54 protein-coding genes and 1 tRNA gene (2 of these 55 cut by a window edge) are annotated in these 57,671 nt (G+C 33.2%); 21 read left to right on the top strand and 34 right to left on the bottom strand.

Annotated elements, in window-relative coordinates; translation table 11 throughout:
* Nucleotides 1–961 carry the 5' portion of a M23 family metallopeptidase gene (locus tag T1L09_RS04905; RefSeq protein WP_322549832.1) on the bottom strand. 17 nt of this gene lie to the left of the window's left edge, so only the first 961 of its 978 coding nucleotides appear in the window; its start codon is at nucleotides 959–961; the stop codon falls past the left edge of the window.
* Between the two features lie 177 nt (nucleotides 962–1,138).
* On the opposite strand from T1L09_RS04905, the gene alaS reads away from it, so the two are divergent.
* The gene (alaS, locus tag T1L09_RS04900) at nucleotides 1,139–3,787 is read left to right on the top strand and encodes an alanine--tRNA ligase (RefSeq protein WP_322549831.1); all 2,649 of its coding nucleotides are present in this window, start codon (nucleotides 1,139–1,141) and stop codon (nucleotides 3,785–3,787) included.
* 9 nt (nucleotides 3,788–3,796) lie between these two features.
* The gene (locus T1L09_RS04895; protein WP_322549830.1) at nucleotides 3,797–4,252 is read left to right on the top strand and encodes a hypothetical protein; all 456 of its coding nucleotides are present in this window, start codon (nucleotides 3,797–3,799) and stop codon (nucleotides 4,250–4,252) included.
* Between the two features lie 97 nt (nucleotides 4,253–4,349).
* Here T1L09_RS04895 and T1L09_RS04890 read toward each other — a convergent pair whose 3' ends face one another.
* Nucleotides 4,350–4,721, bottom strand: a complete 372-nt coding sequence (locus tag T1L09_RS04890) for a RidA family protein (protein ID WP_322549829.1) — start codon at nucleotides 4,719–4,721, stop codon at nucleotides 4,350–4,352.
* Nucleotides 4,722–4,780: 59 nt separating this feature from the next.
* Here T1L09_RS04890 and T1L09_RS04885 point away from each other — a divergent pair, with 59 nt between their 5' ends.
* Nucleotides 4,781–5,758, top strand: a complete 978-nt coding sequence (locus tag T1L09_RS04885) for a GSCFA domain-containing protein (protein ID WP_322549828.1) — start codon at nucleotides 4,781–4,783, stop codon at nucleotides 5,756–5,758.
* 61 nt (nucleotides 5,759–5,819) lie between these two features.
* On the top strand, nucleotides 5,820–6,020 hold the full coding sequence (locus tag T1L09_RS04880; protein ID WP_322549827.1) for a hypothetical protein: 201 nt from the start codon (nucleotides 5,820–5,822) through the stop codon (nucleotides 6,018–6,020).
* Nucleotides 6,021–6,299: 279 nt separating this feature from the next.
* On the opposite strand, the gene T1L09_RS04875 is transcribed toward T1L09_RS04880, so the two are convergent.
* Entirely contained in the window at nucleotides 6,300–8,213 is a 1,914-nt protein-coding gene (locus T1L09_RS04875; protein ID WP_322549826.1) for an ABC transporter ATP-binding protein, read from the bottom strand.
* Between the two features lie 66 nt (nucleotides 8,214–8,279).
* Here T1L09_RS04875 and T1L09_RS04870 point away from each other — a divergent pair, with 66 nt between their 5' ends.
* Entirely contained in the window at nucleotides 8,280–8,678 is a 399-nt protein-coding gene (locus T1L09_RS04870; RefSeq protein WP_322549825.1) for a DUF983 domain-containing protein, read from the top strand.
* Between the two features lie 28 nt (nucleotides 8,679–8,706).
* On the opposite strand, the gene T1L09_RS04865 is transcribed toward T1L09_RS04870, so the two are convergent.
* From T1L09_RS04865 to topA, 7 genes are all read right to left on the bottom strand, one after another.
* Nucleotides 8,707–9,759, bottom strand: coding sequence for an NAD(P)/FAD-dependent oxidoreductase (locus T1L09_RS04865; RefSeq protein ID WP_322549824.1), 1,053 nt, complete (start codon nucleotides 9,757–9,759; stop codon nucleotides 8,707–8,709).
* A 68-nt stretch (nucleotides 9,760–9,827) separates the two neighbouring features.
* Complete coding sequence (gene porN / locus T1L09_RS04860; RefSeq protein WP_322549823.1) at nucleotides 9,828–10,754, bottom strand: type IX secretion system ring subunit PorN/GldN; 927 nt, start codon at nucleotides 10,752–10,754, stop codon at nucleotides 9,828–9,830.
* Nucleotides 10,755–10,794: 40 nt separating this feature from the next.
* Nucleotides 10,795–12,327 (bottom strand): type IX secretion system motor protein PorM/GldM, encoded by a 1,533-nt coding sequence (porM, locus tag T1L09_RS04855; protein WP_322549822.1) that lies wholly within the window; start codon nucleotides 12,325–12,327, stop codon nucleotides 10,795–10,797.
* A gap of 48 nt (nucleotides 12,328–12,375) precedes the next feature.
* Nucleotides 12,376–13,011, bottom strand: a complete 636-nt coding sequence (gene porL / locus T1L09_RS04850; RefSeq protein ID WP_322549821.1) for a type IX secretion system motor protein PorL/GldL — start codon at nucleotides 13,009–13,011, stop codon at nucleotides 12,376–12,378.
* 56 nt (nucleotides 13,012–13,067) lie between these two features.
* A complete protein-coding gene (porK, locus tag T1L09_RS04845; protein ID WP_322549820.1) occupies nucleotides 13,068–14,450 on the bottom strand; it encodes a T9SS ring complex lipoprotein PorK/GldK in 1,383 nt (460 codons plus the stop codon).
* Between the two features lie 155 nt (nucleotides 14,451–14,605).
* Nucleotides 14,606–15,754 (bottom strand): formimidoylglutamase, encoded by a 1,149-nt coding sequence (locus T1L09_RS04840; RefSeq protein WP_322549819.1) that lies wholly within the window; start codon nucleotides 15,752–15,754, stop codon nucleotides 14,606–14,608.
* Between the two features lie 6 nt (nucleotides 15,755–15,760).
* Nucleotides 15,761–18,274 (bottom strand): type I DNA topoisomerase, encoded by a 2,514-nt coding sequence (gene topA / locus T1L09_RS04835; RefSeq protein WP_322549818.1) that lies wholly within the window; start codon nucleotides 18,272–18,274, stop codon nucleotides 15,761–15,763.
* 296 nt (nucleotides 18,275–18,570) lie between these two features.
* Here topA and miaB point away from each other — a divergent pair, with 296 nt between their 5' ends.
* The 7 genes from miaB (at nucleotide 18,571) to groL (ending at nucleotide 25,144) form a co-directional block, all read left to right on the top strand.
* Nucleotides 18,571–20,022, top strand: coding sequence for a tRNA (N6-isopentenyl adenosine(37)-C2)-methylthiotransferase MiaB (gene miaB / locus T1L09_RS04830; RefSeq protein ID WP_322549817.1), 1,452 nt, complete (start codon nucleotides 18,571–18,573; stop codon nucleotides 20,020–20,022).
* A 51-nt stretch (nucleotides 20,023–20,073) separates the two neighbouring features.
* Nucleotides 20,074–21,339: a sigma-54 interaction domain-containing protein gene (locus T1L09_RS04825; protein WP_322549816.1), complete on the top strand. Its 1,266-nt coding sequence runs from the start codon at nucleotides 20,074–20,076 to the stop codon at nucleotides 21,337–21,339.
* On the top strand, nucleotides 21,339–21,842 hold the full coding sequence (locus T1L09_RS04820; RefSeq protein ID WP_322549815.1) for an LptE family protein: 504 nt from the start codon (nucleotides 21,339–21,341) through the stop codon (nucleotides 21,840–21,842). Before T1L09_RS04825 ends, T1L09_RS04820 begins: the two co-directional genes overlap by 1 nt.
* A gap of 20 nt (nucleotides 21,843–21,862) precedes the next feature.
* Nucleotides 21,863–22,681: a hypothetical protein gene (locus tag T1L09_RS04815; RefSeq protein ID WP_322549814.1), complete on the top strand. Its 819-nt coding sequence runs from the start codon at nucleotides 21,863–21,865 to the stop codon at nucleotides 22,679–22,681.
* Nucleotides 22,681–23,034: a preprotein translocase subunit SecG gene (gene secG / locus T1L09_RS04810; RefSeq protein WP_322549865.1), complete on the top strand. Its 354-nt coding sequence runs from the start codon at nucleotides 22,681–22,683 to the stop codon at nucleotides 23,032–23,034. Before T1L09_RS04815 ends, secG begins: the two co-directional genes overlap by 1 nt.
* Before the next feature lie 137 nt (nucleotides 23,035–23,171).
* Nucleotides 23,172–23,447, top strand: coding sequence for a co-chaperone GroES (locus T1L09_RS04805; RefSeq protein WP_322549813.1), 276 nt, complete (start codon nucleotides 23,172–23,174; stop codon nucleotides 23,445–23,447).
* Nucleotides 23,448–23,518: 71 nt separating this feature from the next.
* A complete protein-coding gene (groL, locus tag T1L09_RS04800) occupies nucleotides 23,519–25,144 on the top strand; it encodes a chaperonin GroEL (RefSeq protein WP_322549812.1) in 1,626 nt (541 codons plus the stop codon).
* A gap of 176 nt (nucleotides 25,145–25,320) precedes the next feature.
* Here groL and T1L09_RS04795 read toward each other — a convergent pair whose 3' ends face one another.
* The 3 genes from T1L09_RS04795 to T1L09_RS04785 all read right to left on the bottom strand — a co-directional run bounded on the left by T1L09_RS04795 (nucleotide 25,321) and on the right by T1L09_RS04785 (nucleotide 28,488).
* Complete coding sequence (locus tag T1L09_RS04795) at nucleotides 25,321–27,480, bottom strand: polyribonucleotide nucleotidyltransferase (RefSeq protein ID WP_322549811.1); 2,160 nt, start codon at nucleotides 27,478–27,480, stop codon at nucleotides 25,321–25,323.
* 168 nt (nucleotides 27,481–27,648) lie between these two features.
* Entirely contained in the window at nucleotides 27,649–27,918 is a 270-nt protein-coding gene (rpsO, locus tag T1L09_RS04790; protein WP_322549810.1) for a 30S ribosomal protein S15, read from the bottom strand.
* Between the two features lie 114 nt (nucleotides 27,919–28,032).
* Complete coding sequence (locus tag T1L09_RS04785) at nucleotides 28,033–28,488, bottom strand: GAF domain-containing protein (RefSeq protein ID WP_322549809.1); 456 nt, start codon at nucleotides 28,486–28,488, stop codon at nucleotides 28,033–28,035.
* Between the two features lie 86 nt (nucleotides 28,489–28,574).
* On the opposite strand from T1L09_RS04785, the gene xrtF reads away from it, so the two are divergent.
* From xrtF to T1L09_RS04760, 5 genes are read left to right on the top strand one after another with little or no spacing between them, the layout of a single operon-like run.
* A complete protein-coding gene (gene xrtF, locus T1L09_RS04780) occupies nucleotides 28,575–29,114 on the top strand; it encodes an exosortase family protein XrtF (RefSeq protein WP_322549808.1) in 540 nt (179 codons plus the stop codon).
* Nucleotides 29,095–29,538, top strand: coding sequence for an exosortase F system-associated membrane protein (locus tag T1L09_RS04775; RefSeq protein ID WP_322549807.1), 444 nt, complete (start codon nucleotides 29,095–29,097; stop codon nucleotides 29,536–29,538). The genes xrtF and T1L09_RS04775 overlap by 20 nt, the downstream gene beginning before the upstream one ends.
* Before the next feature lie 17 nt (nucleotides 29,539–29,555).
* Entirely contained in the window at nucleotides 29,556–29,963 is a 408-nt protein-coding gene (locus T1L09_RS04770; RefSeq protein WP_322549806.1) for an HYC_CC_PP family protein, read from the top strand.
* Between the two features lie 55 nt (nucleotides 29,964–30,018).
* Nucleotides 30,019–32,307, top strand: coding sequence for a TonB-dependent receptor (locus T1L09_RS04765; RefSeq protein ID WP_322549805.1), 2,289 nt, complete (start codon nucleotides 30,019–30,021; stop codon nucleotides 32,305–32,307).
* Between the two features lie 21 nt (nucleotides 32,308–32,328).
* Nucleotides 32,329–32,673 (top strand): heavy-metal-associated domain-containing protein, encoded by a 345-nt coding sequence (locus T1L09_RS04760; RefSeq protein WP_322549804.1) that lies wholly within the window; start codon nucleotides 32,329–32,331, stop codon nucleotides 32,671–32,673.
* Nucleotides 32,674–32,718: 45 nt separating this feature from the next.
* Here T1L09_RS04760 and cysK read toward each other — a convergent pair whose 3' ends face one another.
* From cysK to T1L09_RS04740, 4 genes are all read right to left on the bottom strand, one after another.
* Nucleotides 32,719–33,627, bottom strand: a complete 909-nt coding sequence (cysK, locus tag T1L09_RS04755) for a cysteine synthase A (protein WP_322549803.1) — start codon at nucleotides 33,625–33,627, stop codon at nucleotides 32,719–32,721.
* 15 nt (nucleotides 33,628–33,642) lie between these two features.
* Complete coding sequence (gene epsC, locus T1L09_RS04750) at nucleotides 33,643–34,467, bottom strand: serine O-acetyltransferase EpsC (RefSeq protein ID WP_322549802.1); 825 nt, start codon at nucleotides 34,465–34,467, stop codon at nucleotides 33,643–33,645.
* A 299-nt stretch (nucleotides 34,468–34,766) separates the two neighbouring features.
* Nucleotides 34,767–35,381, bottom strand: a complete 615-nt coding sequence (locus T1L09_RS04745; protein ID WP_322549801.1) for a hypothetical protein — start codon at nucleotides 35,379–35,381, stop codon at nucleotides 34,767–34,769.
* A complete protein-coding gene (locus tag T1L09_RS04740) occupies nucleotides 35,374–35,979 on the bottom strand; it encodes a hypothetical protein (protein WP_322549800.1) in 606 nt (201 codons plus the stop codon). The genes T1L09_RS04745 and T1L09_RS04740 overlap by 8 nt, the downstream gene beginning before the upstream one ends.
* A gap of 93 nt (nucleotides 35,980–36,072) precedes the next feature.
* On the opposite strand from T1L09_RS04740, the gene T1L09_RS04735 reads away from it, so the two are divergent.
* The 3 genes from T1L09_RS04735 to rpe all read left to right on the top strand — a co-directional run bounded on the left by T1L09_RS04735 (nucleotide 36,073) and on the right by rpe (nucleotide 38,975).
* A complete protein-coding gene (locus tag T1L09_RS04735) occupies nucleotides 36,073–37,023 on the top strand; it encodes a helix-turn-helix domain-containing protein (protein ID WP_322549799.1) in 951 nt (316 codons plus the stop codon).
* A gap of 78 nt (nucleotides 37,024–37,101) precedes the next feature.
* A complete protein-coding gene (locus tag T1L09_RS04730) occupies nucleotides 37,102–37,965 on the top strand; it encodes a sigma-70 family RNA polymerase sigma factor (protein WP_153201458.1) in 864 nt (287 codons plus the stop codon).
* Between the two features lie 350 nt (nucleotides 37,966–38,315).
* On the top strand, nucleotides 38,316–38,975 hold the full coding sequence (gene rpe / locus T1L09_RS04725) for a ribulose-phosphate 3-epimerase (protein ID WP_322549798.1): 660 nt from the start codon (nucleotides 38,316–38,318) through the stop codon (nucleotides 38,973–38,975).
* A gap of 54 nt (nucleotides 38,976–39,029) precedes the next feature.
* Here rpe and T1L09_RS04720 read toward each other — a convergent pair whose 3' ends face one another.
* From T1L09_RS04720 to mraZ, 17 genes are all read right to left on the bottom strand, one after another.
* Nucleotides 39,030–39,449: a CBS domain-containing protein gene (locus T1L09_RS04720; RefSeq protein WP_322549797.1), complete on the bottom strand. Its 420-nt coding sequence runs from the start codon at nucleotides 39,447–39,449 to the stop codon at nucleotides 39,030–39,032.
* 61 nt (nucleotides 39,450–39,510) lie between these two features.
* Nucleotides 39,511–40,389, bottom strand: a complete 879-nt coding sequence (locus tag T1L09_RS04715; protein ID WP_322549796.1) for a zinc-dependent peptidase — start codon at nucleotides 40,387–40,389, stop codon at nucleotides 39,511–39,513.
* Nucleotides 40,390–40,458: 69 nt separating this feature from the next.
* A tRNA-Arg gene (locus T1L09_RS04710) sits at nucleotides 40,459–40,532 on the bottom strand.
* A gap of 49 nt (nucleotides 40,533–40,581) precedes the next feature.
* Nucleotides 40,582–41,031, bottom strand: a complete 450-nt coding sequence (locus tag T1L09_RS04705; RefSeq protein WP_322549795.1) for a GatB/YqeY domain-containing protein — start codon at nucleotides 41,029–41,031, stop codon at nucleotides 40,582–40,584.
* A 222-nt stretch (nucleotides 41,032–41,253) separates the two neighbouring features.
* A complete protein-coding gene (gene ftsZ / locus T1L09_RS04700; protein ID WP_322549794.1) occupies nucleotides 41,254–43,233 on the bottom strand; it encodes a cell division protein FtsZ in 1,980 nt (659 codons plus the stop codon).
* Nucleotides 43,234–43,244: 11 nt separating this feature from the next.
* Nucleotides 43,245–44,609 (bottom strand): cell division protein FtsA, encoded by a 1,365-nt coding sequence (gene ftsA / locus T1L09_RS04695; RefSeq protein WP_322549793.1) that lies wholly within the window; start codon nucleotides 44,607–44,609, stop codon nucleotides 43,245–43,247.
* Between the two features lie 9 nt (nucleotides 44,610–44,618).
* Complete coding sequence (locus tag T1L09_RS04690; protein ID WP_322549792.1) at nucleotides 44,619–45,341, bottom strand: cell division protein FtsQ/DivIB; 723 nt, start codon at nucleotides 45,339–45,341, stop codon at nucleotides 44,619–44,621.
* Complete coding sequence (gene murC, locus T1L09_RS04685; RefSeq protein ID WP_322549791.1) at nucleotides 45,328–46,674, bottom strand: UDP-N-acetylmuramate--L-alanine ligase; 1,347 nt, start codon at nucleotides 46,672–46,674, stop codon at nucleotides 45,328–45,330. Before murC ends, T1L09_RS04690 begins: the two co-directional genes overlap by 14 nt.
* 66 nt (nucleotides 46,675–46,740) lie before the next feature.
* Complete coding sequence (murG, locus tag T1L09_RS04680; protein WP_322549790.1) at nucleotides 46,741–47,832, bottom strand: undecaprenyldiphospho-muramoylpentapeptide beta-N-acetylglucosaminyltransferase; 1,092 nt, start codon at nucleotides 47,830–47,832, stop codon at nucleotides 46,741–46,743.
* Entirely contained in the window at nucleotides 47,833–49,185 is a 1,353-nt protein-coding gene (locus T1L09_RS04675; protein WP_322549789.1) for an FtsW/RodA/SpoVE family cell cycle protein, read from the bottom strand.
* A gap of 56 nt (nucleotides 49,186–49,241) precedes the next feature.
* Nucleotides 49,242–50,576 carry a UDP-N-acetylmuramoyl-L-alanine--D-glutamate ligase gene (murD, locus tag T1L09_RS04670; RefSeq protein ID WP_322549788.1) on the bottom strand — a complete coding sequence of 445 codons (1,335 nt, stop codon included), beginning with the start codon at nucleotides 50,574–50,576 and terminating at the stop codon, nucleotides 49,242–49,244.
* A 1-nt stretch (nucleotide 50,577) separates the two neighbouring features.
* Nucleotides 50,578–51,798, bottom strand: coding sequence for a phospho-N-acetylmuramoyl-pentapeptide-transferase (mraY, locus tag T1L09_RS04665; RefSeq protein ID WP_322549787.1), 1,221 nt, complete (start codon nucleotides 51,796–51,798; stop codon nucleotides 50,578–50,580).
* Between the two features lie 67 nt (nucleotides 51,799–51,865).
* A complete protein-coding gene (locus T1L09_RS04660; protein WP_322549786.1) occupies nucleotides 51,866–53,329 on the bottom strand; it encodes a UDP-N-acetylmuramoyl-L-alanyl-D-glutamate--2,6-diaminopimelate ligase in 1,464 nt (487 codons plus the stop codon).
* Entirely contained in the window at nucleotides 53,326–55,308 is a 1,983-nt protein-coding gene (locus T1L09_RS04655; protein ID WP_322549785.1) for a penicillin-binding protein, read from the bottom strand. Before T1L09_RS04655 ends, T1L09_RS04660 begins: the two co-directional genes overlap by 4 nt.
* Complete coding sequence (locus T1L09_RS04650) at nucleotides 55,299–55,655, bottom strand: FtsL-like putative cell division protein (RefSeq protein ID WP_322549784.1); 357 nt, start codon at nucleotides 55,653–55,655, stop codon at nucleotides 55,299–55,301. The genes T1L09_RS04655 and T1L09_RS04650 overlap by 10 nt, the downstream gene beginning before the upstream one ends.
* Nucleotides 55,655–56,569 carry a 16S rRNA (cytosine(1402)-N(4))-methyltransferase RsmH gene (gene rsmH, locus T1L09_RS04645; RefSeq protein ID WP_322549783.1) on the bottom strand — a complete coding sequence of 305 codons (915 nt, stop codon included), beginning with the start codon at nucleotides 56,567–56,569 and terminating at the stop codon, nucleotides 55,655–55,657. Before rsmH ends, T1L09_RS04650 begins: the two co-directional genes overlap by 1 nt.
* Entirely contained in the window at nucleotides 56,544–57,014 is a 471-nt protein-coding gene (mraZ, locus tag T1L09_RS04640) for a division/cell wall cluster transcriptional repressor MraZ (protein ID WP_322549782.1), read from the bottom strand. The genes rsmH and mraZ overlap by 26 nt, the downstream gene beginning before the upstream one ends.
* 336 nt (nucleotides 57,015–57,350) lie before the next feature.
* On the opposite strand from mraZ, the gene T1L09_RS04635 reads away from it, so the two are divergent.
* Nucleotides 57,351–57,671, top strand: partial view of an alpha/beta fold hydrolase gene (locus T1L09_RS04635; protein WP_322549781.1) — the 5' portion only. The gene runs 435 nt beyond the window's last position; 321 of the gene's 756 nt are visible here — the first part of the coding sequence; it begins with the start codon at nucleotides 57,351–57,353; its stop codon lies off the right edge, out of view.

Raw genomic sequence — 57,671 nt, 5'->3', positions numbered from 1 at the left:
TTTCTTGATTCGCTAATTTAGAAATTTCTAAGTATTCTTTTGCAGAAATACTTCCATAATAGAAATTTAATGGATTCACGTGAACACCATCTTTTAACACTTCATAATGCAAATGGGGTGCTTGGCTTCGACCCGTACTTCCTACATAACCAATTAAATCGCCCCTTTTCACACGTTGTCCAGGTTTACAATTGTATTTACTTAAATGTGCATACAATGTTTTATAACCATAACCGTGATTTATTTCAACATGATTTCCATAACCTGAAAGCGATGCATCCGCTTTATAGATAACTCCATCTCCAGTTGCGTATATTGGAGTTCCCGTTTTTGAAGTAAAATCCATTCCGTAATGAAACTTCTTAATTTTCGTAAACGGATCACTTCGATAACCATAGCCGGAAGCCATATGTTTTAAATCTTCATTCTTAACAGGCTGAATGGCCGGAATAGCCGCCAATAATTTTTCTTTTTGTTTCGCTAATAAAACAATATCGTCTAATGATTTCGATTGAATCACTAATTCCTTAGTCAAAATATCTACTCTTTTGGTCGTATTTTCTATTAATTCCGAATTATTAAATCCTTGTAAATCTTTATATCTATTTACGCCTCCAAAACCAGCTTTTCGCTCTTCATCCGAAATGGGCATTGTGTTAAAATAAATTCGATAGATATTGTTATCTCTATTTTCTACCGCGGCCAAAACTTCATCCATCAAATCTAATTTCTTATTTAAGACTTTATAATTTAATTGCAAAACTTCAATCTCTCTAGCTTGAATCTTATCTTTTGGCGTTTCGAAGTAACTCGTATTGATTAATAGCAAAAAAATTAAAAAACCAAACAACGCAGAAGAAACTAAAAACAGTACGATATAGCCAAATTTCTTTCTTTTTTTGGTTTGTACGCGTTTATAAGCTAAATTTTCTGAATCGTAATAATATTTTACCTTAGACATATATTAAAATGTACTATTTTTGTGCCAAATTTTTAATTGGTAGTAGTTATACGAACAAATTTATGAAATGTTTCATTCTTATACTATTTTATTTTTGAGACGCGTTGCATTTATAAAGAATATAATTTCTACAAATTACTACCCATTAAATTTTAATTTTCAACTAAATTACTGATAATGAAATCACAAGACATTAGAAAAGCTTATTTACAATTTTTTGAATCGAAAGACCATTTAATTGTTCCTTCTGCGCCCATTGTTTTAAAAGACGACCCAACCTTGATGTTCAATAATTCGGGTATGGCCCAATTTAAAGAATACTTTTTAGGAAACGGAACGCCAAAAAGCAAGAGAATCGCCGATACGCAAAAATGTCTTCGTGTTTCAGGAAAACATAACGATTTAGAAGATGTAGGTTTTGATACTTATCATCATACTATGTTTGAAATGTTAGGAAATTGGTCTTTTGGTGATTATTTCAAAAAAGAAGCAATTGACTGGGCTTGGGAATTTTTAACCGAAGTCTTAAATTTAGATAAAGATCGTTTATACGTTTCTGTTTTCGAAGGAAATCCGGCTGAAAATGTACCGTTTGACCAAGAAGCTTTTGATTTATGGAAGCAATACGTTTCAGAAGACCGCATTATTTTAGGAAATAAGAAAGATAATTTCTGGGAAATGGGCGATCAAGGACCTTGTGGACCGTGTTCTGAAATTCACATCGATTTGCGTACGGATGCAGAAAGAGCAGCCGTTTCTGGAAGAGATTTAGTCAATGCAGACCATCCGCAAGTAGTGGAAATTTGGAATAATGTATTTATGGAATTTAACCGTAAGGCTGATGGTTCTCTAGAAAAATTACCTGCACAACACGTTGATACCGGAATGGGATTTGAGCGTTTGTGTATGGCGATGCAAAACGTAACTTCAAATTACGACACCGATGTTTTTACGCCACTTATTGCTAAAGTTGAAGAAATTACAGGATTAAAATATACCCCAAATAGTGTCGCTCTGAGCGGAGTCGAAGAGTCAGAAGAACAAAACAAAACCAATATTGCGATTCGTGTGGTGGTGGATCACGTTCGTGCGGTAGCTTTTGCTATTGCTGACGGTCAATTGCCATCAAACACTGGAGCTGGTTATGTAATTCGTAGAATTTTACGTCGTGCTATTCGTTATGGCTTTACGTTTTTAGGAACAAAAGAACCGTTTATCAATAAATTAGTTGAAGTTTTAGCGAATCAAATGGGCGAGTTTTTCCCAGAGATTAAATCGCAACAACAATTAGTAACTAATGTGATTCGTGAAGAAGAAGCTTCTTTCTTAAGAACTTTAGAACAAGGATTGCAATTAGTAGATAAAGTAATTGCAGAAACAAAAGGAAAACAAGTTGATGGTGCAAAAGCATTTGAATTGTATGATACTTTTGGATTTCCAATTGACTTAACGGCTTTAATTCTTCGTGAAAAAGGCTATGAATTAGATGAGGCTGGATTTGACAAAGCAATGCAAGAACAAAAAGCACGTTCTCGTGCGGCATCTGTGGTTTCAACGGAAGATTGGTCAGTATTAATTCCAGGAAATGTTGAAACTTTTGTTGGATACGATAAAACGGAAAACGATGTAAAAATCACAAGAATTCGTAAAGTTGATTCTAAAAAAGATGGAATTTTATACCAAATCGTTTTAGACAACACTCCTTTTTATCCAGAAGGTGGTGGACAAGTGGGCGATAAAGGAACATTAGTTTCGGCAAATGAAACGATTGAAATTATCGACACGAAAAAAGAAAATAACCTGATTTTACATTTCGCAAAACAACTTCCAGAAAATGTTGAAGCTAATTTTGTGGCGAAAGTAAATACGGATTTAAGAACTTCGACTTCTAAAAATCACTCGGCTACGCATTTGATGCACGAAGGTTTGCGAACGATTCTTGGAACGCACGTAGAACAAAAAGGATCTTTAGTGAATCCGAATTATTTACGTTTCGACTTTTCGCATTTTTCTAAAGTTACGGATAATGAAATTAAACAAGTTGAAGCTTTTGTAAATGCTAGAATTGAAGCACAATTGCAATTAGTAGAACATCGAAATATTCCAATTCAGGAAGCATTAGACAAAGGTGCAATGGCTTTATTTGGCGAAAAATATGGCGATAATGTTCGTATGATTGAGTTTGGAAGCAGTAAAGAATTATGTGGTGGAATTCACGTGAAAAACACAGCTGATATTTGGCATTTTAAGATTATTTCTGAAGGAGCAGTAGCTGCAGGAATTCGTCGTGTGGAAGCGATTACGGGTGAAGCGGTGAAAGATTTCTATACGAATAATGAAAATATGTTAGCTAAAATCAAGGAAACTTTGAAAAATCCGCAAGATGTTTTAAAATCGGTTGTTAGCTTACAGGACGATAATGCGAAGTTAAAAAAACAACTAGAGCAATTATTAAAAGAGAAAATTGAAGGTTTGAAAAATACTTTAGTTGCTGATTTCCAAGAAATCAATGACGTTAACTTTTTAGCAAAACAAGTTGATTTATCGATGAGTGCAACTAAAGATTTAGCTCAAGCTATTGGAACTTCTAAACCAAATACATTTGTGTTTTTAGCATCTGTTGAAGATAATACGCCAAATATTCATTGTTATATTTCGAAAGAATTAGTGGCTTCAAAAGGGTTAAATGCTGGAAATGTGATTCGTGAATTAGGAAAACTAATTGATGGAAATGGTGGAGGCCAACCTTTCTTCGCATCAGGAAAAGGGAAGAATGTAGGTGGAATTAAGGAGGCTTTAGATAAAGCAGTAGATTTTATAAACTAATACTGGCATATGAAATATTCCTTATTTATAGTGATTTTATTTTTGATTCCGTTTGAAATAGCTGCGCAAAACCGACAGGATATGACCATAGAGCGTATTGCTATCCATTCAGAATCTCTTAGATCACAAAAAAATTATGAGTCACTTAGAAATAGTAAAAACAACAATTCATTAAGAGAAGAGTATCTTGCCCAAAAAACGGCTAAAAAAGATAAAAAGATAGCCGAAAATGAAAAAGCACAAGAAGATTTATCGTTGCTAAACAATGAATTAAATACTGTTAAAGATTCAAAAGATAAAGAGAAAATTCAGAGAAAAATTGACAAATTAGAATCGAAAATAAAAGAAAACGAATCTTTCATCAAATCAGCTACGGAAACAATTGAAGTATTAAAAATTTCAATTGAAAGTGAAAAAGTTGAAGAAGTTGAAGAAGAAGCAAAAACAAAAAAGAAAGATGATTAATAAATAAACATCCAAAGTATGCTTTTTGTTTCTAAAAACACATCGCAATAAATCAATACTAAAATCCCGATAAGTTTATTATTTATCGGGATTTTTTTTATGCTATCACGGCAATCGCTTCTACTTCTATCAACCATTCTTTATTTCCCAAAGCTTGAATTCCGACTAATGTGCTTGCGGGATAATTTTCAGTTCCCAGAAATTCTTTTCTTACTTTTCTGAAAATTGGTAAATCAGTTTCTGGTTGGAAGTTTACGATATACGTATTCATTTTTACAACGTCTTTGAAAGTTGCATTCGCTTGATGCAATTGCTTTTCTAGATTTTTAAAAGTGGCAAGCGTTTGGCTTTCTAAATCAGTTCCTTCTCCGATTTGTCCCGAAATGTAAAGTGTTTTGTAATTTCCTGTTTTTACGATTACGGTTTGCGAAAATCCTTCGCTGGGATCAATATATTCTTTTTGTATCATATTTTTTGAGCTAAATGGAATGTAAAATTAGTAGTTTAATTCTAAAAACTAATCTAAATTTGAAGTCTAAACTTATCAATTTGCAATTCACGACAAAAATACCCATCGGAAAATTCGAAAACCCAATTACTTATGAAAGTAAGCTTTTGGCTTTGGGTTCTTGTTTTTCAGAAAATATAGCGGAAAAATTTCAGTATTATAAATTTCAAACGGCGACAAATCCTTTTGGGATCATTTTTAATCCGGTTTCGATTGAGAATTTGATAAAAAGAGCTGTGAATAAACTTGATTTTACGGAAAGCGATATTTTCTTTCACAACGAACTTTGGCATTGTTATGAAGTGCATTCGGAATTATCGAATTCGGATAAAGATGTTTTTTTAAATACGTTGAATAAACTTATTGCCACAACTCATAACCAAATTCTATCGTTGACGCATTGTTTTATTACCCTTGGAACGTCGTGGGTTTATCGAAATGTTGGATCAAAGCAAATTGTTGCGAATTGTCATAAAGTGCCGCAAAAGGAGTTTACTAAAGAATTGTTGTCTTTTGCCGTAATTGAGGAAAGTTTAGCGAATATTATTAATTTAATTCATTCTATAAACCCGAATTGTACTGTAATTTTTACGGTTTCGCCGGTTCGTCATATCAAAGATGGTTTTGTCGAAAATACGTTGAGTAAAGCACATTTGATTACGGCGTTGCAAAGCGTTTTGAAAACTGAAAACTGCTCACTGAATACTGAATACTTTCCTTCGTTCGAAATTATGATGGATGAATTACGTGATTATCGTTTTTATGCGGATGATTTATTGCATCCGAGTAAAATGGCGGTTGATTATATTTGGGAACGTTTTGCTAAAGCGATGATTTCCGATGAAAGTCAATTGACGATGGAAGAAATTGCTACGATTCAGAAAGGATTGGCTCACCGACCTTTTAATCCGAATACGGAAAGTCATTTGCGATTTGTGGCAAATGTGAATGAAAAAATTGCAAAAATTCGTTCGCAGTTTCCTTTTATATCGTTTTAAAACTAATTCATACTAAAATGCGTTACTTTTCGTTTTTAAATAAGACTTAAAAAACTAAACTATGAAAAAGATACTTTTAAATATACTGACTGTTGCAACTGTTATTACGACGGTAGGTTTTATTATGGATGGCGATGTGAAAGAACCTAGTATGCTAATGCGTTTTGTGGAATTTTTTATGATGGTTGGAATCATTTTTACGCTGATTTCAATTGTTTATTTTGGAATTAGTTTTGCTAGAAGAAGTTTTTTGAAAGCGTAATTTTATTTACTAAACATTCCGAAGAAACTAAATTATATAAAAATTCCTGAAACATTCCGGGAGTTTGCCCCAGATCGAAGTGGAAATCCTTTTGTTAAATAAAATTTATTTTTGTTGTTATAAAAAAGCGACCTAAGAAGCTCTTTTTATGACTTATAAAAATTTTTTTATTTGCAAAAGATTGTAACGCAGAGCTGGAAATAGGCCCAAAAAAAACACAAACTAATACTTATAAAAAGTAAAAATTTGTGTTATTCTTGTGAAAAATGCAATTTGCAATTAACTATTTAAGACTTCGATTTCTAATTGGACTTTTTCCCAGTCGGATAAAAGTTGTTCTAATTCTTTCTTTTTCTTTTCGTATGCCATAAAAAACTTAGCATCTTCAACGTGTTTGTCGTAGTTTGAAGCCAACGCTTTATCGTCTTGCTGAATGTCTTTTTCCAGCTGTTTGATTTGACTTTCGACTTTGCTCAACTTGTTTTGTAGTGATTTGGCTTTCTTTTGGTCTTCGTATGAAATGCTTTTTTGAGCTTTATCAACTTTGGATGAAACCACGTCTTTTTGTTCAATTTCACGCATATTCATTGCGTTTTTTTGCTCTAAGAAGAAATTGATATCGCCCAAATATTCTCTAATTTTCTGATCTTTGAATTCGTACACCAAATTCGACATTCCTTGCAAGAAGTCACGGTCGTGAGAAACCAACAGCAAGGTTCCTTCAAACTGCTTTAAAGCGGCTTTTAAAACGTTTTTTGACTTAATATCCAAGTGATTCGTAGGTTCGTCCATTACCAAAACGTTAATCGGTTGCAAAAGTAATTTACAAAGTGCCAAACGATTTCGCTCGCCTCCCGAAAGTACTTTTACTTTTTTCTCCACATCATCGCCGCGGAATAAAAACGAACCTAACATATCACGAACTTTCGAACGATTGGTGTCGGTTGCAGCGTCTTCCATTGTTTGCAACAACGTGATTTCACCATTTAAATATTCGGCTTGGTTTTGTGCGAAGTAACCCAATTGCACATTATGACCCATTTTTATAGACCCTTCATATTCAAATTCGTTAACAATTGCTTTCATAAAAGTCGACTTTCCTTGGCCATTTTGACCCACGAAAGCAATTTTACTGCCGCGTTCCACTAAAAGTGAAATATCTTTTAAAATTACTTTATCGCCATAAGCTTTTGTAACGTGTTCGGCTTCGACAACAACTCTTCCAGGAGTTTGTGAAACAGGAAACGAAATGTTCATTACTGAATTATCGTCTTCATCAACTTCGATTCTTTCTACTTTATCTAATTTTTTGATTAACGATTGTGCCATTGATGCCTTAGAAGCTTTTGCTCTAAATTTCTCGATTAACCTTTCTGTTTCTTCAATTTTCTTAGCTTGATTTTTTTGCGTAGCCAATTGCTTTTCGCGAATTTCCTCTCTTAAAAGTAAATATTGTGAATAAGGTTTGTTGAAATCATACGCTTTTCCCAAAGAAATTTCAATCGTACGATTTGTTACATTATCTAAAAACATTTTATCGTGCGAAACAATTACGACTACGCCCGAGAAATTACGTAAAAATCCTTCTAACCAAATGATACTTTCAATATCCAAGTGATTCGTAGGCTCATCTAAAAGTAAAATATCGTTTGATTGCAATAATAATTTTGCCAATTCAATACGCATACGCCATCCACCGGAAAACGTACTGGTTAAATTATCAAAATCTTCGCGTTTGAAACCTAATCCCAAAAGGATTTTTTCGCTATCACCAACGTAATTGTAACCGCCTAAAACTTCGTACAAATGCGTAACATCGCTCAATTCTTCGATTAGGTCAGAATAGTACTGACTTTCATAATCGGTTCTTGTAACTAATTGGTGATTGATTTCGTCGATTCTGAATTCAGCTCTTTTTATTTCGGCGAACGCCTGATACGCTTCTTCCAAAACGGTTCTTCCTTCTTCGAAATCGATGTCTTGACGAAGAAATCCCATCCTAACTTCTTTCTCAGTTGCGATAACGCCACTATCGGGTTTAAAATCGCCAGCAAGCATTTTCAACATCGTTGATTTTCCTGCACCGTTTTTTCCTACAAGTCCTACTCTATCGCCAGAGCCTAATCTAAAAGTTACGTCTTCAAAAAGAAATGTTCCACCAAATGAAACCGATAAATTGTGTATGTTCAGCATATTTTTGTAACAATTATTACACGAAAGGTTGTTATAAATTATACCTTTGTGCAAAATAATCTGCAAATGTTAAAAAAAGGATCCATATTAAATAGTATTTTAACAGGAAGTTGTCCAAAATGTCACGAAGAATCGATGTATTTGGATCAAAACCCGTATAATATCGGAAATGTTTACAAAATGCACGAAAGATGTTCTCATTGCAATACCAAATATGACATGGAACCTTCGTTCTTTTATGGAGCGATGTATGTGAGTTATGGTTTGGGAATTGCTTTTGGAGTTGCAGCTTTCGTAATCTGTTATTTTTTCGTCGGAGCGAAAAGTTTGATTACTAATTTTATTGCCATTTGTGTAACATTAGTAGTTTTTATGCCGCTCATTATGCGGTTGTCTCGCAATATTTGGATTAACTTTTTCATTACTTATGATAAAGATTGGGAGCAGCACAAAAAAATTAAATAATTAAAAACTATAAAAAAAGTCGAAATTTTTAATTTCGACTTTTTTTATAACAACGTTCAATGTTAATTTCGTTTTCTAAGGGAGCACCGTTTTCAATATGTTGAAATAATTGGTTGGCTAAATATGGTCCGAGCATTACCCCACGAGTTCCTAGACCATTTAGAACGTGTAATTGCAGATGAATCGGATGCGTGCCAACCAAAGGCCTTCTGTCTTTAACGGTGGGACGAACGCCAGCAAAATGTTCTACTATTTCAAAATCACAAGAAATTAGTTCTTTCAACTTATCTACTAATTCTTTTTTTCCTTCTTCCGTTGGATTATTAGTTTTGTCTTTCCAATCATAAGTTGCCCCTACTTTGTACAAATCATTTCCAATAGGTAAAATAAAAACGCTGGATTTGATGATAACATCTAAATGCAAATTCGGTGCCTTAATTATTAGTAATTCCCCTTTGGTTCCGTCTAAAGGTAAATCATTGAAAAAAGGATTGGCATGTAATCCAAAACCTTCTGCAAAAATTATATTTTTAGCTTGAATATCTTTGTATTGAATTCCACTTTCTAAAAATTGGATTTCATTGTAGTCGAAAGCTTCGGTAGAATAGCAATTTAAAGATTTCAAATACTTAGAATAAGATTCGATTAATGTTGAAATTTCTAAATAACCTGTATGATTTACTTTTCCATAATGAAAGGGAGAATCGATCGCATCATATTTTTGTTTAGACAATTTAGGATCTAAAAAAGGAGCTAAATTGAGTTTATCTGCGGCTTGAAACCAATTATTTTGTTCTTCGATAGAAAATAATTTTCTAAGAATAGGCAATTCATAATCGAAAATTACATTTAATCGAGATTGAATATTATGATACAAGGGAAAAGCAAACTCAATTTGTTCTTTGGCTTTCCACACTTCACTAAAGCGTTTTAAGACAACCGGATTATATAAACCCCCTGCAACTTTAGATGAAGGTTGCGAATTGTTATCAAATACAAAAATGGATTTGTTATTTTGCAAAGCAATTTCTGAAAAAGAAATGCCTGCCAAACCATTGCCTACAACTATAAAATCTATCATGGTGTAAAATTAAAAAAAAACTCTTATCGTTTGATAAGAGTTTTTTAAATGAAATTGGAGAAATACTACTAATAATTCCACATATCTTGTTCGAAGTCGCGAATTTTCTCTTTTACGCGTTCCGATTCTAATAACTGCATTTGTGCATTTTCTTTCATATAATCTTTGATTAAACGATCGCCATACACATTTTCTTCTAAATAAATCATACCACTAAAACGACGTGCGTTTAATAAATGGTCAAAAGTAAACGAAGTTGCAGAGTTTCTGTTATTAAAAGCCTTAGCTTCATGTAACACATCTCTTGACGCTGGTAAATATACCCAGAATAAATCAATGTATTCCTTTTCCTCATTGTTCATAGTATAAACATCTGGAACAACAGGACAGATCCCTAGCATACGATATTTTAATTCACCTTGACGTTTGTCAAAATACCAATATCCTACCACTTTGTAAGCATTCACAGCATCGGCTTCGATTTCAGTTTTTCTGATATATTCCTCAGAAATTTGTTTCTTACCTGATCGGTATGCTTCAATATCCTCATTCATTTGATCTCTACCAACATCCGTAGTATCTACTGTGAACAATGAAGATTCAATATCTTTCAAAGTTTTCTTAGTTGTAAAATAACTTGAGTCATAAACTTCCGTTATTTTTCCTTCTTTTATAGCAGAAATTAATACGTTGTATAAAGGTCTTCTGTCTGGAGATGACATAACATCACCTTCCACAGGATAATAAAGAGGAAAGTTTACTCTTTCATCTAAGTCGATAATTTCCCAAATACGCTTACCCATCAAGATATCTCTATCGTGTACATAACCGTATGGTAATGGTTTATCATTGTCTGCACTTAATTCTGCTTCCGTTTTTTTCCCGATTTGATCAGGTGTTTTAGCATTTAAAAGATTAGACTGAGCAAAGGTAAAAGTTGAACTTAAACCTAATGCTAAAATTGCAATACTATTTCTCCAATTCATTTTATTCATTTTTATTTGGTCTAATTAGTTAAACACAAATTATTGATATTTATTGTATTTCGTAAGTACAAGCAGAAACTCTTTTTGCTAACTGATCAATACCTGAAAAACTAGCTTTAATTTCAGAAATAACAACAACATCACCTTTAGATGCTTTCGCTATCGCTGCTCTCGCTCTTCCGTCCATTTTACTTCCTGAAACTACAATAGTAGGCTGACCAGGAACTTTAATATTGAACTGCGTTACATTAACACTAACAGGAAAATCGAAATCTTCCATAATTGCAGTAACAGAACAAACTTCTAAATTAGATTTTGGACCTTTGTTAGCAGTGTTACCACCAACTTTACCAGTTGGAGCAGGTAAACCTTTAATTCTAAATACTTGCGCACTAGACATTGCCTTACCGTCAGGCATTGTAGCATTAACTGTAATTTTTACTTCACTTCCTGAACCTGCGTTTAACATAAATTTACCGTCACCTACTTTTGTCATTCCAGGCGCTGAAGCATTAACTTTATTAGATGCAATTCCCGGAACAGAGATAGAAATAGGGTTAGGAACACCGCGATAAACAACGTTCATTTTGTCTGCTGAAATAATCGCTTGGTTAGGTCTTGGAACTACAACATAGGTACCTTTAAATTCTAACGGAATTTCTTTTCCATCTTCTAAAAATCCGAATTTTCCAGTAAAATTTTGTTCTCCAATTCCACCAGCGGTCATAGAAATAACAGCTTGACCATTTTCAATTTTACCAGGACCAGCGAAAGAAGTAGGAACTGTATTAGCATCGTAACGACCTAAAACAACTTTACCTGTAACTTGTTCCCCAGCAAAATATGCATTTTTATCTAAAACCACAATTGCTTGAAAGTTTTTCATAGAAGCTGCAGATTGTAATGCATTTCCTAAGAATAAGTTATAAGCGCCTGCTTCTGTGTTTTTAACATCATTTTGCATTGAAGTAATGAAAGTTAACGTAGAAACAGCTGGAAATCCTTTTGCTTTGTAATCTAAATATTTAATACTTACCCCTTCTCTGTTTTTGATATTTGCTGTAGAAAATTTATTTTCAAGTTCTTTAATAAATGGTGCGTATTTAACATCATTACCAAGAACTTTTTTAATATCAGCAACGTATTTATCGATACCTCCTACGATTTCTTTACCTCTTGGGCTATAACCGTCACCTTGAAACCACTTTTCATCTACAGTAGATCGGTCCATTGTTTCGAAAGGCAATTTACCTGTTTTCGCGTCAACTTCAAATCCTTCTGTAACTTCTTTCTTTACTTTTTCTAAGAAAGTAACGAAATCTTTAGAAATTTTAGAAACTTCCGCCGCTTTTTTTGCAGGTTCTGCATACTTAGCAGGCTCATCGCTTGCTTTTGTATTTAATGCAGTTAACAAAGACGCGTTAGATTGTTCTGTTAATCTGTTTGATTCGTCAAATTTATCATTGAAATTACCAAAAGCTGTTAATACTTCTTTTGACATATTTAATGCTAACATCGCGATGAAAACCAGATACATTAGGTTAATCATCTTCTGTCTAGGGGTTAATTTTCCTCCTGCCATTTTGTTTTTAAATTAGTTTTAATTAATAAATTGTAATGATAAAACTAATTATCCTCTGTTACTCATAGCAGTAAGCATTCCACCATAAACTGCATTTAATGAAGCAATATTTGAAGTCATTGACTGCATTTGCTCTTTTAATTTAGCTGCGTTGTCTGCGATATCTTTATTAGCTTGTGCATTTCTGTCAGCACTTTCTAATTGTACTTTGTATAAACCGTTTAAAGCTTCCATTTGAGCAGCTGCAGCTGTCATTTCTTCAGCATATTTCTTTTGACCAGCCATAGCATCTACAGTTGGAGAAATAGATTTAGCAGCACCTTCGAAGTTTTTAATACTATTCCCTAAACTTGCCATTAATTCACCATCAATTTTAGCTTCTTTCAACATAGAATCTAATTTTTGAGATAATAAACCTTGCGCTTCAGTTGGGTTTTCTTTTTTTGCAGCTTTAGGAGAAACCTCTCCGCCAGCTAATTCTGGGTAAACTAAAGACCAGTCTAAGTCTTTATCGACAGGTTCAAAAGCAGATAAAGCAAAAATTGCAGCCTCTGTTAATAATCCTACAATAAGCATGATATCAGCTCCAGGCCAGTGTTGTAATTTAAACAAAGCTCCAACGATTACTACTGCTGCTCCCATTCCGTAAAGGAATCCCATTGCTTTTTTGCTAATTAATGCCATAATAAATAAATTTTTTAGTTAGTTAAGTTAATTTGTATAATAAAATTGGTTAAATACTATTTTGGTCTGTTTGTAGTAGAGCCAGTTCCCATATAATCTTGAACTGTTCTAAAACCGATGTAACTTCTTGCTGAATCAGCATATTCAAAATCACGCGTTGAAACTTGCAACATATATCCTACATCTTTCCAAGAACCACCACGAACAACTTTTCTTTGATTAGTTTTGTCTGCGATGTGTGGATTCATTGTTGAAGTAAACTCATAAGCTTCTGCGAAATAAGAACTTTCTGTCCATTCAGAAACGTTTCCAGACATGTTGTAAAGATTAAAATCATTTGCTTCGTAAGACTTAGCTTCAACTGTATATAGTGCACCGTCTGCTGCATAATCGCCACGGTTCGGTTTAAAGTTCGCCATAAAACAACCGCGGTCATTTTTAGAATAAGGACCTCCCCAAGGATAAGTTGCGCCTTCAAGACCGCCTCTTGCAGCATATTCCCATTCAGCTTCGGTAGGCAAACGGAAAGAATTTATTTGATCTCTACCTTTTTTCTTTTTGATGTATCCATTTTTGTACATCGTTCTCCAAGCGCAAAAAGCTTTTGCTTGGTTCCAAGAAACACCAACTACCGGATATTCTCCGTATGCTTGATGCCAAAAATAATCGTTGTGCATTGGCTCATTGTACGAGTACGCGAAATCTTTGATCCAAGCAGTTGTGTCAGGATAGATTTCAATAGGTGGCGCATCTTCGTAGAAATTTTTACGCCCTTTTTTCTTCACCGCTTTATTTAAATCAACTTGATTATATTTGAATTTCAATTTACTTACATCTATTGTTTTCAAACCGTTGTATGATTCAGATTCTGGTAGATACATAGAATCCATAACCTCAACATAAAACTCATCTGGATATTCAGATGTTTTTTTAGCCAATTTGGCTTTCTTATTTAATTTTCTACCGGCATACATATCATCATCAGTACCAACACTGTAATAATTGTCATACATATATTTATCATACGGAGTCATTTTTTCAGGATCTACATCAGCAAATGCATAATCTCCAATACTACCACCATTTCCAGTTCCAGAACCAGGTTTCTGCCCTTGCTCATCTGCAAATATTGCTAATCTTGTTCTAATTGTAGAATCTTTAACCCATTCAACAAACTGACGATACTCACTGTTAGTAATTTCCGTCTCATCCATATAAAATGAACGAACAGTTACTGTTTTAGTTGGCGCGTCTTGAACGTTAGCTAAATCATCATCCGATTTACCCATAATAAAGGCCCCTCCAGGTACTAAAGCCATCCCGTAAGGCTTTTCGGGATGCCATTTTTTTCCTTTCACTCCTACTAATTCTCCTTTATCTCCTTTACCACAACTGATAAACAATGACAAAATTGCTGTTAATGCAACAAACTTCTTCATATAAATTTGGGTTAAATGTAACTTCTACTTTAAGGGCGTAAACCTATTCATTAATTTTTAAAAAAACAATATAATTTAAAAAAAACTTAAAAAAATATTAAAATTTAGCAATTCGTGTAAACTAAAACTTGTTATATCTTTTAAAGTCAACATAATTACAAAATATTTCTCCGCTGCGCTTTCCACCATCTTTCTGGTATTTCTTGCTCGCAAGCTGCTAAATAATCTTCATTTGTGCAAGGTAATAACGTATTTTTTTTTAATTTATTATTAACATTTGTAAAAAATGGTATTTCAATCCACCAACGAGCTGTTTTATTGCTCTTATAAAAGACCAATTCATCTTCGTCAATTGGTACTATATACTTATTGAAGTTTTCTTTACTTCCAAAAGGGTATTCGCCTGATCGAAAGCTATATCCTTCTATAAAATACCAGATCATTTGCGCAATTAGAGCGCTTTCACGATCGTTAGAATTAAAATTAAATACTCCAAACGAAGAAACTTTATCGCTAATTCCAGCATACCGCGTTAAGGCACAAATTTCTTTTCCATCGAAACCATTGGGATTATTTTGTAGGAAATTTCCAGAAAAAGAGGATTGAATCGCAGTCATATCAACACTCACCAAATCAGCATCTCTAAAAACAGGTTCTGCAACCGCTATATTATTCGAAATTTCACCTAATCTATAGGCTTCAAAATACAATTTTTCAATCAAATCAATCTCCTCTTGCGCGTTGTAATATGTTTGATACCCTAAATTACAATAATTAAATAAGTTATTAGGTTCTTCGACAATAATTTTTGTTAAAAAAGAATTTGAAGGTAAAGAATTTTCCTGTGCAAAATCAAATTTATTATCGACAGTTACTAAATTAACCATTTGATCTAAATTATCATAAGCCCTGTAAATTGCATACGTTAAATCTTGACTTCCTCCAATAATTATGGGCAGAATTCGTTTCTTAATCAGCTGTTCAACTAATTTTTTTACTACAAAATAAGTATCTTCTATACTTTCTCCTGCTTCAACGGTTCCTATATCTGCAATAGAGACATTCCAATTTCCAGGATACAAACTATAAAATTGCTTTCTAAAACTATCAAAAGCTAGTTCTTCGTTTTGATTATCTTCTCCTCTATTTTCATTCACGGTAATTATTGCTAATGAAATATCGTCTAAGACCGGAAAATCTGTCTTCGTATGAAATATAACTTTCTTACCTAATGTTTTATTAGGTAAATTAACTAAAAACGCTTCCATTGAAGCCGAAATAGGTTGTAAAAAATCAAAAACCATTTCTTATTACTTTTTGGCGGTTGTTTTCTTAGCGGGTACTTTTTTAGCCGGAGCTTTTTTTGCGGTTACTTTTTTTGCAGGCGTTTTCTTTTCTATCATATCTTGAACTTGCGCTAACGTCAATGCACTTGCATCTACATCTTTGCTCAACTCAATTTTGATTTTTCCTTTTGTAATCACAGAACGTCCCCATCTTGCTTTTTCAACAAGAATTCCCTCGTCTTTCCAATTGTGAATTACTTTATCTATTTCTTTTTGAATTTTATCTTGAATCAATTCAAAAATATCTGATTCGGAAAGATTATCGTAATTGTATTTTTTATTTACATTAATAAACATTCCGTTCCATTTGATGAAAGGACCAAAACGACCTGTTCCTTTCTGAACTGGCAAATTTTCATACATAGCAATTGGAGCATCCGCTTGTTCTTTTTCGGCGATAAGCTCTTTTGCTCTTTCCAAGGTAACATCTAATGGATCTTCGCCTTTAGGTAACGAAATAAATTGTGTGCCAAAACGAACATACGGTCCAAAACGACCATTATTCACTTCAATTTCTTCCTCTTTATAAGTTCCTAATTGTTTAGGCAATAAAAATAAATCTAGAACTTCTTCCAAAGTGATGTTCCCAATATTTTGATCTTGGCGTAAACTTGCAAATTGCTTGTTTTCTTCTTCGAAATCTCCAATTTGAGCCATTGCACCATACTTTCCTAAACGAACAGAAATTTGTTTGCCCGAAACAGGATGCATTCCTAAAATACGTTCCCCACTTTCTCTTTCTGCATTTTGCTCGACATCCACAACAATAGGATGGAAATGACTGTAAAAATCATTCATCATTTTAGCCCAATCCACTTTTCCTTCTGCGATTTCGTCAAAATCTTGTTCTACTTTTGCAGTAAAATTATAATCTAAAATAGTTGAGAAATTTTTAACTAAAAAGTCATTAACGATAATTCCGATATCTGTTGGTACTAATTTCCCTTTATCCGAACCTGTGTTTTCCGTTAAAACTTGTGCTTTTACTGTACTATTCTTTAAAACTATTTGATTGTATTTTCTTTCTTGTCCTTCAAAGCTTCCTTTTTCCACATAAGTTCTAGCGATAATCGTAGAAATAGTTGGTGCGTAAGTTGATGGACGACCGATTCCTAATTCTTCTAATTTCTTAACTAAAGAAGCTTCTGTATAACGACCAGGCGCACGCGAGAAACGTTCTGTTGCAGTGATGTAATTGTTAACTAATTTCTCATTTACTTTTAAAGCCGGTAAAATTCCTTCTTGCTCTTCATCATCGTCGTCATTACCTTCTAAATAAACTTTTAAAAATCCTTCAAACTTGATAACTTCACCAGTAGCTGAAAATGTTTCGGAAAAATTATTTGCTTCAATCTTCACATTGGTTCTTTCTAATTCGGCATCGCTCATTTGAGAAGCCAAGGTTCTTTTCCAAATTAAATCGTACAAACGTGCCTGATCTCTATCGATATTCACGGTATGACGCGACATATCCGTAGGACGAATTGCTTCGTGAGCTTCTTGAGCACCTTTAGCTTTCGAATTAAATGTTCTTGGTTTAGAAAACTCCTTTCCGTAGTAACTTGTAATTTCTGCTTGAGCTGCTGCCATTGCATCTTGTGACAAGTTTACACTGTCGGTTCTCATATAAGTGATTAATCCAGCCTCATATAAACGTTGTGCGATTTGCATTGTGATTCCAACAGGTAAATACAATTTTCTAGCTGCTTCTTGTTGCAAGGTTGAAGTTGTAAAAGGAGCTGCAGGCGTTTTTTTCGTAGGTTTTGTTTCTAAATCGCCAACTTTATAGGTTGACCCAATATTTTTATTTAAGAAATCTTCTGCTTCTTTTTTAGTTGCGAAGTTCTTTGGCAATTTAGCTTTAAAAGTTTTTCCTGCTTCATTTGTGAATTCTGCAGAAATGCTATAAGAAGCTTCGGCATTGAAATTTTGAATTTCACGTTCACGTTCCACAATTAATCGCACAGAAACGGATTGCACACGACCTGCTGATAAACCACCTTTTACTTTTTTCCAAAGAACAGGTGATAATTCATATCCAACTAATCGATCTAAAACTCTTCTTGCTTGTTGTGCATTAACTAAATTATAATCAATTCCACGAGGATTATCAATAGCTTTTAGAATTGCTGTTTTTGTAATTTCGTGAAAAACAATACGTTTTGTTTTTTCTGGTTTTAATTTTAATTCTTCTGATAAATGCCAAGAAATAGCTTCACCCTCGCGGTCCTCATCCGAAGCCAACCAAACCATATCGGCATTCTTAGCTAACGATTTTAATTTGGTAACCAACGCTTTTTTATCGGCAGAAACTTCATATTTTGGTTTAAATCCATTTTCAACATCTACTCCAATTTCTTTGGAAGGTAAGTCTGCAATATGTCCATAACTCGACTCTACTTGATATTCGCTTCCTAAAAATTTCTCAATGGTTTTTGCTTTTGCTGGTGACTCAACGATAACTAAATTCTTTGCCATGTGTCTTATATTTTGTTTTAATCTTTGTGGTTTGAGATTTAACTCCCAAGGGGCAAAAGTATATGTTTTTTTTAAATTTTAAGTTTTTGAATTCATTTTTACCAATAATAAATTTATTCATCGCTAATTTCATACCTATATATTAAAGTGTAAAACCAATTAAAATCTGAAATCCTAAGCGTTATATGTCCTAATTAAAATTCTTTGTTAAACCTTAACTGTCATCTTGTCAGATTTTAAATTAATAGTATATTTGCATTCCCTAAGTTTCGGGATGATTTAAAGTAAATCTTTATATGGAAAAGGTAATAGATGAAAACAAACAAGGCGAAAGCTTAGTTTTAGACCAGAAAGCAGGAAATACAAAAAAACTATTTATAGAGAGTTATGGTTGCCAAATGAATTTTTCGGACAGCGAAATTGTGGCGTCAATTCTTTATGAAAATGGATACAATACCACACAAAATTTAGAAGATGCCGATTTGGTATTGGTAAACACATGTTCTATTCGTGATAAAGCGGAACAAACTATACGTAAACGCTTACAAAAGTATAACGCCGTAAAAAGAGACATAAACCCGAATATGAAAGTTGGTGTGCTAGGCTGTATGGCCGAGCGTTTGAAAAGCCAATTTTTAGAAGAGGAAAAAATTGTTGATTTAGTTGTAGGGCCTGATGCCTACAAAGATTTGCCCAATTTACTTTCAGAAGTAGAAGAAGGAAGAGATGCAATCAACGTAATTCTTTCAAAAGATGAAACGTATGGCGATATTTCTCCGGTTCGATTAAATAGCAACGGCGTTAACGCTTTTGTATCGATTACAAGAGGTTGCGATAACATGTGTACGTTTTGCGTAGTTCCTTTTACACGCGGACGTGAACGCAGTCGTGAACCACAAAGTATTATTGCTGAAATTCAGGATTTACACAATAAAGGTTTCAAAGAAGTGATGTTATTAGGTCAAAATGTAGACAGTTACCTTTGGTATGGTGGCGGTTTGAAGAAAGACTTTGACAAAGCAACAGATATTGAAAAAGCAACTTCAGTAGATTTTGCCCAATTATTGGATCAATGTGCGACACTTTTCCCAAAAATGAGATTTAGATTCTCGACTTCAAATCCGCAAGATATGCATCTTGAAGTTATTGAAACTATGGCAAAACATCACAACATTTGTAATTATATTCATTTACCGGTTCAAAGTGGAAGCACTAGAATATTAAAGGAAATGAATCGCCAACATACGCGTGAAGAATATATAGCATTAATTGATAAAATATACGAAATTATTCCAGATATTAGTTTATCACAAGATATTATTACGGGATTTCCAACAGAAACGGAAGAAGATCATCAAGATACTTTAAGTTTGATTGCATACGTTAAATATGATTTCGGCTTTATGTTTTCTTATTCCGAACGACCAGGAACAATGGCTGCCAGAAAATTAGAAGACGACGTTCCCGAAGAAGTAAAAAAACGCAGATTATCTGAAATTGTAGCTTTACAACAAACGATTGCATTGGAAAGAACCCAACGATTCCTTGGACAAGAAATGGAAGTTTTAATTGAGCGCGAATCCAAGCGTTCTAATCAACATTGGAGTGGTAGAAATTCACAAAATACGGTAGTAGTTTTTCCAAAAGAAAATTACAAAATTGGTGAATTCGTACTAGTTAAAATGACCGATTGCACCAGCGGAACCCTAATTGGTAAAGCAACAGGATATTCTGAATTAATGAATTAAGTTTTAAGTTAACCTTTTAAACTTCAAACCTTAAACTTTTAAATTTTTTAAATGGAATCAATACAAGCAATAAAACAACGATTTGAAATTATTGGGAATGATCCAAAGCTAAATCGTGCCGTGGAAAAAGCTATTCAGGTAGCACCAACGGATATTTCGGTATTGGTAACGGGTGAAAGTGGTGTTGGTAAGGAAAGTATTCCGAAAATCATTCACGCACTTTCACATAGAAAACACGGTAAATACATTGCAGTAAACTGTGGCGCTATTCCAGAAGGAACGATTGATAGTGAACTTTTTGGTCACGAAAAAGGTTCGTTTACTGGTGCAACTGGTGCTAGAGATGGTTATTTTGAAGTAGCTGATGGCGGAACTATTTTTTTAGATGAAGTGGGTGAATTACCTTTAACTACGCAAGTAAGATTATTACGTGTTTTAGAAAATGGCGAATTCATAAAAGTAGGTTCTTCTCAAGTACAAAAAACGAATGTTCGAATTGTAGCAGCAACAAATGTGAATATGTTTGATGCAATTGAAAAAGGAAAATTTCGTGAAGATTTATATTACCGATTAAGTACGGTTGAAATAATGCTTCCGCCTTTACGCGATCGAAAAGAAGATATTCATTTGTTGTTTCGAAAATTTGCTTCTGACTTTGCTCATAAATATAAAATGCCTGCTATTAAGTTAGAAGATAACGCGGTTGAAGTTTTATTAAAGCACCGCTGGAACGGAAACATTCGTCAATTACGAAATGTTGCCGAACAAATTTCAGTATTAGAGACGAAACGCGATATTACTGCACAATCACTTCTATCCTATTTACCATCAGAACATCAGAATTTACCCTCAGTAATTGGGACAAAAAAGTCGGAGAGTGATTTTAGTAACGAAAGAGAAATATTATACAAAGTACTTTTTGATATGAAAAGTGACTTGAACGATTTGAAAAAACTAACGTTAGAATTAATGCAAAACGGCAATTCAAAAGTTCAAGAAACCAACAAAGGGTTAATTCAGAAAATTTACGGTAAACCTGAAGAAAACACTATGTTTGAAGAGCAAGAACAGAGCGTTGAGATGCTTCCAAATCAAAATAGTAGAGATCAGGAGGAATTTGAAGACGAAGATGACGATGAGAATTATTTATTTGCCGAAACTGTTGACGAAGAAGAAACTTTAAGTTTAGAAGCTAAAGAAATTGAATTGATTAAAAAATCTTTAGACCGAAATAAAGGTAAAAGAAAAGCAGCAGCTGACGAATTAGGCATTTCAGAACGTACTTTATATAGAAAAATTAAACAATACGATTTATAATGAGATATCTTTTAATTGCTTTGGGCTTGACCCTATCATTACTTGCTGTGAGCTGTGGTGTTTATAATTTTACAGGAACAGGAAAAATTGATGCAAAGACTTTTCAAGTAAATTACTTTCAAAATAATGCGGAATTAATTGAACCTGGAATTGAGCGAACATTTACAATAGCTTTACAAGAGATTATCCAAAACCAGACGAATTTAAATTTAACTACGTCAGGTGGTGAATTACTTTATGAAGGTGAAATTACAGATTATAGAATTACACCGATGACGGCCACAGCCGATCAAAGAGCAGCACAAAATAGATTAACAATAAGTGTAAATGTTCGTTTTGTGAATAGAAATAAAGAAGCAGATAATTTTGAGAAACGTTTTTCATTTTATTATGATTTTGATGCCAATCAACAATTAGTTGGTTCACAACTTACAGCTGCTTTAGATGTTATCTTTGAACGTATTACGCAAGATGTTTTTAATGAGTCATTAGCAAAATGGTAATTTTTTAAATTTTACTTGAAATGAATAGAGCTGATTTAACATATCTTTTAAACCAACCCGACGCCATCAACGAAAAACAAACGATAGCTTTAGAGCATGTGGTTTTGCAGTTTCCCTATTTTCAGGCAGCTCGAGCTTTGCATTTAAAAGGATTGTACAATCAGGAAAGTTTTAGATACAACTACGAATTAAAAAAAACGGCAGCACACACCACAAATCGAACTATATTATTTGAATTTATAACATCAGATGAATTTACTTCGATACAACAAGAAAAAATTGATGAAATTCAAAAAGCCGTTATGGATATTGAAGTGAATTCCTTTGAAGAAATAAGTGCGTCAGGAACTCTGGAAACAGCGAACGTAGTGGATGTTGACTTATCACAAACGGTTGAAGAAATAATAAAACTTAAAACTTCAGCAGAAAAGTTAGAAATTGGAAAACCGCTACCTTTTACAATTAACGAGAAACATTCCTTTCAAGAATGGTTACAACTTACTAAATTTGCACCTATTGAGCGTACAGATGAGGAAGCTGAAATTGAAATTGATGTAGAAAAGCAAAAAAAATCAGATTTAATTGATAAATTTATTGAAGCCAATCCAAAGATTGCTCCAGTAAAGGAATTAACCAAAACACCAGCAAACATTAGCAAAAACGTTGACGAACCAACACATTTAATGACAGAAACTTTAGCTAAAGTATATTTAGAACAAAAAAAATATACAAAAGCGATGCAAGCTTATGATATTTTAATTTTGAAATATCCAGAAAAAAGTAGTTTCTTTGCAGACCGAATAAATGAAATCAAGAATTTACAACAAAATAATAATTAATTATGGGATTTACAGGCTTTTTAATTGCAATAACAATTGTTTGTTTTTTATTAATCTTAGCTGTTATGGTGCAAAACCCTAAAGGTGGAGGTTTATCTTCTTCATTTGGAGGATCACAACAATTAGGAGGTGTTCAAAAAACAACTGACTTTTTAGACAAAAGCACTTGGACATTAGGAGGAATTTTAATTGCTTTAATTTTACTTTCTAGTTTAAGTTTCAACGGAACTCAAGCTTCTGGATCAAAAATATTAGGAGAAGAAGAAATGGTTATTCCTACTACGACAATTCCTACTACGCCAACTACTCCAACTGCACCTGCGACACCTGCTGCCGATGCACCTGCGAAATAAAAAACTTATTAAAATATAAAAAATGCCAGCATGTCAGTGCTGGCATTTTTTATATCAGAAAATATGACATAAAAAGCAATTGGCACAGTTTCTGACCATTCAAGTTAATCAAATAATAATTAAAAAAAATATAAACCATGTCATTAAACATTAAACCTATTTCAGATCGCGTTGTGATTGCTCCATTGGCTGCAGAAACAACAACAGCTTCAGGAATTATAATTCCGGAAACCGCTAAAGAAAAACCGCAAAAAGGTACTGTTGTAGCTGTTGGAAATGGTAAAAAAGATTACACAATGACTGTTAAAGTTGGCGATGTAGTCCTTTATGGAAAATATTCAGGTACCGAATTCAAATATGAAGGTAAGGATTACCTGATTATGAAAGAGGATGAAATTTACGCAATTCTTTAACTATTAGCAGGTAGACTGTATAATGTAAATTGTACAAAAAATTAAACTTCAAACAACTAAAAATTAAAAAAATGGCAAAAGATATAAAATTCGATATTGAAGCTCGCGATGGTTTAAAACGTGGAGTTGATGCATTAGCAAACGCAGTAAAAGTAACGCTGGGACCTAAAGGAAGAAATGTAATTATTTCTAAATCATTTGGTGGACCTGTGGTAACTAAAGATGGTGTTTCTGTAGCTAAAGAAATCGAATTACAAGATCCTTTAGAAAATATGGGTGCTCAAATGGTTAAAGAAGTAGCTTCAAAAACTAATGATTTAGCAGGAGACGGAACTACAACTGCAACAGTTTTAGCACAAGCTATCGTAAAAGAAGGTTTGAAAAACGTTGCTGCCGGGGCTAATCCAATGGACTTAAAAAGAGGAATTGATAAAGCTGTAGAGGTTATTGTAGCTGAATTAGCAAAACAAGCGCAAGCAGTAGGTGATTCATCGGATAAAATTAAGCAAGTAGCTTCAATTTCAGCTAACAATGACGAAACAATTGGTGATTTAATTGCTGTTGCTTTTGGAAAGGTTGGAAAAGAAGGTGTAATTACTGTAGAAGAAGCAAAAGGAACAGATACTTATGTAGATGTTGTGGAAGGAATGCAATTTGATAGAGGGTATTTATCACCCTATTTTGTAACAGATGCAGACAAAATGGTTGCCGAATTAAGTAATCCTTATGTTTTACTATACGACAAAAAAATATCAAATTTACAAGAATTGTTACCCGTTTTAGAACCCGTAGCACAATCAGGAAGACCTTTACTAATTATTGCTGAAGATGTTGACGGACAAGCCTTAGCAACTTTAGTGGTAAACAAATTACGTGGTGGTTTAAAAATCGCTGCAGTAAAAGCACCAGGTTTTGGGGATAGAAGAAAAGCAATGTTGGAAGATATCGCTATTTTAACAGGCGGAACTGTAATTGCAGAAGAAAGTGGTTATTCATTAGAAAACACTACTTTAGAGATGCTAGGAACGGCTGAAAACATTACTATTGACAAAGACAACACAACAATTGTAAATGGTGCTGGAGATGCTGAAAACATCAAAACTAGAGTGAACCAAATCAAAGCGCAAATCGAAACTAGTACTTCAGATTACGATAAAGAAAAATTACAAGAACGCTTAGCAAAATTAGCTGGCGGAGTTGCAGTTTTATATGTTGGTGCTGCTTCTGAAGTAGAAATGAAAGAGAAAAAAGACCGTGTTGACGATGCATTACATGCAACTCGTGCCGCAGTTGAGGAAGGAATAGTTGCTGGAGGTGGCGTTGCTTTAGTAAGAGCAAAAGCTGCTTTAGTTAACTTAAAAGCAGAAAACGCAGATGAAGCAACCGGAATTCAAATCATCAATAAAGCGGTAGAGTCTCCTTTGAGAACTATTGTTGAAAATGCTGGTGGTGAGGGTTCTGTAGTAATTGCAAAAGTAACTGAAGGATCTGGAGATTTTGGATATAACGCAAAAACAGGAGAATACGTTCAAATGTTAGCTGCTGGTATTATTGACCCTAAGAAAGTAACGCGTGTAGCTTTAGAAAATGCAGCTTCAGTAGCTGGAATGATTTTAACTACTGAATGTGCTTTAATTGACATCAAAGAAGACGCAGCTGCTATGCCAATGGGCGGCGGTATGCCAGGAATGATGTAATTCTCGAAGTACGAAATACAAAGTTTAAAACCCCGATTAGTAATTCTAATCGGGGTTTTGTTTTACTTCCTAATTCTGATAATAATAGTTCCGATTTAAAATAAGGAAATTAAAACTAAAAAATCCCATTTCAAATGAATGAAATGGGATTTTTATATGAACTAATAATCAAAGTATTAACCTTGTGGCGTATCCTTTTTCTCAATTGGTCTTTCTTCTCTTGGAGGTCTTGGTAAAAGTGCTTTTCTTGACACTTTTTCTTTACGTGTTTTTGGGTCTAAACCTAAATATTTTACTTGAAAAACATCGCCCATATTTACAACATCGGTTACATTTTCTGTTCTTTCCCAAGCTAATTCTGAAACGTGTAATAAAACTTCATTTCCTGGAGCTTCTGTATATTCTACAACGGCACCAAAGTCTAACATTTTAATTACTTTCACTTCGTATGCTTCTCCCATTTGTGGTTTGAAAATGATCGAATCAATTTTAGCTAAAACAGCAGCAATTCCTGCAGGATCAGTTCCTAAAATTTCAACTACACCTTGCTCATCCACTTCATTGATAACAATTGTACAACCCGTAGCTTTTTGTAACTCTTGAATTACTTTTCCACCAGGACCAATTAAGGCACCAATAAATGCACCAGGAATTGTTCTCATAATAATTTTTGGAGCGTGAACTTTCACATCTTCGTTTGGTTTTGCTAAAGTTTCAACCAATTTACCTAAGATATGCAAACGTCCATCACGAGCTTGAGCTAATGCTTGCTCCATAATTTCGTATTTCAATCCGTCGATTTTGATATCCATTTGACAAGCAGTAATTCCTTCTGAAGTTCCCGTTACTTTGAAATCCATATCTCCTAAATGATCTTCATCACCTAAAATATCAGATAACACAGCAAAACGTTCTCCGTCTGTAATTAGTCCCATTGCAATTCCAGAAACTGGACGTATCATTTGAATACCTGCATCCATTAATGATAATGTTCCAGCACAAACTGTTGCCATTGAAGAAGAACCATTTGATTCTAATACTTCAGAAACAACACGAATTGTATAAGGACAATCAGCAGGAATCATATTTTTCAATGCTCTTTGTGCCAAGTTTCCGTGACCAACTTCTCTTCTTGAAGTTCCTCTCAATGGACGAGCTTCTCCTGTTGAAAATGGTGGGAAATTATAGTGCAAATAGAATTTTTCTTCTCCTTGTTCTGATGGTGAATCAATTTGGTTAGCTTCTCTAGAAGTTCCTAAAGTTGCAGTTGCCAAAGCTTGAGTTTCTCCACGTGTAAACAAAGCAGAACCATGAACAGATGGTAAATAATCAACTTCACACCAGATATCTCTGATTTCTGTAGTTTTTCTTCCGTCTAAACGTGTTCCTAAATCTAAAGTTACATTACGAACTGCTTCTTTATTGACTTTCTTAAAATATTTAGAAACTAAATCTCCATCAGCAGCCAATTCTTCTTCAGTAAATAATGCTTTTACTTCTTCTTTTACTTCATCAAATGCAGCTGAACGCTCTTGTTTAGCTGAACCTTTACTTGCAATCGCGTAAATTTTATCATAAGAAGCTGCTTTTACTTTTTCGTAAATAGCTTCATCTTCTCTTTCTCCTTCATACGTACGAACTTCTTTTTTACCAAAAGCAGCTTGCAAACGCAATTGTGCTGAAATTTGATTTTTGATGTGTTCGTGTGCAAATTTAATTGCCTCTAACATTTCAGCTTCTGAGATTTCTTTCATTTCACCTTCCACCATTGCGATAGAATCCATAGAAGCACCAATCATCATATCGATGTCTGATAATTCTAATTGAGCACGAGATGGGTTAATGATGAATTTTCCATCAATTCTACCAACTCTAGCTTCTGAAATTAAAGTTTCAAAAGGAATGTCAGATAATGCAAGCGCTGCCGAAGCTGCTAATCCTGCTAATGCATCTGGCATTACGTCTTCGTCATGAGACATTAACTGAATCATAACTTGAACTTCTGCATGATAATCTGATGGAAAAAGTGGACGCAAAACACGGTCAACTAATCGCATGGTTAACACTTCGCTATCACTTGGACGTGCTTCTCTTTTGAAGAAACCACCAGGAAAACGACCTGCTGCAGCAAATTTTTCTCTGTAATCTACCGTTAACGGTAAAAAGTCGATACCTGGACTTGCTTTTCTTGCGGAAACAACTGTACCTAAAATTACAGTTTTTCCAATTCTTACTACTACAGAACCATCGGCTTGTTTTGCCAAACGTCCTGTCTCGATTGTGATGCTTCTGCCATCACCTAAATCGATGCTTTCTACAAATAATTGTGGAATCATAAATTAATTCTCTAAGGTTATACAAAGGGTTAGTTGTGTTGTTGTTTTCGTAAAGATAAGAAATCTCATCTATACTAGTTGTTGTAGTTGTGTCTAACCCAATGAAAAACCAAACTTTTTCTGTCGATATAAAAAAACAAAAAGGGGCCGAAAAGCCCCTTTAGTTTATTATTTTCTAATTCCTAATTCTTTAATAATCTCACGGTATCTGTTAATCTCTTTCTTTTTTAAGTAATCTAGAAGACTTCTTCTTTTACCTACTAAAAGTACTAACGAACGCTCTGTGTTATAATCATGACGATTTTTTTTCAAATGCTCTGTTAAGTGCGTAATTCTGTGAGTGAATAATGCGATTTGCCCTTCAGCAGATCCAGTGTTTTCAGCTTTTCCTCCGTGTTTCGCGAAAATTTCAGCTTTAGTTTCTTTAGTCAAATACATGCTAATATTATTTTAAATGATTTTTATGTATGAATTGTATGGTAGCAATTCGGGTGCAAAAGTAGGATTTAATTCTTAATTATCAATTATCAAACCTCAATTATTTTAAAGAAATTAAAATAAAGAAGCAACTTGCTCATTTACAAATTCTAAAAAACGTTCGTCTTCCGCTGTAAAAGGATCAATAACATGCGAATCAATGTCAATTTGACCAATATTTTTTCCAGCTACAAATAAAGGAACAACAATTTCCGACTTCACCGTAAAACTACAAGCAATATAATTATCTTGAGCGCTCACATCTGGCACCACAAAATTATTGTTTGAAACCGCTACTTGACCACAAATCCCTTTTCCAAAAGGAATTACGGTATGATCGGTTTCTGCGCCTACATATGGACCCAAATGCAACGTTTGTGCTTCGTGATTAGCAAAATAAAAGCCTACCCAATTATAATATTCGACAGACTCATTAAGTAATTTACAAATTGCTAAAAGTTTTTCATCTCTTGTTGTGTTTTCTGAAGAAACTATTGCAGCAACTAATGGTTTTAAATTTTCGAAAGTCATTATTTATATTTTTTTTTACAAAAGTATTTAATCTATCGTATTAAAAAATCTATATTTTTGTTAAAAATTCATTAATTGAAATCATTTTGAAGCAATACAAACCTTTTTTTATATTCTTAACAAAGTTTCTGCTTTTTTATATCGTATTTACATTTGTTTATAAAATGTATTTGGACCAATATGATGTCGCCAAAAATGAGGTAGATTCATTCACAGAAATTGTAGCAAATCAAACTGAAAAATTATTAGGTGTTTTCACCGAAAGTAAAGCTTCAATTCCGCACGACAAAGAACCTTCCGTTAAACTATTCTTTAAAGAGAAATATGTAGCCCGAATTATTGAAGGTTGCAATGCTGTTAGTATAATGATATTATATGCCGCTTTTATTTTTGCTTTTTCAACCGAATGGAAAAAAACAGGATTGTATATAATTTTCGGAATCGTATTAATCCATATTTTAAATGTAATCCGAATTGCTTTATTAGCTTCTTCCTTATTTTATTATCCCCAATATGAAGAAATTCTACACGGAACAATTTTTCCCTTATTCATTTATGGAGTCGTATTCATCTTATGGATTTTGTGGGTAACCAAATTTTCAGGCCATGCTAAAAGAACTTCTTAAAGACAAAAAACGCTTTGCACTTCTTTTCCTAGCTTTATTGGGATTGATTTTTGTACGCATTTTCGAAAAAAACCTTTTCTACGATCCTTTTTTATTTTTTTTTAAAGTAGATTATCAAAACAAACCCTTGCCCTATTTTGATGGAATTCAATTATTTTTTGGAATTTCCTTCAGATATTTATTGAATTCCTTATTATCATTAAGCATCATTTACTTAGTATTCAAACAAATACAATTACTGAAATTTGCCACATTATTATTTATAGTATTATTTGTAATCTTGATTGTATTATTCTTTAGCCTGATACAATTTTCAGAACAACCTGATTATTTGGTCTTATTTTATGTCAGACGATTTTTAATACAACCACTGTTTTTAGTGCTTTTTATTCCAGCATTTTATTACCAACAAATTACAAAATAATCATTACTTTTGCAGGAATGAATTTCAGAAAACATATAAGTATAATTTTAGCGTCACTTATTTTGCTTGCCAATCTAAGTCTGAGCTTCTCTATACATTATTGCAAGGACGAAATTGCTTCGATTTCTTTCCAATATCAAAACAATGAGCCTTGTATTGAAGTAGCAACGGCTTGCTGTGCAAATGAAACCAGTCACGAGGATTGCTGTTCAGACAAACACATTGAAGTAGAAAAGAAAACCGACGATGTCTTGGTTAAAACTTTTCAATTGAATTTGCAACCAGCTGTTTTAAATGCAACTTGGAAACCAAATTTCTTTACTACTGGTACAGAACCAAGCGGATTAAATGATGTGGTTTATTATTGCGAATCGCACGCTCCACCTTTTTACAAACTCTATTGTCAATTGGTTTTATACGCATAAGTTTATTGTTCACTATTCTGTAAATCAAAGAATTCTAATAATAAATAAAATCCTTATGTTTAAAAAAATAACGTTTTTACTGTTATTCTTTTCTGTTTTTTCTTACGCTCAAGAATCAATAAAAGGAATTGTAAAAGACGAAAATAATCAACCTTTATTTGGTGCTAATGTTTTTTGGCAAAGCACAACTATCGGAACAATAACCGATGAAAATGGTCTTTTTACTTTACGAAAGTCTGATGAAACCAATGCTCTAGTAATTAGTTACATGGGTTTTGAAACCAAAAAAGTCGAAGCAACTGATAATAATTTGACAATTATTTTAAAAGAAGTGAGCACTTTGAAAGAAGTTACGGTTTCCAAAACTAAAAAAAGTACCGAACAATCTTTATACAAAGTAACGAATGTGCAAATTATGGGCCAGAAAGAATTACTAAAAGCTGCCTGTTGTAACTTATCGGAAAGTTTTAGTACAAATCCTTCTATTGATGTCAATTACTCCGATGCGGTAACTGGAAACCGTCAAATTAAGATGTTAGGCTTAACAAGTCCTTATATTTTAATTGCCGAAGAAAACATTCCTTCTGTTCGTGGTGCTTCGCAAGCTTATGGTTTGTCATTTGTTCCAGGAACTTGGGTAGAAAGTATCCAAATTACTAAAGGTGCCGGAAGTGTAATTAATGGTTATGAAAGTATTTCCGGCCAAATTAATTATGAGCTTATAAAACCTTTAGATGATATTCCGTTTTTCTTAAATGCTTATGCTTCGCAAGACGAACGTTTTGAACTTAACACGCATTTCAATAACAAATTTTCTGACAAATTAAGTTCTTCTATATTTTTACACGGAAATACGCGTTCGGCTAAAAACGATATGAACAACGATGGGTTTTTAGATGGTCCTATTGGGAAACAAGTGAATATTCTAAACCGTTGGCAATATAATGATGCTGAAAAAGGCATTGTAAGTTTCCTAAATCTTCGGTATATGAATGATGAAAAACAAGCAGGACAAGTGAATTTTAATCCCGATACTGATAAATTTACCACTAACAATTGGGGAAGTGAAATCAACACGGAAAAAATTGAAATTTCAAACAAAACGGGTTATGTTTTTCCAGATATGCCCTATCAAAGTATTGGATTTCAGAACTCGTTTCAATCGCACAAACAAGATTCTTACTTTGGGTTGAACCAATATAATATTCATCAAAAAAGTTTGTATTCGAATTTACTTTTTAATTCAATAATTAACAATACGAGAAACAAATTTACTACTGGAATTAACTTCAGTTATGATGATTACAACGAATTTGTTGCGGTGAATTTTAATCGTGATTTTTCAAGAATTGATAATTCAGTTGGTGCTTTTTTCGAATACACTTATGACAACAGTGATAATTTAAGTTTCATTGCGGGTGCTCGTGTAGATAATCACAATCGCTTAGGAACTTTTATTACACCAAGACTTCACATTCGTTATAATCCTTGGAAAGAGGGCGTAATTAGAGCTTCCGCTGGAAGAGGAAAACGTGCCGCGAATATTTTTGCTGAAAATCAACAATTATTTGCTTCTTCAAGACAATTTTCAATTTTAGATACCAATGGGAAATTATACGGTTTGAATCCAGAAACTGCTTGGAACTATGGTTTGAGTTTCATCCAAAAATTTAAAATTGCCGGAAAAGATTCGGAATTAGTATTGGATTATTACCGCACTGATTTCCAAAATCAAGCTATTGTAGATATTGATGCAAATGCACAACAAGTTTTATTTTACAATTTAGACGGAAAAAGTTTTGCTAATTCGTTTCAAGCAGAATTTAATATAGAGCTGATTCGTCACTTGAATTTTAAAACTTCGTACAAATTTTACGATGTGCAATCGCAATTTCAAACGGGTCAATTGCAAAGAGCTTTGCAAGCAAAACATAGATATTTCGCGAATCTTAGTTATGAAACACACATTAAAGAAAAAGGACAGCAATGGAAATTTGATTTTACTTATAATTGGCTAGGCGAACAACGTTTACCAACTACAGCTTCAAATCCTACAGCTTATCGTTTGGAAGAATACGCTCCTTCTTTTGCAGTGATGAATATGCAAGTTACCAGAACATTTTCGAGCGTATTTGAAATGTATGTAGGTGGCGAAAACATTGGGAATTTTAAACAAACCAATGGAATAATTCAAAATGAAAACCCTTTTGGTACTTATTTTGATAGTAGTATGATTTATGGTCCAACTTTTGGATCTATGTATTACGTAGGATTAAGATTTAAAATAAAAAATAAAAAAGATGCTCATGAAGGGCACGATCACCTTGAAGGAGAAGAACATTAATTAATTTAAAACAGAAAAAAAATGAAAAAATTTATTTTAGTACTATTCGCTAGTTTGTTTTCTTTTACTATGGTAGCACAAGAGAAAAAAAGTAAAAACAAAGAAGTAATTATAAAAGTAGCTGGAAACTGTGAAATGTGTGAAAAACGCATTGAAAAAGCAGCTTTCTCCGTAAAAGGTGTTAAAAGTGCAGAATGGCATTCAGATTGTCAAGATGTGCATGTTTTTATAGATGAAAACAAATGCTCTAAGGAAGATGTTGCAAAAGCAATCGCAGCTGCCGGTCATGATACAGACTTAGCAAAAGCAGACGATAAGAAATATGAACAATTACATGATTGTTGCAATTATAAACGTTTAGAATAATAAAAAACCCCGATTGGCAAATGCTAATCGGGGTTTTTTATCACCTTAAAATAAACCTTCCACAGAAAGGTATCGTTCACCTGTATCATAATTGAACGTTAAAACAACAGCATCCTTAGGAATGCTCTCAAGTTTTTGAGCAACCGCTGCCAAAGACGAACCTGTAGAAACACCTGAAAGAATTCCCTCTTTTATTGCAATTTGTCTTGTAAATTCGTAAGCATTCTCTTTACTAACTTGAATCACTTCATCAATGGCGTCTGCATGGTAATTTTGAGGTATAAAACCTGCACCAATACCTTGTAATGGATGTGGACCAGGATTTCCCCCACTTAATACAGGCGACAATTCTGGCTCCACTGCAATAACTTTAAGGTTTGGAAATTTTCGCTTTAAAACTTCTGCAACACCTGTTATATGGCCACCAGTTCCTACTCCTGTAATAATGTAATCCAATCCGTCTGGAAAATCTGCTAGAATTTCTAATGCGGTGGTTGTTTTGTGGATTGCAATATTTGCAGGATTATCAAACTGTTTTGGAGACCATCCATTTGGTGTTTCTAAAACTAACTCTGCTGCTCTTTCAATAGCACCTTTCATTCCTTTTTCTCTGGGTGTTAATACGAATTCAGCTCCGTAAATCTCCATTAACTTTCTTCGTTCTACACTCATCGATTCAGGCATAACCAAAATAACCTTATATCCTTTAACCGCTGCAACGAGCGATAATCCAATTCCTGTATTTCCAGAAGTAGGTTCAATAATTACACTATTTGGATTTAAAAGTCCTTTTTGTTCAGCATCTTCAATCATCGCTAAAGCAATTCTATCTTTAATACTATTTCCTGGATTATTTCTTTCTAATTTAATCCACACGTTTCTATTTTCAAATAAACGACTTAATTTAACAACCGGTGTGTTTCCGATTGTCTCTAAAATACTAGTTGCTTTCATTTTTTTGTTTTTATATTATATACTAAAATTTATGGCTTCAGGAAATTCTCCCTTGCTCTTTATACTAATTTGGCTTTTGTGATACACTAGTGATTTTGGCTCAATCGAATTCGTTATCCAAACGTTACCGCCAATTACAGCATCTTTACCAATGATTGTTTTCCCGCCAAGGATTGTAGCATTAGCATAAATAGTAACATTATCTTCAATTGTAGGATGACGCTTCTCTGTTGCCTCGGATTTGCTTACCGTTAAAGCTCCTAAAGTTACTCCTTGGTAAATTTTTACATAATCACCTATTACAGCGGTTTCCCCAATAACAATTCCAGTTCCATGATCAATCATAAAATGTTCACCGATTACAGCTGCAGGATGAATATCAATCCCTGTTTTTCCGTGTGCATATTCTGCAATTAAGCGAGCTAAAATTTGTGCTTTATTTTTCCAAAGTTGAAATGCAATTCTATGAACAGTAATAGCAAAAAATCCAGGATATGCAATAAGCACTTCGTTTTTTGATTTTGCAGCGGGATCAAATTCTAACACAGCGTTTAAATCTTTTACTAATGTTTGATGTAAATTTTCGCAGTTATTAAAAAAAGTAGTTGCAATTTCCGTTGCTTCTTCCCTTGAAAATTGTTCCGATTCTAAGAGCTTTATTAAGAGAGTTCTCAATTCTCCTTCTTTTTTTAAGAAAAAATCAAAATCAAGGTATTCAATTTGCGAACAAAATAACCAATCAGACATTTCGTTAATCCAATATTTTATCTTCTTTTTATTGAAAAACATTTTCTTGTCTAAAAAATTAGACTGATAAATATTTTGATTATTTGGTTTCATAAAAAATTGGCTTTATTAAAATTTAACTCCATTTTTTGCTAAACGTTTAATTTAAATGATTTTAAAAAAAGTTTGGGGACTTTCAAATTAAAAGCAACAAACTCTTCCTACACTTAGATCACACATAACTCTAATTTAATTCAAAGTTCCTAATTGCAGCATAAGCATGCAAAACATTAACTAGTTGTTTAACTTTTGTTAAACACAAAAATAGTTTTTAAATTATTAAAATAGAATGTAAAAAGTGTTTTTTAAATAGTAAAATCAAAGTTTTAGTAATGACTAGTACAATTCTATAATTAAAAATTCCAACTACCAGATAAGCCGATGCTAAATGATGCACCACCAAAACTATTTTCAGCTTTAGAATTAAATAAAGTATAGGGCGAATAATGGTAACTGCAGTGCACACCAAAACCATAAAACATTATTTTCATTCCTTGCGTCACGGCGATTGTATGTAATGTTGGCTTTACATCTACATCATCAAACAATTCATTATCTGGCAAACGATAATGTAAATATTTCCAACCTATTCCTGTATTTGATTCGATATGGAAATTCTCATTTTTAGATTGGTATAAAAATCTTGAATACCTAAAACCCAATAGTAAGGCCGATTTACTACCGTCTAATAATTGCTTTGCTCCTTCAATTTCGTATTCAATTGCTTTTCCTTTCACAATTCCGCTGAGCTCAGCACCAAAATCGATATACTGTTTCTTTCCAATTTTAGTTCGCACATAAAATGCAGTATTAATTGAACTTTCATACTTATCTGATAATTCCCCTAAAGGAATTCCATAACTTAACTCAATAATATTTCGTTTGAAAACGTCAATCTTTGGAATAACAATTGTGTCTTGTGCAGCAACCGATCCACACATAAAGACTATAAAAAGTAATTTATTCATCTTTTAAAATTTTATATTGATAGTTGTATCCTGAACTATTGCTAGCTCCAAAAAGCAATAACATCCCTTCATTTACACTTTTGTTTTGAAAAAGTATGTCATTTTCATTAGGAAGGTAAACCGTATACTTAGTCATCTCCTTAGTCATAAAAAGAAATGGAAAAGTAATTGTCTCATAATTGGTATAAAAAACAAACTTTTTCTTATATCTCTTTCCATAAAATTGAAGCACGTATTCCTTTTTATTTTTGTCTGAAAATTTCAAAAAAAGGAGATCATTCATAATTTGTAATTGTAGTGGAACAGCATAATCAATGTGAGGAATCTTTGTAAAATCTTTAACAAAACTTCTTGTAAAAAAATCAGTATTAGTCCTGTAGTAAACTGTATCAAGTTTATCGTAAAAATTAACAGAAAAGTTTTTTGGAACCTTGCGATAATCTTCTTTACTGGTATGATTCTGAATACTGCATGAAGTCAGAAAAAAGACAAAGATGAATCGCCATTTTCTCTTGAAATAAAGATTCAACATTTTCGAATACTTCTTTAAATCTTCTTGTCGAAAAGATTCCAAAGACTCATTAATTATTTTTTTCATAAGATTGAATTTGATGTCAAAACTATTTCATAATTCACAAACAAAGATGCGACTAACCATTAAATATTTTTATATATTTGTGAAAATCGCAAAATGAAACCGCAAGAAATTCTTTTAAACAAGCTCCGAAGTGTAATCCCAAAAAACATTTCTTTAAACGAAGAGATAGCAAAAGTGCTGGATATCAGTTATGATGCTGCTCACCGTCGTATCTCCTCAAAGAGTAAATTTTCGATTGACGAAACCGTAACATTATGCCAATATTATGCTCTTTCGATGGACAATTTATTTGGAAACAAACAATCCTTGATTGTACAAAAAACCCAGAAAATTGAAACTTTAAAAGATTTCAAGTCCTATTTTGAAACCACCAAAGAATTATTAACTGAATTAAAAGCCGACGAAACAACTGTTTATTATGCGGCTAAGGATATTCCAATGAATTATGCTGCAGCAGGATCTATTTATTCAAAATTTAAATTTTACGTTTGGTACAATCTTTTAACAAAACAACAATCCATAAATTTTGAATCGTTTCTTTTTGAAGAATCTGTTTTCATTGATCATACCGATTTAAAGAATTTTTTTAAAAGTTCAAAAAGGGTTGAAATATGGAACGACACAACAATTAACAGTTCATTGCAACAAACGTTTTACTTTTTTGAATCGGGATTGTTAAATTACACTAATGCGTTGCATATTTTAAAAGACTTACAATTTATTATTAAAAATATGGAACAAAAATGCGAGATTGATTCGCCAGAATTCCAAATGTATTATAATGAGTTGTTACTTTTAAATAATTCTGTGTTATTTACCTCAAAATCCAAATCATTATTTTTTCTACCGTATGATGCTTTAGGATATTATGCAACTCGCGATATTAAAGCTTGTGAAGAACAACGAGAATACATTGAAAATCAATTAATAAACTCAAAATCTTTAAATAAATCTGGAAGAAAAGATCGTAAAATTTTCTTCAATCGCATCTATCAGAAGATCGAATTCTACCAAAATAAAATCGGAAATTATGTCATTGAATAATTATTTTTAAAATGTTTGTAACTTTATGGTAACTTCTTGCGTATAACTAGTAGAACTTTAAATGTAAGGAGAAAATAAATGAGACAACTTAAAATTACCAAGCAGGTTACGAATCGTGAAACTGCTTCCTTAGACAAATACCTACAAGAAATTGGAAAAGTTGACCTTATTACTGCTGACGAAGAAGTAGAATTAGCACAAAAAATAAAAGCCGGAGACCAAAGAGCTTTGGAGAAATTGACAAAAGCTAATTTACGTTTCGTTGTTTCGGTAGCAAAACAATATCAAAATCAAGGACTTACACTTCCTGATTTAATTAACGAAGGAAATTTAGGTTTGATTAAAGCGGCTCAGCGTTTTGATGAAACACGTGGATTTAAATTCATTTCATATGCTGTTTGGTGGATTCGTCAATCGATTCTTCAAGCTTTAGCAGAACAATCTCGTATCGTTCGTTTGCCATTAAATAAAATTGGTTCTATCAATAAAATCAACAAAATGTATGCTTTGTTAGAGCAATCTAATGAACGCCCACCTTCTGCTGAAGAAATTGCAAAAGAATTAGATATGACAGTTAATGACGTAAAAGAGTCAATGAAAAACTCTGGTCGTCATTTATCAATGGATGCTCCTTTAGTTGAAGGAGAAGATTCTAACCTTTATGACGTTTTACGTTCGGGTGAATCTCCAAATCCAGATAGAGAATTAATTCACGAATCATTACAAACTGAAATTGAAAGAGCTTTAGAAACATTAACTCCAAGAGAGGCTGATGTAGTTCGTTTATACTTTGGTTTAGGAGATCAACACCCAATGACATTAGAAGAAATTGGAGAAACATTTGATTTAACCCGTGAACGTGTGCGTCAAATTAAAGAAAAAGCAATTAGAAGATTAAAACACACTTCAAGAAGTAAAATATTAAAAACATATTTAGGATAAGACCTAATAAACAATAACAACAGTTTAAACTGTTCGTTTTTTGATTGATGATTGAAACTCCGGCTGATTACCGGAGTTTTGTTTTTTTAGAGAAACAAAACTCCAGTCTGTTCACTTCGTTCGGGTTTCCGGAGTTTTGTTTTTTAGCCTCCTAACCCCTGAAGGGGAATTTGAAAATGCTCTAAAATGTTCAATAATTCACGCAAAAGTCATTTTAAATAGGTTTTAACTTTTATGGCGCAGAAAGCTATAATAGGAAGCACAAAACTTTCTAAAACTTTTAACATCTTAAGGATTTAAACATTTAAACTAAAAAAACTACCTTTGTTCAAACAACAACATACTTACGAATGAAAAACACACTTATTGCACCCTCTGTTTTAGCGGCTGACTTTGCAAATTTACAACGCGATATTGAAATGATCAATAATTCTGAAGCCGATTGGTTTCATATTGATATTATGGACGGTGTTTTTGTACCTAATATTTCATTTGGAATGCCCGTTTTAGAAGCTATAAACAGACATGCAAACAAAACAATTGATGTGCATTTAATGATTGTAGATCCGGATCGTTATATCTCTACTTTCAAGAAATTAGGCGCTGATATATTGACGGTTCATTATGAAACTTGTAATCATTTACACCGAACACTTCAAGCGATAAAAGCTGAAGGAATGAAAGCGGGTGTAGCCTTAAATCCTCATACTTCGGTAGACTTATTAGAAGATGTGATTCAGAATATCGATATGGTTTGTATTATGAGTGTTAATCCTGGTTTTGGAGGACAATCCTTTATAGAAAACACTTATGATAAAGTACGTAAACTAAAAGCATTAATCGTTAAGAAAAACGCAAACACTTTAATTGAAATTGATGGTGGCGTTACCAATAAAAATGCAAAAGCTTTAGTAGATGCTGGTGCTGATGTTTTAGTTGCTGGAAGTTATGTTTTTGGTGCAGAAAATCCTACGGCAACAATTGCTGATTTGAAAAATTTAATCAAGTAATTTTTAATAAAAAAGCCATTTTAGTTACTATCTAAAATGGCTTTTTTATTAAAATTAATACTGATCGATTAAGTATTTTATTAAATCGGTGGTAGTTAGAATTCCCACTAACAAATCGCCTTCACAAACAGGTAATGCGTGAAATTCCTTTGAAGCTAAGATCTCAGCAGCGTCTTTTATGAGCGTATCTGGCGAGATTATTACTAATTTCTTCACCATTACTTGCTCTAATGTAAACATATTATAAACTGTAGCATCGATAACTTCTTCGTCATCATCAATTGAATCAACAAATGAAATTCTAAGTAAATCACTGTAACTCAACATTCCTACAATATTGTTACTATAAACTACAGGAATGTGACGAATTTGATGTTTTTTAAACAAAGCTTCTGCCTTAGTTAAATCGTCTGATAAATTTAACTTTACTACATTTTTTGTCATTATGGTTGACACGGGAACATTTTGTTTCATGATAGATGCTTTTTAATGATATAAAAATAAGCATTATAACCCAACAAAAGTATGATAGTTATCAGTTAATTGTTGTTGTAAAATACTTTTCGTTGTAATTGATCATCTGTTTGACTTTAAGAAAGATAGATGGAAATTGCGATTTAAACTCCTGTGGCGATTCAAAAAAGTATTCCAGTAAAACCGCTACAAATTCAAACTTGTTTTCATAAGCATAATCTCGAAGAAAACCAGACGCTACTAATTGTTCTTTAATTTGTGGATGGGAAACGATGCGGAATAAATTTTGAAGAGATTCATTAAACAAAACAGCTGTTGTTTCTTCACTTTTTAAAGAATGAATATGAAAAGCGTGTGTGAATTCGTGTAGTCCTAAATTTAAATTATCATTGGCTACTTCAATTCCTTCTTCAAAATGTTTCCACGAAAAAACGATGGCTTCTAAACGTGGATTAAATTCACCTTTGTGATAATTTTGCGTTTGTTCGGAATAATAAATATCTGGAAAAAGGAGGATTTTCTTAAACATCGGATTTAGATAATGCCGCATTCCAAAAGTAAGCATTGTGTAGGTAGCACCTATTGTAATTTTCATTTTTTCGGTAACCAGGAAATCACTACCCACAAACTCATAATTAATCATAAATTTATAAACTCGATGCTCAAAGTAGCGTTTGTATTTTGGCTTTAATTCATTGTAGAAGTGAAAATTAGTAGCCAAAACTGCTTTTTGTTGTTCGTTTAATTTATGAAATATTAGATTGGTGAAAACGAATAATGGTTTTTTAAAATTTCGTAAATAGATAATTTCGATTACATAGAAGGCAAAGAATAAAAACAGCACCACTAACGGCGCCAGCAATAAAAACATCACAACATAATCGGCGAAAAATAATTCACGCTCTTTTACTTGAGCCAAGACAATTAGGTTACTTATCATGTTTACAAATAACGTATAATTAAATTGTATAAAAAACAAAAAACGCCAAGAAATCTTGACGTTTTATTGTGACCGCGGCAGGGTTCGAACCTGCAACCATCAGAGCCGAAATCTGATATTCTATCCAGTTGAACTACGCAGCCAATTTAGATCGCTAAATTCTCAAAGGGAGAATTAGCAAAAGCATAAATATTATACTAATAATTTTTTAACGATTGAAGAAATTACTTTTCCTTCTGCTTGTCCGCCGATTTGAGTGGAAGCTAATCCCATTACTTTTCCCATAGCAGCAATACCGTTTGCCCCTGTTTCTGAAATAATTTTAGCGATTATAGCTTCTACTTCTTCTGCTGATAATTGTGCGGGTAGAAATGCTTCAATTACGGCTATTTGCGCCAATTCTGGCTCAGCTAAATCAGGACGGTTTTGCGCTGTAAATATTTCGGCACTGTCTTTTCTCATTTTAACTAAACGTTGTAACATTTTTATTTCTTGATCTTCTGTTAGACCTTCTGCCGCGCCTGTTTCTGTTTTAGCCATAATTATAGCCGCTTTGATCGCTCTTAATGCCTCTAATGCTACAGCATCTTTTGCTTTCATAGCAGTTTTCATGTGGTCCATGATTTTTACTTCTAAACTCATATCGTATTTTTTAAATTTGAAATGTAATTTGGTTATTAGCTGTTTCTTAGAAGGCTTACCCCAGATAAAAGCGGCATCCTTTTTTTAATTTTCTTGGTTGAAAACCGAGGTAATTGAAAAAAGATATAGCGGATAGCTGGAAATAGGTTCTAAAAAAACTTATGCAAAGGTACTAAAAAAACCCGAAAATTGCTCTTCGGGTTTGGTAAGGTTATTATAGATTTAATCTACATTATCATGTAGAAATGAATTGTTTGAACGAAGTTGAATATCGTCATTACTATCAATTCCTAATGACATTCGAGATTGATTATTATTTGTATTTGGTGGTGTTGTTAGATCAATACCCATTCTTTTATAAGCTGGTTCTTTCTCAATTTCATCGATATGTGAATTAACATTATTAAATTTATGATTGAAATCTTTCATTTTACTTTTACGCTCCTGCGCTCTAAGTTTCAATGATTCTTCAATTGACATATCTAAAGGTGAAATTGCAGCAAACTTTGTGTTGTTTTCTATTTGCTCTGCTGACTTTTTCATTGTGAAATTTAATTCTTCGTCAACAGGCTCATTACTTTTCGCAACTGGTTTTTCTATTTCTGACTCGGCTTCTTTATCAAAATAATCTTCTAACGAATATCTAACGATGCCGCTTTGGCTTACTTCGGTTACAGGAATTACGTTAATTGGCTCTTTTACTTCCATTTCGCGTGTTTCCTCTGATAATTCAAAAACAATGCTGTTTGTTGCTTTGGTTTCTTCTACTTTTGTTTGAAATAAATCATACGAAAAATTAAAATCTTCTTTAGCTACAACAAATTCAGGCTGTTTAACTTCAATTTCTCTAATTTGAGGTGTAATGATTTCAAATGACGATGCAATGCTAGGTGAAATTACCTCAAAAGATACATCTATATTCTTAATCAATTCTGACGTTGTCACTAAGTCCATTGCTGGAGCAACTGGTGTATGAATTTCAAATTTCGGAGCTTCCACTTCTTCCTCCAATGTGAAGATTACTTTTTTTTCTGCTTCGTCGCTAACTGGATTAATAATTTCCGCTTTAACTTCTTCTACTTTTGGCATTTCAAAAATAGGATTGTTGTGCGTAATACTAGCAGTTGTTCTATTCATTAAGTCATGAACACTTTTTTGTTCATCGCCTAGGGTATGAATGATTTTTTTTGGCTCTTGGTTTACGATTTCCGCCTGTTGTTCGATGTTAAAACCAGTAGCAATAACAGTTACAGAAATAGCATCTTGAAGTTTTTCATCTTCGCCTAATCCCATAATGATATTAGCGCTATGTCCCGCTTCATTTTGGATGTATTCGTTGATTTCACTAATTTCATCAATACTAACTTCGTTTTCTTCGCCAACACCAGAAACAATTAAAAGTAAAACTTGTTTTGCACCTGTAATTTTGTTGTCATTTAATAAGGGAGAATCTAAAGCGTTTGTAATTGCTTTTTTAGCTTTTCCTTCACCTGAAGCTACAGCAGAACCCATAATTGCAGTTCCACTATCTGCTAATACAGTTTTAGCATCACGTAAATCGATGTTTTGAATGTAGTGTTGCGAAATAACTTCGGCAATTCCACGAGCAGCTGTAGCTAAAACTTCATCCACTTTAGAATATCCCGATTTATAACCTAAGTTTCCGTAAACCTCACGTAATTTATTATTATTAATAACGATCAAAGAATCGACTTGTTTTCTAAGACGATCAACTCCCGCTAATGCTTGTTCTGATCGGTTTTTACCTTCAAATTGAAATGGGATTGTTACAATTCCAACTGTTAAAATACCGCGTTCTTTCGCTAATTTAGCAATAATTGGAGCGGCTCCAGTACCCGTTCCACCACCCATTCCTGCGGTAATGAAAATCATTTTGGTATTGGTATCTAACATTTTCTCAATTTCAGCGATACTTTCTATAGCGGATTGTTGACCAACTTCAGGATTTGCTCCAGCGCCTAAACCTTCCGTAAGATGCAATCCTAACTGAATTTTATTTGGTACCGGACTACTTTGCAATGCCTGAGAATCAGTATTACAAACAACAAAATCAACACCTTTGATGCCTTGTTTAAACATGTGGTTTATGGCATTACTACCTCCACCACCAACGCCAATTACTTTAATTACGTTAGATTGGTTTTTAGGTAAATCGAATGAAATGTTTCCAAATTCTGACATAGTATCTTATTTTATTCTGCGTTATCTAAAAATTCTTTAATCTTATCAATGTATTTATCAAAAAACGAACGCTTGATTCTTTCTGGCGTTGATTCTGATATAATTTCTTCTTTCTTTTGTTCAGTTACCAAAGGCGCTTCAACAATTACTTGAGCTGCAGCGGCTGCTTTTTCCTGAGTTTTCAATTCAAGAAACGGTGTAGCACTACTTCTTGTATTGTTATTAATACTATTAATCACTAAACCAACAGCTGTGGCATATAACGGACTTGACAATTCCTCGTCAGAATCTCCTGCTAAGTGTTCATTTGGATAACCAATTCTAGTATCCATTCCAGTGATATATTCTACTAATTGTTTGATGTGTTGCAATTGCGCACCGCCACCAGTTAAAACGATACCTGCAATTAGTTTTTTCTTTGGATCTTCGTGTCCATATAATTTTATTTCTGCATAAACTTGCTCTACAATTTCCACTACTCGAGCGTGAATAATTTTTGATAAGTTTTTAAGCGAAATCTCTTTTGGTTCTCTACCTCTCAATCCTGGAATAGAAACAATTTCATTGTCTTTATTTTCTCCTGGCCAAGCGGATCCAAAACGAGTTTTTAATAACTCAGCTTGTTTCTCTATAATTGAACAACCTTCTTTAATATCCTCTGTGATTACATTACCTCCAAAAGGAATTACAGCGGTGTGACGAATGATTCCGTCTTTAAAAATGGCTAAATCTGTAGTTCCTCCACCTATATCAATTAAAGCAACTCCTGCTTCTTTTTCTTCTTGACTTAAAACAGCATCTGCTGAAGCTAATGGTTCTAATGTTAAGCCCGACAATTCTAGTCCGGCACTTTTAATACATCTTCCTAAATTACGAATTGAGGCAGCTTGACCCACAACAACGTGAAAACTAGATTCTAATCTGCCACCATACATTCCGACAGGTTCTTTAATTTCAGATTGTCCATCAATTTTAAATTCCTGTGGCAACACGTGAATAATTTCTTCACCTGGCAGCATTGCTAAAGTATGTACTTGTCCAATTAAAGCTTCAATATCGGCATCACCAATTACATCTTCTGCTTTAGGACGGCTAATATAGTCGCTATGTTGAATACTACGAATGTGCTGTCCGGCAATACCAACAACTACATCATTAATTTTATATCCTGAATTATTTTCTGCTTCCGCTACAGCCTGCTGAATAGACTGAATAGTTTGTGTAATATTATTCACAACTCCACGATGAACACCCAAGCTTTTGGATTTTCCTATTCCTAGGATTTCCAGCTTACCATATTCATTTTTCTTTCCCACCATTGCTACAATTTTAGTTGTACCAATGTCTAATCCTACTGCGATGTTGTCTTTGCCCATAACCTTACTCTATTTCTTACAAACTACCTGTTGAGTAAACATTAAATTTACCTCTTTATAACTCTCAATCAATGTATCTTTAATAGCGTGTTGAAAAAAAGCCTTATAATTTTTAAGTTTATTTTCAACATTTATTGGTTTCCCAAATACTATTTTATAATCATAACTTCTGTTGGTTAAAACCACATTTCCAGAAGCCGTAATGCTTGCGCCTGTAATATTTTTACTCAAGAAATCATCTTTTTTGATTTCTTTAAACAAAAACAAATACGGTTTGCTTTTCTGAACACTTATTTCGCCAGTAACTAGCGGAACTCTTGCCGAAAAATTTTTCGACAATGACATCTTTTCTCCCTTTGCATCAAGGTAGTAAATCTCATTATCGGTTATGACTCTTACGATTGGGGTCTTTTGAGTAATACGCGTATTTAGTAAACCATCTATTGATGAAAAAACTTGTGCTTTTTCAATCATCTCGTGATCATCGAGAACAGTTTCTAAAGTATTCAAATCTACTTTATCTTTTTGAATTTTTCCACTGCCTCCTAAATTTTGTATTAACAAGTTATTAACCATCTCGTGTGTTAAAAACATATTATCATTTGAATCAAATTTGATGTCTATGTTGCTGATTTTACGCTCACTATTTCTTTTTGAAGAAAATGAGTATAAGAAAATCATCACGAAAGTGACTAATACCAAGCGAATAGTATGCCAATTAAACCTTTTCATGAAGTGTTTTTTTAATATTTTTTACCATCTCACCGATGTCGCCCGCGCCAATAGTTATAAACACCTCTGCGTCAGATTTTTCAAAAAAAGTGAACAATTCTTCTTTGGTTATTAATTTTTTATTGGGATTGTCAATTTTATTTAACAACCATGTCGAATTGACACCCTCCATAGGTAATTCTCTTGCCGGATAAATTTCCAACAACAAAATTTCGTCAAATTTGGCTAAACTTTCTGCAAAACTGTCAATAAAATCTTTTGTTCTGCTAAATAAATGCGGTTGAAAAACAGCAATTACTTTTTTATTCGGATACAATTCGCGTACCGCCTGATGCACCGCGTTGATTTCCGTTGGATGATGTGCATAATCATCAATATAAACTAATTTTTCTTCTCTAATTTGGAACGAAAAACGACGTCGAACTCCTTTGAAACTTGCTAAAGCATTGCAAATTTTCTCATTGGAAACGCCATAAGATTTCGCCATAGCAAAAGCCAAAAGAGCATTCGTTAAATTATGGTGACCTGGTAATGCAAATTTTACATTTTTCACTACTTCAGTCGGTGTTTTTACATCAAACACATAAAATCCGTTTTCAATGCAAATATTTTGTGCGGAAAAATCAGAATCATCATTAATTCCAATAGTATTTCCCTTTAATTCTAATCCTTTAATTACATATAAATTTTCGGCTGGCGTTTTTGCAGCGAATTCTCTAAACGACTCTTCAATACTTGCGGCATCGCCATAAATATCCAAATGATCGGCATCCATTGATGTTACACAAGAAACATTTGGATGCAGGTGTAAAAACGAACGATCAAATTCATCGGCTTCAACCACTGTAACTGTTTTTCCTGAACCAATTAAGTTGGAATTATAATTTTCAACAATTCCACCTAAAAAAGCCGTTACATCAACGCCACTTTCATATAAAATATGTCCTAAAATACTCGAAGTTGTTGTTTTACCGTGTGTTCCAGCAACTGCAAAGCAATAGGTGTCTTTTGTTATAATCCCTAAAATTTCTGCACGTTTTTTTATCGTATATCCATTTTCTTTAAAATAGTTCCATTCTAAATGGGAAGCTGGAACTGCTGGCGTTACAATTACCAGTGTGTTTTCGGTCTTAAAATCTTCTGGAATTAAATTAACATTATCTTCAAAATGTATCGCTAAACCAATTGCCGTTAATTCATCAGTTAATTGTGTCGGTGTTTTATCGTACCCAACAACTTTTTTTCCAATGTTTTGAAAATAGCGCGCAAGAGCACTCATTCCGATGCCTCCGATTCCGATGAAATAAACGTTATGTATTTGTTTTAGGTTCATATATCTTTTATGTTTAAAGATTAAAGTTTTCTTTGTTTCAGGTTTTTGAATTTGAAACTTGAAACGTTAAACAATTAACTTAATTATTTCTTCAACAATATCTTTTGTCGCATTTGGCAGTGCTAATTTTTTTATGTTTTCGCTTAATTCAGCCTGTTTACTTTCATTTGAAATTAACACTGAAAAAACAGTTTCAAATTGGGTATCTAACTCATTTTCTTTCATCAAAATAGCACCATTTTTATCTGAAATTGCTTTTGCGTTTTTAGTCTGATGGTCTTCGGCTACATTTGGTGATGGAATAAAAATTGTAGGTTTTCCCACAATACATAATTCTGAAACGGATGAAGCACCTGAACGAGATATTACCACATCCGCAGCAGCATAAACCAAATCCATTCGGTCAATAAACGCCGTTACTTGAACGTTTTCTTTTTCATTATATTTTGCATACTCATCAAAATATAATTTACCACATTGCCAGATTATTTGAATATTTTGACTTGATAAGAAAAAAAGCTCTTTTTCAAGTAGTTGGTTGATTCTTCTGGCACCTAAACTTCCGCCTAAAACCAGAAGCGTTTTCTTGTTTTTATCTAAATTAAAATGAGTAATTCCTTCTTCTCTTTTGCTTTCAACCGCTAATAAATCTTGACGTACTGGATTTCCGGTTAAAATCATTTTGTTTTTTGGGAAAAATCGCTCTAAATTTTCATAAGCCACACAAATTGTATTGGCTTTATTTGCTAATAATTTATTGGTTATACCCGGATAGGAATTTTGCTCCTGAATTACCGTTGGAATGTTTAGCATCGAAGCTACTTTCAAAACAGCTCCACTTGCAAATCCACCTGTTCCTATTACGATATTTGGTTTAAAACCTTTTATTATTTTATATGATTTGAACATACTTGAACCCAACTTAATAGGAAACATTGCATTATCAATTGTCAATTTTCTTTGTATTCCTGAAATCCATAATCCTTTAATCGCATAACCTGCTTGGGGCACTTTTTGCATTTCCATTTTATCTTTGGCGCCTACAAAAAGAAATTCAGCATCAGGAAAACGAGATTTTAATTCGTTAGCGATCGCCACCGCCGGATAAATATGTCCGCCAGTTCCACCTCCGCTCAGTATGAATCTTGGATTTTTCATTTACTTCTTATTTAAAACCGCGTTCATTGGATTTTGTCCATTGACCAAAACATCGCCATTTTCATCTTCAATTATAGCTTCTTTTATGGAACTTTTCATTGCGTTTATCTTTTGCTGATTTTCATCCACTTCATTTTCTTCGTTTATTGCTACTTGAGCATCGATAATTTGTTGCAAAGCTTCATCGCGTTTGCGTTTATCTTCTAAATCTAGCGCTACTTCTTCTTCCTTTTTGGTTACACTTAATATAATTCCGATGGCAATACAAGTCATCCAAATTGAAGTTCCACCACTGCTAATTAACGGCAAAGGTTGTCCCGTTACCGGAAGTAATTCCACCGCAACTCCCATGTTGATTAGGGCTTGAAAAATGATTGGAAATCCGAGTCCAATAATTAATAACTTCCCAAATAACGTCGAAGCTTTTTGTGCATTAATTATGAATCGAATTAATAACAATAAGTATACAGACAATATGGAAACGGCTCCAATTAATCCATATTCTTCCACAATAATTGCGAAAATAAAATCCGAAGAAGATTGTGGTAAGAAGTTTTTCTGTACACTTTTCCCTGGCCCTAAACCATATATTTTTCCTGATGCGATTGCAATTTTTGCTTTTTCAATTTGATAATCATCTTCATTTGGTTTGTCGTCCATAAAACTATCCACACGACTCATCCAAGTATCTACACGATTAGGCATTGCATCTGGAAATGCTTTGGCTACCAAAACAAAAATCGTTAAACTCACAATTCCAAAACCAATTATAAATCCTAAGTATTTCAAAGGATATTGCCCAATGAAAACCAACATACAAACCATTGAAAAAATTAGAGCTGCCGTTGAAAAGTTCGCTGGAAGCACTAATGCTAAAACAATAAAAACGGGCACCCACAACTCCAATAAGGAATCTGCAAACGAATATTTCTTATCACTTACCTTGGATAAATATCTTGCAACATAAGCCATTAAGACTATAAAAGCGATGGTTGATGTTTGAAAACTAATTCCAACAAAAGGAATTTGAATCCACCGACTGGCATTTGCTCCACCAATCATTGTTCCTTTAAACAAGGTATAAACCAGTAATAAAATCACTAATGGAAGCCCGAAAATGGAAAGTGCCTTAAAGTAATGATAAGGCAATTTATGAATAGCGAAAATGATTGCAAAACCAAATAAAACGTGTACTAAATGTTTGAATAAATAACCAAAAGTGGTTCCTTTTCCAATTACGTAAACCAAGTTTGTACTGGCACTATATACCGGCAAAAATGAGACAATAGCCAATAGAAAAACCATTGCCCATATTGTTTTGTCGCCTCTTATTTTACCAATTATATCCAACATTCTATTTTAAAATTAAAATCTATATTATGAATTTTAGTTGCTTCTGTTCTTGAAAATTATAAATTAAAAACAGCTTGCTTGAATTGCTTTCCTCTTTCTTCGTAATTTTCGAATAAATCAAAACTTGCACAAGCTGGTGACAATAAAACACTATCTCCTTTTTCTGCCATGCGTCTTGCGATTTCAACAGCTTCAGTCATTGAACTTGTTTCTACCATTATATCCACTACATTATTGAATGAATTTATGATTTTATCATTATCAACACCCAAACAAATAATTGCTTTAACTTTTTCACGAACCAATGGCATTAATTCGTCGTAATCATTTCCTTTATCTACACCTCCTACAATCCAAACTGTAGGCGTAGTCATACTATCCAAAGCATAAAATACAGAATTTACGTTTGTAGCTTTAGAGTCATTGATATATTGCACCCCCTGAATTTTCAACACTTTTTCCAAACGATGTTCCACTCCTTGAAAATTAGTCAAACTTTCTCTGATTGTTTGTTTTCTAATATTCAACAATTGAGAAACAGCTGTTGCCGCCATTGCATTTTTAATGTTGTGTTTTCCTTCTAAAGCTATTTCGTTGATTGGCATGGTAAATTGGTCGTTATTAATTGTGCTGTTAATGTTATTATTTTCTAAAAATACTCCTTCTTTTTCTGGTTTTGTGATCAGTGAAAAAGGAATTTTATTTGCTTTAATCTTGTTATGCTTTAACCAATTTTGAATTGCTTCATCTTCATTGTCGTAAATTAGATAATCGGCCTCCGTCTGGTTTTTTGTGATTCTAAATTTTGAATCGATGTATAAATTGTAATCGTAATTGTATCGATCTAAATGATCTGGACTAATATTTGTAATAATTGCAATATGTGGTTTGTAGTTTATAATACCATCTAATTGAAAACTACTCAACTCCAACACATAAATATCACATTTGTTTTCTGCCACTTGCCAAGCAAAACTTTTCCCTATATTTCCGGCCAGTCCTACATTTAGACCGCCTTGTTTTAATAAATGATGTATTAAAAGTGTTGTTGTTGTTTTTCCGTTGCTTCCAGTTATTCCTATTGTTACTGCGTCAGTAAACTGAATAGCAAATTCTATTTCAGAGATTACCGAAACCCCTTTTTCTATTAGCTTTTTAACAATTGGTGCTTTATCTGGAATTCCTGGACTTTTCATTACTATATCGGCATTCAAAATTAATGCTTCCGTATGTTTTTCATCTTCCCAATCGATGCCATTAAGTCCTAGAACTTCTTTATAATTCTCTTTTATTTTTCCGAAATCCGATACAAAAACATCGTATCCATTTTTCTTTCCTAGTATGGCGGTTCCTATTCCACTTTCGCCTCCGCCTAAAATTACCAATCTCATTTTATCTTAATTTTAGGGAAACAAGTGAGAAAATTGCCAAAAGAATTCCAACAATCCAAAAGCGGGTTACAATTCTACTTTCGTGGTAGCCTTTTTTCTGATAATGATGGTGTAATGGAGACATCAAGAAAACTCGTCTTCCTTCACCATATTTCTTTTTGGTATATTTAAAGTACGTCACTTGAATCATTACCGATAAATTTTCGATCAAGAATATTCCACAAATTACAGGAATCAATAATTCCTTTCGGATGGAAATTGCAATTACCGCGATGATTCCACCTATTGTCAAACTCCCAGTATCACCCATAAAAACGGATGCTGGGTAAGCATTGTACCATAAAAATCCAACTAATGCTCCCACAAAAGCTGCTATATAAATTGTCATTTCTCCCGAATTTGGGATGTACATTATATTAAGATAATCGGAGAAAATTATATTTCCCGAAAGGAATGTAAAAATTCCTAAAGTGAGTACCGCAATTGCCGAAGTACCCGCGGCTAAACCATCTATTCCGTCGGTAAGATTTGCGCCGTTAGAAACTGCAGTGATCACAATAATTACCATTGGTATAAAAATTAACCAAGCATAATTTTTATAGTTATCGCCCATAAAAGACAATAATTCCGCATAATCAAATTCATTATTTTTCACAAATGGAATCGTCGTAGCTGTTGATTTCTCTTGTAGATCGGATGGTTTAATGTTATTTTCAATCTTCACTCTTGACATCATGGTATCTTTTCTAACGGTAACATCTGGCGATAAATACATAATTGCTCCAATAATGACTCCTAATCCAACCTGACCAATTACTTTGAAAACTCCTTTTAAACCTTCTTTATCTTTTTTAAACACTTTAATATAATCATCAATAAAACCAATTGTTCCCATCCAAACTGTGGTAATAACCAGCATAATAATATAGATGTTATTCAATTTGGCTAATAAAAAGACTGGAATTAATGTTGCCAAAATGATGATGATTCCACCCATAGTTGGCGTTCCTGCTTTTTGCGTTTGTCCTTCTAAACCTAGTTCTCGAACTGTTTCTCCTACTTGTTGATTTCTTAAAAAATTAATTATTTTTTTACCATAGATAGTCGCAATTAGCAAAGACAAAATAAATGCTAAAGCTGAACGAAATGTTATGTATTGAAACACTCCTGCTCCTGGAACATCGAATGCATTATCTAAGTATTGAAAAAAGTAGTATAACATAATGTGAGTTTAAAAGTTTACTGTTTAAAAGTTTAAAAGTGTGCCACCGATAACTTTTTCACTGCTACTATTTGTTTAATTGTTTTAATAATTCGGTTACCATTTTTAAATCATCAAAATCATGCCGTACGCCGTTGACTTCTTGATAGGTTTCGTGTCCTTTTCCTGCGATTAGGATTATATCGTTTGGATTTGCAAATTGGCAAGCGGTTTTAATTGCTTGTTTTCGATCTAAAATAGAAATCGTTTTTTTGAAGTTTTGAGGTTCCACTCCTTTTTCCATTTCTTCAATAATAGTTTCCGGATTTTCAGTTCGTGGATTATCGGAAGTAAAAATGGCTTTATCGCTCATTGAAGAAGCGATTTGTGCCATAATTGGTCTTTTGGTTTTATCTCTATCGCCACCACAACCTACAACCGTAATTAATTGTTCGTTTTTTGTACGAATGTCTTCAATTGTTTTTAATACATTTTCCAATGCATCTGGTGTGTGGGCATAATCTACAATTGCTGTAATATTAGATTCCGAAACAATAAATTGAAAACGCCCCGAAACACTTTCTAATTCCGAAAGTAAACGTAAAGCTTCCACATTTTCGATTCCTAATTCGACGGCAACTCCATAAATTGCTAATAAATTATAAGCATTGAATGATCCAATTAATTTCACCCAAACTTCGTTATCGTTGATTTTCAACAACAAACCTGATAATTGATTTTCTAAAATCTGTGCTCTATAATCTGAATACGATTTTAATGCGTATGACAATTTCTTCGCTTTTGTATTCTGAAGCATAACCGCTCCATTTTTATCATCAACATTTGTAATAGCGAAAGAATTTTTCGATAAACCATCAAAAAACAATTTTTTAACATCGCGATATTCTGCGAAAGTGTTGTGATAATCTAAATGATCATGTGATAAATTTGTGAAAACGCCACCGGTAAAATTCAAAGCTTCCGTGCGCTTTTGATGAATTCCGTGTGAACTCACCTCCATAAAACAAAATTCGCAACCTTCTTGAATCATTTGATCTAAATAATAATTCAAAGTCAATGAATCTGGGGTAGTATGAGTTGCTTTATATTCTGCTTCATCTACCATAATTTTCACAGTAGAAAGTAATCCAACTTTATATCCTGCTTTTCTGAATAATTGATACAATAAAGAAGCAACCGTTGTTTTGCCATTAGTTCCCGTAATACCAACTAATCTTATATTTTCTGATGGATTTCCATAATAATTTGCAGCCAAAAAAGCCAAAGCTTCGTTCGTATCTTTTACTTTTATATAAGTTGCACCATTCACAATTACTTCTGGAAATTCCTCGCAAACAATAGCGACAGCTCCCAAATCTAAAGCATTTTTAATGAAATTATGACCGTCTGAAAGCGATCCTCTTACAGCCACAAAAACATCATTCAGCTCAATTTTTCTTGAGTCAAATTCGATTTTTGAAATAGCAATATCTGTGGCTCCATGAACCGCTTCAATTCCTACCTTATATAATATGTCTTTTAAAAGTTTCACGATAATTCGATTATTATGGTTTGATTTTTATTAAAAACTTTTCCTGATGTTAGCGATTGTGTTCGCACTTTTCCCAGTCCAACTACTTTTACTTTTAATCCTAAATTTTCCAATAAGGCAATGGCATCCATTCCATCCATTCCTTTTACATTAGGAACAATATTATTTTCAATTTCTACTTTTTTATAATATGAAGTATAGTTTTTTTCCTGATTAGCTACTTTTGCGTTAATATCTTTCACATGATTCATTGATGGTGAATCTGTAAATATTTTTTGTGCGATTCTTTTAAAAACTGGCCCAGCAACATCGGCTCCATAATATCCCGTAGCAACATTTGGCTTATGCACTATTACAATACATGAATATTTTGGTTCAACTGCAGGAAAATATCCAACAAAAGAAGATGCATAATATAATTTTGATTTATCCTTATAATTTACCTGAGCTGTTCCTGTTTTCCCGGCCATAGAGAAGTCCTTGGAATATAATTTTGAACCTGTTCCTTTTTTAACAACATTTTCTAATACTGCGTGCACTTTATCCAATGTTTCTTGTGAACAGATCTTCGAATTAATTACTTGCGTATTATAATTCTTAATGGTTTTGTTCCATTCTTTAATTTCACTTACAAAAATTGGTTTTACCATTATTCCGTTATTTGCCACTGCATTATAGAGCGTCAATGTTTGTAAAGGTGTTATTGAAACATTATAACCAAAAGCCATCCAAGGCAAAGTAGTTCCAGACCAACCGCTTGTTCCTGGTTGTGGAATATAAGGTTTTCCCTCCCCTTCAATTGGTAGACCCAAAGGTTTATTTAAACCATAACTATTAATCCGGTCCACGAATTGTTTTGGATTATCCTTATAACTGTTCACTACCGACTGCACTAAAACTGTATTAGACGATAACTCAAAACCTCTTGCTAACGAAATTTTCCCATAACCTCCTGGTTTCGAATCACGTACTTTTCTATTGTAATAGGTAACAATTCCACCGTTTGAATCATAAACCGTACTTGTATCTGCTTTTTTATCATCAATAACCGCAATTAAATCCATTAATTTAAAAGTTGAACCTGGCTCTTGCGATTCTGCGATTGCATAATTTTGTGTTTCATAATACGAGCCATCCGAAGCCCTTCCTAAATTCGAAATTGCCTTAATATGTCCGGTTTTTGTTTCCATAACCACTACACAACCGTGATCAGCGCTATAATGTTCCAACTGTTTCAACAAAGCGTGATGTGCAATATCTTGAACATAAACATCTATAGTTGAAATGATATCATAACCATCTTGCGGTTCTTTTTCGTTAATATCACTAATTGGTTTCCATTGGTTTTTTGCAATTTTCTGCATCATTCTATGACCGCTTTTACCATTTAAATAATGGCGAAAGGCATATTCTAATCCCTTACCATCTTCATTTGAACGTTCATAACCGATCGTTCTTTTTGCAACCAATCCGATAGGATGTTCTCTCACAATTTTTTGCTCAACAATTAGTCCACCTTTATTTGCTCCTTTATTGAATAATGGGAACGTTTTCATGCGCATTTGTTCCGTATAACTTAATTTTTTCGCTAAGAATACATACCGACTTTTGTTTGCTCTAGCTTTTTGTAATTTCGCTTGATAAAATCCGGTTGAGTTGTCAAACATTACTGCTAACGAATCAGAAAGTCCTTTGATATGTTCTTTAAAATGCTCATTTGAAGGAGCAACTGCATCAAAATAAATACTGTATTCTGGAATAGAAGTTGCCAGCAAACTACCATCTGCAGAATAGACATTTCCTTTATTTGCTGGAATTGTAAAATTCTTAACCGTTCGTTCCTTTGCAAGTTGACGGTAATATTTTCCTTCAACCCATTGAATATTATTAAGTTTGACCAAGACAAAAACCGCCATTATGAAAAACATAACAGCTACAAAATAAGTGCGATACGATAATTTTTTATCTTCTATTGCCATATTTTTAATTTATCCCAAAAACTTTTTTTATTTTCTTGACTTTCCACCACAATTTTTACAGGAGGCACTTCAGATGGTACAATTTGACGTGTTTCCATCTTTTTAGCTACAGTCGATTCCATTTTCAATTTCATTAATTCAGAACGACGATCTACAAAATCTGATCGCAATTCTTTTGCTTGATTAGCCAATTCAGTTATGCGGTAATTTTTAGCATCATATTGGTGATTATTAGCGATCATGAACATTCCCAATATGACTAAAAAAACAATAAATTTCCAGTTCTTAAGAGCGTCATCACTAATAAGAAATTTGGCCTTTAATAAACTGTAAACTCCGTTTTTCATTAAGCTATTTTTTTTTCTGCTACTCTTAATTTTGCGCTTCGTGCTCTATTATTGATTGCAATTTCTTCTTCAGATGGTACAATTAACTTTTCAATAGTTTTAAACGGCACTGCGAAATTTCCGAAGAAATCGCGTTCTGGTTCTCCTTCAAACATTCCGTTTTTTACAAATCTTTTCACCAATCGATCCTCTAGCGAATGGTATGAAATAACGCTCAATCTACCGCCTGGCTTTAGAATTTCTATTGATTGTTCTAAAAATTCTTTTAAAACATCCATTTCTTGATTTACTTCAATACGAATTGCTTGATAGATTTGTGCAAGAATTTTGTTGCTTTTATGTGCTGGTAAAAATCTTGCCAATACTTCTTTTAATTTTTCTGAATTTTTAATCGGTGCGTCTTGTCGTGCTGCAACAATAACACTTGCCATTGCTCTTGCGTTTTTCAATTCCCCATAATTAAACAAAACACGAGAAATTTCTTGTTCATCGTATTCATTAACGACGTTATAAGCGCTGACTTCTCCTTTTTGATCCATTCGCATATCCAATTCTGCTTCAAATCGGGTTGAAAAGCCACGTTCTGCAACATCAAATTGATGCGATGAAACACCTAAGTCGGCTAAAATTCCATCTACTTGTTTAATTCCGTGAAAACGTAAAAAACGTTTTATGAATCTAAAATTTTCATTGATCAACATAAATCGATCATCATCTATTGCATTTTTCAAAGCATCTAAATCTTGGTCGAAAGCGAACAACTTTCCGCCATGACCCAAACGACTCATTATTTCTCTGGAATGACCACCGCCACCAAAAGTAACATCTACATATATTCCATCAGGACGAATATTTAATCCGTCGACCGTTTCTTTTAACAATACCGGATTATGATATTCCATCTTCGTCATCATTTAAATTACCCATTACTTCTTCTGCCAAATCTGCGAAATCGTCTGTGGCGTCATCCACCGCATTTTCATATAAATCTTTATCCCAAATTTCAATGATATTGATTGCAGAATTCAATACAATTTCTTTATCAATTTTTGCAAAAATCACTAAATCTTTTGGAATTAAAAGCCTTCCTGTAGAATCGATTTCAACCATTTTAACACCTGCTGTAAATCTTCTAATAAAATCATTGTTCTTTTTTACGAAACGATTTAATTTATTGATTTTCAACATCATTTTATTCCATTCGTTCATTGGAAACAACTCTAAACAAGGTTGAAAAACCGATCTTTTCAACACGAAACCCTCGTCTAAAGAACCCAGTTGTTTCTTTAGCGACGTAGGCAGCATCAGCCTTCCTTTGGCATCCACCTTACATTCGTATGTTCCGATTAATGTTTTCAATTTCTATATCTCTAAGAATAAAGACAAATTTAGAAAAATTTTACCACTTTTTACCACATAATACCACTTTGTTAATAAGTTTTCGGTATTACAAAACCAAGATTTCCACTTTTAACAAAGCTTTATTTGCAAAAGCAAGAAAAAACGACTGTTTAGCGAAATAATGAAATAAAAAAAACAAATGTCGAAAAGCTATATTATGATTCAAATTTGTTGATAACTAATAAATTACGGGCAAATATGTTCTTTGAAAAAAGCACTTATTTTTTTGTTTAGTTTCTTTAATAAAATAGTATATTTGTTGCGTATGAGAACTCAATACATTAAGAGGAATTTATGTTAAAAAAAGAAAAAAAATATACCTATTTTGAAGCGGGAGAAGGCACGCCAATCATTATATTGCACGGCTTAATGGGTGGATTAAGTAATTTTGACGGTGTTGCTCATTTTTTTCCAGCGAAAGGATATAAAGTTATTATACCAGAATTGCCTATTTACACCCAAAACATATTAAAAACAAACGTTAAAGCTTTTTCAAAATTTGTTAAAGATTTTATCATTCACAAAGGACTTAATGAAGTCATTCTCGTAGGAAATTCATTAGGCGGACACATTGGATTATATTTTACAAAAATGTATCCTGAACACGTGAAAGCT

Source organism: Flavobacterium psychraquaticum, assembly GCF_034497725.1.
Classification (GTDB): Bacteria; Bacteroidota; Bacteroidia; order Flavobacteriales; family Flavobacteriaceae; genus Flavobacterium; species Flavobacterium psychraquaticum.
Note: the sequence above shows the minus strand (reverse complement) of the source record. Positions and strands in the feature narration are given on the sequence as shown.

Bases quoted from the DNA above. Each gene is read 5' to 3' on its own strand.
- alaS (WP_322549831.1), top strand. From the start codon at position 1,139: ATGAAATCACAAGACATTAGAAAAGCTTATTTACAATTTTTTGAATCG.
- T1L09_RS04895 (WP_322549830.1), top strand. From the start codon at position 3,797: ATGAAATATTCCTTATTTATAGTGATTTTATTTTTGATTCCGTTTGAA.
- T1L09_RS04890 (WP_322549829.1), bottom strand. From the start codon at position 4,721: ATGATACAAAAAGAATATATTGATCCCAGCGAAGGATTTTCGCAAACC.
- T1L09_RS04880 (WP_322549827.1), top strand. From the start codon at position 5,820: ATGAAAAAGATACTTTTAAATATACTGACTGTTGCAACTGTTATTACG.
- T1L09_RS04875 (WP_322549826.1), bottom strand. From the start codon at position 8,213: ATGCTGAACATACACAATTTATCGGTTTCATTTGGTGGAACATTTCTT.
- T1L09_RS04870 (WP_322549825.1), top strand. From the start codon at position 8,280: ATGTTAAAAAAAGGATCCATATTAAATAGTATTTTAACAGGAAGTTGT.
- T1L09_RS04865 (WP_322549824.1), bottom strand. From the start codon at position 9,759: ATGATAGATTTTATAGTTGTAGGCAATGGTTTGGCAGGCATTTCTTTT.
- porN (WP_322549823.1), bottom strand. From the start codon at position 10,754: ATGAATAAAATGAATTGGAGAAATAGTATTGCAATTTTAGCATTAGGT.
- porM (WP_322549822.1), bottom strand. From the start codon at position 12,327: ATGGCAGGAGGAAAATTAACCCCTAGACAGAAGATGATTAACCTAATG.
- porL (WP_322549821.1), bottom strand. From the start codon at position 13,011: ATGGCATTAATTAGCAAAAAAGCAATGGGATTCCTTTACGGAATGGGA.
- porK (WP_322549820.1), bottom strand. From the start codon at position 14,450: ATGAAGAAGTTTGTTGCATTAACAGCAATTTTGTCATTGTTTATCAGT.
- T1L09_RS04840 (WP_322549819.1), bottom strand. From the start codon at position 15,754: ATGGTTTTTGATTTTTTACAACCTATTTCGGCTTCAATGGAAGCGTTT.
- topA (WP_322549818.1), bottom strand. From the start codon at position 18,274: ATGGCAAAGAATTTAGTTATCGTTGAGTCACCAGCAAAAGCAAAAACC.
- miaB (WP_322549817.1), top strand. From the start codon at position 18,571: ATGGAAAAGGTAATAGATGAAAACAAACAAGGCGAAAGCTTAGTTTTA.
- T1L09_RS04825 (WP_322549816.1), top strand. From the start codon at position 20,074: ATGGAATCAATACAAGCAATAAAACAACGATTTGAAATTATTGGGAAT.
- T1L09_RS04820 (WP_322549815.1), top strand. From the start codon at position 21,339: ATGAGATATCTTTTAATTGCTTTGGGCTTGACCCTATCATTACTTGCT.
- T1L09_RS04815 (WP_322549814.1), top strand. From the start codon at position 21,863: ATGAATAGAGCTGATTTAACATATCTTTTAAACCAACCCGACGCCATC.
- T1L09_RS04805 (WP_322549813.1), top strand. From the start codon at position 23,172: ATGTCATTAAACATTAAACCTATTTCAGATCGCGTTGTGATTGCTCCA.
- groL (WP_322549812.1), top strand. From the start codon at position 23,519: ATGGCAAAAGATATAAAATTCGATATTGAAGCTCGCGATGGTTTAAAA.
- T1L09_RS04795 (WP_322549811.1), bottom strand. From the start codon at position 27,480: ATGATTCCACAATTATTTGTAGAAAGCATCGATTTAGGTGATGGCAGA.
- rpsO (WP_322549810.1), bottom strand. From the start codon at position 27,918: ATGTATTTGACTAAAGAAACTAAAGCTGAAATTTTCGCGAAACACGGA.
- T1L09_RS04785 (WP_322549809.1), bottom strand. From the start codon at position 28,488: ATGACTTTCGAAAATTTAAAACCATTAGTTGCTGCAATAGTTTCTTCA.
- T1L09_RS04775 (WP_322549807.1), top strand. From the start codon at position 29,095: ATGCTAAAAGAACTTCTTAAAGACAAAAAACGCTTTGCACTTCTTTTC.
- T1L09_RS04770 (WP_322549806.1), top strand. From the start codon at position 29,556: ATGAATTTCAGAAAACATATAAGTATAATTTTAGCGTCACTTATTTTG.
- T1L09_RS04765 (WP_322549805.1), top strand. From the start codon at position 30,019: ATGTTTAAAAAAATAACGTTTTTACTGTTATTCTTTTCTGTTTTTTCT.
- T1L09_RS04760 (WP_322549804.1), top strand. From the start codon at position 32,329: ATGAAAAAATTTATTTTAGTACTATTCGCTAGTTTGTTTTCTTTTACT.
- cysK (WP_322549803.1), bottom strand. From the start codon at position 33,627: ATGAAAGCAACTAGTATTTTAGAGACAATCGGAAACACACCGGTTGTT.
- epsC (WP_322549802.1), bottom strand. From the start codon at position 34,467: ATGAAACCAAATAATCAAAATATTTATCAGTCTAATTTTTTAGACAAG.
- T1L09_RS04745 (WP_322549801.1), bottom strand. From the start codon at position 35,381: ATGAATAAATTACTTTTTATAGTCTTTATGTGTGGATCGGTTGCTGCA.
- T1L09_RS04740 (WP_322549800.1), bottom strand. From the start codon at position 35,979: ATGAAAAAAATAATTAATGAGTCTTTGGAATCTTTTCGACAAGAAGAT.
- T1L09_RS04735 (WP_322549799.1), top strand. From the start codon at position 36,073: ATGAAACCGCAAGAAATTCTTTTAAACAAGCTCCGAAGTGTAATCCCA.
- T1L09_RS04730 (WP_153201458.1), top strand. From the start codon at position 37,102: ATGAGACAACTTAAAATTACCAAGCAGGTTACGAATCGTGAAACTGCT.
- rpe (WP_322549798.1), top strand. From the start codon at position 38,316: ATGAAAAACACACTTATTGCACCCTCTGTTTTAGCGGCTGACTTTGCA.
- T1L09_RS04720 (WP_322549797.1), bottom strand. From the start codon at position 39,449: ATGAAACAAAATGTTCCCGTGTCAACCATAATGACAAAAAATGTAGTA.
- T1L09_RS04715 (WP_322549796.1), bottom strand. From the start codon at position 40,389: ATGATAAGTAACCTAATTGTCTTGGCTCAAGTAAAAGAGCGTGAATTA.
- T1L09_RS04705 (WP_322549795.1), bottom strand. From the start codon at position 41,031: ATGAGTTTAGAAGTAAAAATCATGGACCACATGAAAACTGCTATGAAA.
- ftsZ (WP_322549794.1), bottom strand. From the start codon at position 43,233: ATGTCAGAATTTGGAAACATTTCATTCGATTTACCTAAAAACCAATCT.
- ftsA (WP_322549793.1), bottom strand. From the start codon at position 44,609: ATGGGCAAAGACAACATCGCAGTAGGATTAGACATTGGTACAACTAAA.
- T1L09_RS04690 (WP_322549792.1), bottom strand. From the start codon at position 45,341: ATGAAAAGGTTTAATTGGCATACTATTCGCTTGGTATTAGTCACTTTC.
- murC (WP_322549791.1), bottom strand. From the start codon at position 46,674: ATGAACCTAAAACAAATACATAACGTTTATTTCATCGGAATCGGAGGC.
- murG (WP_322549790.1), bottom strand. From the start codon at position 47,832: ATGAAAAATCCAAGATTCATACTGAGCGGAGGTGGAACTGGCGGACAT.
- T1L09_RS04675 (WP_322549789.1), bottom strand. From the start codon at position 49,185: ATGTTGGATATAATTGGTAAAATAAGAGGCGACAAAACAATATGGGCA.
- murD (WP_322549788.1), bottom strand. From the start codon at position 50,576: ATGAGATTGGTAATTTTAGGCGGAGGCGAAAGTGGAATAGGAACCGCC.
- mraY (WP_322549787.1), bottom strand. From the start codon at position 51,798: ATGTTATACTACTTTTTTCAATACTTAGATAATGCATTCGATGTTCCA.
- T1L09_RS04655 (WP_322549785.1), bottom strand. From the start codon at position 55,308: ATGGCAATAGAAGATAAAAAATTATCGTATCGCACTTATTTTGTAGCT.
- T1L09_RS04650 (WP_322549784.1), bottom strand. From the start codon at position 55,655: ATGAAAAACGGAGTTTACAGTTTATTAAAGGCCAAATTTCTTATTAGT.
- rsmH (WP_322549783.1), bottom strand. From the start codon at position 56,569: ATGATGACGAAGATGGAATATCATAATCCGGTATTGTTAAAAGAAACG.